Below are 54,898 nucleotides of genomic sequence, written 5' to 3'. Positions count from 1 at the left end.
CTAGGAACAACAAGCATGAAACCAGTGACGATGTACACCACGGCCGTCTGCCCTTTTTGCATTCGCGCCAAGCAGATCCTCAAGGCAAAGGGCGTCGAGCAGATCGAGGAGATCCGCGTCGACATGCAGCCCGACGAACGCATGAAGATGATGGAGATCACCGGCCGGCGCACCGTGCCGCAGATCTTCATCGGCGACACCCATGTCGGCGGCTGCGACGACCTGCAGGCGCTGGACAGCCGCGGCGCCCTGATGCCGCTCCTGAACGGCGCCTGAGATAATCGTCCGCTCCCGATTGCCCGCCCGGGGCGCACCGCGCGCCGCCGGGCGACAGTTTTGAACCCCCGAAAGAAATCAGCCATGGCCGACCAGCAAGACCCCGTGTTCCAGATCCAGCGCGTCTACCTCAAGGAAGCGTCGCTCGAGCAGCCCAATTCGCCCGCCATCCTGCTGGAGCAGGAACAGCCCTCGGTGGACATCCAGCTCGGCGTCGAAGCCGCCCAGGCCGCCGACGGCATCTACGAGGTCTGCGTGACGGCCACCGTCACCACCAAGCTCAAGGACCGCACCGTGTTCCTGGTGGAGGCCAAGCAGGCCGGCATCTTTGAGATCCGCAACCTGCCGCAGGACCAGATGAACGCGATCATGGGCATCGCCTGCCCGCAGATCGTCTATCCGTACCTGCGCGCCAACGTCGCCGACATCGTGACCCGCGCCGGCTTCCCGCCGGTGCACCTGGCGGAGATCAACTTCCAGGCGATGTACGAGCAGCAGCAGTCCGAACTGGCCGCGCAGCAGCCGGCGGCACCGCAGATCATCACCACGGCCTGACCGGCCGCGGTGTCCGGGCCGCCATGAAGATCCTGCTGCTCGGCGCCGGCGCCTGGGGCACCGCGCTGGCGGCCAGCGCCGCCGCGCGGCACCAGGTCAGCCTCTGGGCGCGAAACCCGGCGCAGGCCGCTGCCCTGCGCTCGGACCGGGAAAACGTCCGCTACCTGCCGGGCATCGCGCTTCCTGCATCCCTTGCCTTGCTGGCCAGTACGCCGGCCGAACTGCCTGCGCTGTGCGCGGACGCCGACCTGGTCGTGATCGCCACGCCGATGGCCGGCCTGCGCGGCCTGCTGCAGGCGCTGCGGGGCTGCAGCGCCCCGGTCGCCTGGCTGTGCAAGGGCTTCGAGGCGCCCGTCTCCGGTCCCTACGGCCTGCTCGGCCACGAGATCCGCGCCGAGGTGGCGCCCAGCCTGCGCGCGGGCGCGCTCAGCGGGCCGAGCTTTGCGCTGGAGGTGGCGCGCGGCCAACCCACGGCGCTGGTGGCGGCCAGCCCGCAGGCGCCGGTGCGCGAGGCGCTGGTGGAGGCCTTCCACTCCCCCTCTGTGCGCGTCTATGCAAACGACGACCTGGCCGGTGTCGAGGTCGGCGGCGCGGTGAAGAACGTGCTGGCCATCGCCACCGGGCTGTGCGACGGCCTGGACCTGGGGCTGAATGCGCGCGCTGCGCTTATCACCCGCGGCCTGGCCGAGATGACGCGGCTCGGGCTTGCCCTGGGCGCGCGGGCCGACACCTTCATGGGCCTGTCGGGGCTGGGCGACCTGGTGCTGACGGCCACCGGCGACCTGAGCCGCAACCGCCAGGTCGGCCTGCAGCTGGCCTGCGGCAAGAGCCTGCAGCAGGCGGTCGATTCGCTGGGCCATGTGGCCGAGGGCGTGTACTGCGCCCGCACCGTGGTCCAGCGCGCGGCCCACCTGGGTGTTGAGATGCCGATCTCGCGGGCCGTGGTGGACCTGCTCGATGGCCGCCTGCAGCCGCGCCAGGCGGTTGCCGCGCTGATGGGGCGCGACGCCACCAGCGAACGCTGAGGCAGCTGCCTCAACCCGGCCTGGCGCGGGTCGCGATCAGGCCGCGGCGGTGGCTTGCGCCAGCGCGGCGCGGATCGCATCGGCCTGCTGCGGCCGCACCAGCCGGGCCACTTCCTTGCCGTCGCGCAGGAAGATCAGGGTCGGCCAGAGCTTGACGCGAAACGCCCGCCCCAGCGGCCGGCCGCTGCCGTCCTCGACCTTCAGGTGCCGCACGTCGGGACGGCCGGCCAGCGCTGCGCCGATCGGCGCCTGGGCGGCGCGGCAGAAGCCGCACCAGGGAGTGCCGAATTCCAGCACGGTGGGGCCTGGCATGGCCTCGACCTCCGAGGCGGTGGGGCCGGGATTCAGGTAGGTGTCCATTGCGCGATTGTCCGTCCGCGGGCGCTCCTGCGGCGTCGGCACAGGCCGCCGGCGCGGGTCAGCCGTCGCGCGTAGGCAGCACCTGCAGCACCCGCCCCTGGCCCACCAGCTGCTGCCGGGCCACGATGCGAAACGGTGTCTCCGGCGCGAAGCGCGCCAGCGCCATGCCCGGTTTGAGGAACTGGGCCTGCACCTGCACCGGCCGGCCGGCCGCCAGCCAGGCCGACAGCGGCTGCGACAGCCGCACCGTGAAGCCCTCGGTGCCGACCACCAGCGCGCAGCCGTCGCCGGCCAGCGGCTGCGCCAGCCGTGGCGGGGGCGCCAGCGGGCTGATCTCCAGCAGCAGCTCCGGCGCGAACGGCAGGTCGAAGGGCGTGCGGCGCAGCCGGACCCGGCGCACCAGGAACGCGATCACGTTGCCGATCACCGGCACCCACAGCACCAGCATCAGCGAGCCGAGGTCGCGCAACGTGGAGGGGTTGGGCGCCCAGTAGCGGATGGCGCCGCCGACCACGGCGAACGCCAGCAGCAGGACGACCACGAGCTGGCGGCGGGCGGGCGTGGTATGGAAGGGCATCGGCCAAGGCTACCCGTTTGCGCCGGCGGCCCCGCCGGCGCCGCAGCCATGGCGTTGCCGCTATGCTTGCACGATGAGTTCTGCTTTCGATTTTTCCCCCGCTGCCCTGGCCGAAGTGGCCCGCGCCGACGCCGCGCGTGCGCTGGCCGAGGACGTGGGCGCCGGCGACCTGACGGCCGCCCTGGTGCCCGACGGCCGGCGCGCGCGCGCGCGCATCCTGGCGCGCGAGAGTGCCGTGATCTGCGGCGCGCCCTGGGTGGAGTCCACCCTGCGCCAGGTCGACCCCGGCCTGCAGGTGCGGTGGCTGGTGCCGGAGGGCGGGCGCTGCCGGGCCGACGAGGTGGTGCTGGAGATCGACGGCATGGCGCGCAGCCTGCTGACGGCGGAGCGCACGGCGCTCAATTTCCTGCAGCTGCTCAGCGCCGTCGCGACCAAGACCGCCGTCTACGTGGAAGCGGTGCGCGGCACGCGCGCGAGCATCGTCGACACCCGCAAGACGCTCCCCGGCCTACGCTTGGCCGAGAAGTACGCGGTGCGCACCGGCGGCGGCGTCAACCACCGCATCGGCCTGTACGACGCGGTGCTGATCAAGGAAAACCACATCGCCGCCGCCGGCGGAGTCACGGCGGTGCTGAAGGCGGCGGCGCAGGTGGCGGCGCACGCGAGCTTCATCGAGATCGAGGTGGAAACGCTGGCGCAGCTTGAAGAGGCGCTGGCCGCCGGCGCCCGCATGGTGCTGCTGGACAACATGGAGCTGGCGACGCTGCACGAGGCGGTCCGCATCAACGCCGGCCGCGCGGTGCTGGAGATCTCCGGCGGCGTCACGCTGGACAGCGTGCGGGCGCTGGCGGAAACCGGCGTCGACCGCATTTCCATCGGCACCCTCACCAAGGACGTGAAGGCGACCGATTTCTCCATGCGTTTGAAGGAACTCTGATGAGCGCGGTGATCCCGATCTTCGACGTCGAATACGAGCATCCGCTGCCCGGCAACGCCTGCGACACCAAGCACGCCTGGGCCCGCATTCCGCCCGAGCCGGACCAACAGGAGCGCGCCGCGCTCAAGGACAAGATCCGCCGGCTGCTCAAGGAGCGCAACGCGGTGATGGTCTCGCATTACTACGTCCATCCCGACCTGCAGGACCTGGCCGAGGAAACCGGCGGGCTGGTCAGCGATTCGCTGGAGATGGCGCGCTTCGGGCGCGACCATCCGGCCCGGACCCTGGTCGTTTCCGGCGTCAAGTTCATGGGCGAAACCTCCAAGATCCTGTCGCCGGAAAAGCGCGTGCTGATGCCGGACCTGGACGCCACTTGCTCGCTGGACCTGGGCTGCCCGATCGACGAGTTCAGCGCCTTCTGCGACCAGCATCCGGACCGCACGGTGGTGGTCTACGCCAACACCAGCGCCGCCGTGAAGGCGCGCTCGGACTGGCTGGTGACATCGAGCTGCGCGCTGGACATCGTCGGCGCGCTCAAGGACAAGGGCCACAAGATCCTGTGGGCGCCCGACAAGCACCTGGGCGGCTACATCCAGCGCCAGACCGGCGCCGACATGGTGTTCTGGAACGGCTCGTGCATCGTGCACGACGAGTTCAAGGCCTTCGAGCTGGAAGCGCTGAAGAAGGAGTATCCGCAGGCCCGCGTGCTGGTGCACCCGGAGTCGCCGGCCGACGTGATCGCGCTGGCCGACGCGGTCGGCTCCACCTCCGGCATCCTGAAGGCGGCCAGCGAGATGAATGCGCGCGAGTTCATCGTCGCCACCGACAACGGCATGATGCACAAGCTGCGCAAGCTCAACCCGGGCAAGGTGTTCATCGAGGCGCCGACGGCCGGCAACAGCGCCACCTGCAAGAGCTGCGCGCATTGCCCCTGGATGGCGATGAACGGGCTGGCCGGCGTCGCCCACGTGCTGGAGACCGGCGCCAACGAGGTGCAGGTCGATCCTGCGCTCGGCCTGCGGGCCCGGCTGCCGATCGACCGCATGCTCGCCTTCACCGCCGCGCTCAAGCAGTCGGGTCAGGCGGCCGGCGCCCTGGTTCCCAACATCGGCGCGGCCTGAAGGCGGACAGCCGAACAGCCGAACAGCCGAATAGCCGAACAGCCGGACGCAGAAGACGCAGAACAAACGCAGAAGACGCAAAAAAGACAAAAGAAGGATTGGATTCAAATTCCATCCGGTTTCTTCTGCGTTTTCTGCGTTGCTTCTGCGTCTTCTGCGCCCTGTCCCCGCACCCGCTTTTTTGCGGGGATCTGTCGAAATCGGCGAACGCCAGCCGACATTGTCATGACGCAGCATGGTGCGGCGTCTGACACAAGGAGCTTTCGATGGAATACATGTTGCTGATTCATGCCGACCCGGCCGGACTGCAGGCCCTGCGCGATGCCGAACGGAGCACGGCGCTGGCCGCCTATGGCGCCTACACCGAGGCGCTGAGCAAGGCCGGGATCCTGCGCAGCGGTGAACGCCTGCGCGACGCCAGCGCCGCCACCACGGTGCGGGTGCGCGACGGCAAGACCGAGGTGCTCAACGGCCCCTTCATCGAGACCCGAGAGCAACTGGGCGGCTTCTACATGATCGAGGTGCCGGACCTGGATGCCGCCCTGTCCTGGGCGGCGCGCTGCCCCGGCGCCAGCCACGGCGCGGTGGAAGTGCGGCCGGTCTGGGCGATGGGCGCGGCCTGAGGCCTGCCGTGGCGGATGAGGCATCCGCCGCCGGGGCTGCCGCCGCCGGGGCTGCCGCCGCTGCTGCGGCCCGCCGCAGCTACGGCAAGCTGGTGGCCTTCCTGGCGGCCCGCACGCGCGACGTGGCCGGCGCGGAGGACGCGCTGGCCGAAGCCTTCGCCGCCGCGCTGGACGGCTGGCCCCGCAGCGGCATCCCCGACAACCCCGAAGCCTGGCTGCTCACCGTGGCGCGCCGCCGGCTGGCCGATGCCGGGCGCCTGCGCGGCCGGGACCAGGGGGCCGCGGAACACTTCGCGCTGCTGGCGGAACTGTCCGATGGCGAGGGCGCCGGCGAGCTGCCGGACCGGCGGCTGGAACTGCTGTTCGCCTGCGCCCACCCGGGCGTGGAGCAGGCGGCGCGGGCGCCGCTGATGCTGCAGGCGGTGTTGGGCTTCGACGCCGCCACCATCGCCTCCGCCTTCCTGGTGGCGCCGTCCACCATGGGCCAGCGGCTGGTGCGGGCCAAGGCCCGGATCCGCGAGGCCGGCATCGGGTTCCAGCTGCCGGGCCTGGCCGACTTGCCGGCGCGGCTGGAGCCGGTGCTGGAGGCGATCTACGCCGCTTATGCCGAGGGCTGGGCGGACGCGACCGGCACCGATGCGAGGCGGCGCAATCTGGCCGACGAGGCGATCTGGCTGGGACGCTTGCTGGCGGCGCTGTTGCCGGGCGAGCCGGAGGCGTTGGGCCTGCTGGCGCTGATGTTGCACGCGCATGCGCGCCGGGGCGGGCGCCGCGACGCCGATGGCGCCTACGTGCCGCTGGCGCAGCAGGACACCGCGCAGTGGGACAGGGCGATGATCGACGAAGCCGAGGCGGTGCTCTGGCAGGCCAGCAGCTTCCACCGGCCCGGGCGCTTCCAGCTGGAAGCAGCGATCCAGTCCGCGCACAACGTCCGCCGCCATGGCGGACCGCCGGACTGGCATGCAATCGCTTCCTTGTACGAGGCGTTGCATGTGCTCACCGGCTCGCCGGTCGCAGCCATCAATCGCGCCGTCGCACTGGCAGCCACCGACGGCCCGCAGTCCGGGCTCGCGGCGCTGGCCACGGTGCACGAGGATGGACGGCTCGCGGACTACCAGCCGTATTGGGCGGCGCGCGCGGACCTGCTCGCCCGCGCCGGCCAGTCGCAGCTTGCCCGCGAAGCCTACCGCTGCGCGATCGGCTTGGAACGAGACCCCGCGGTGCGCGAATTCCTGCAGCGGCAGGAGTCAATCCTCCCGGGCTCGACCCGGGATCCATAGATGACGGTTGTCAGGGCACCAGGATGGTCGGGTGCGCGACGTCTTCGAGCTGCGGATAGTCCTTGATGAAGTGGCCGCCGCGGCTTTCGTGGCGGGCTTGCGCGGAGCGGACGATCAGCTCCGCCACGGTCACCAGATTACGCAGTTCCAGCAGGTCGCGCGAGACGTGGAAGTTCGCGTAGAACTCCTGGATCTCTTCCTGCAGCAGTCGGATGCGGTGCGACGCCCGTTCCAGCCGCTTGTTGGTGCGCACGATGCCCACGTAGTCCCACATGAAGCGGCGCAGCTCGTCCCAGTTGTGCGAGATGACGATCGTCTCGTCGGCGTCGGTGACCTGGCTTTCGTCCCAGGCCGGCAGCGCCGGCGGCAAGGGCAGCGGATGCTCGATGATGTCCCGGGACGCGGCGCGCGCGAACACCATGCACTCCACCAGCGAGTTGCTGGCGAGCCGGTTGGCGCCGTGCAGGCCGGTGTAGGCGCATTCGCCCACGGCGTGCAGGCCGGCGAGGTCCGTGCGGCCGAACAGGTCGGTGTGGATGCCGCCGCAGGTGTAATGCGCTGCCGGCACCACCGGGATCGGCTGCTTGGTGATGTCGATCCCCAGCTCGAGGCAACGCGCGTAGATGTTGGGGAAGTGTTCCTTGATGAATTCCGGCGGCTGGTGCGAGATGTCCAGGTAGACGCAGTCGACGCCGTGCTTCTTCATCTCGAAGTCGATGGCTCTCGCCACGATGTCGCGCGGCGCCAGTTCGGCGCGCTCGTCGTGCTCCGGCATGAAGCGGGTTCCGTCCGGCAGCAGCAGGCGGCCGCCTTCGCCGCGCACGGCCTCGGAGATCAGGAAGGACTTGACGTTCGGATGGTAGAGGCAGGTCGGGTGGAACTGGATGAACTCCATGTTCGTCACCCGGCAGCCGGCGCGCCACGCCGCGGCGATGCCGTCGCCGGTCGACGTGTCGGGGTTGGTCGTGTACAGGTAGACCTTGCCCGCGCCGCCGGTTGCCAGGATGGTTTGCGGCGCGCGGAAGGTTTCGACCTCGTCAGTCGCTTCGTCCAGCGCGTACAGGCCCAGGCAGGTCGGCCCGTTGCTGGTGCCGGCGCCGAGCTTGGTGCTGGTGATCAGGTCCACCAGCGTGTGGCCCTCGAACAGCGTGATGTTGGGCGTGCGGCGCACCACCTCGATCAGCGTGCGCTGCACCGCGGCTCCGGTGGCGTCCGTGACGTGCACGATGCGGCGCGCGCTGTGGCCGCCTTCGCGCGTCAGGTGCAGGTGGCCGTCTTCCTGCGAGAAGGGCACGCCCATTTCGCGCAGCCACTCGACCGCCTCCGGCGCGTGTTCAACCACGAACTGCGTCGCATCCAGGTCGGACAGGCCCGCGCCGGCGACCAGCGTGTCCTCCACGTGAGACTTGAAGGTGTCGCCTTCGCCCATCACCGCGGCAATGCCGCCTTGCGCCCAGCCGGACGAGCCGTCGCTCATGGAGCGCTTGGTCAGGATGGCGACGCGGTGGGTGGCTGCGAGGTGCAACGCCGCCGTCAGGCCGGCGAGGCCGCTGCCGACGATCAGGACGTCGAAGTCACGGGAAGCGTTCGGCGTCGATGTGGTCATGTCTCTTCAGGTCTTGTTGGTCTCAGGCCGGCGAATAGGCCAGCCGCACATAGATCGGGGCGAAGGCTTCGGCCTGCGTCACCTCGATCAGCGATTCCTTGGCCAGCTCCAGCATGGCGATGAAGGTGACGATCAGCACCTGCATGCCGCGGGCGATGTCGAACAGCTGCTCGAACTCGACGAACTTGCGGCCCTGGAGCTTGCGCAGCACGATGCTCATGTGCTCGCGCACCGACAGTTCCTCGCGCGTGATCTTGTGGTGCTGGATCAGCCGGGCCCGCTTGACGATGTCGCGCCAGGCTTCCTGCAGGTCCACCACGTTCACGTCGGGAAAGCGCGGCTGCAGCGACTGCTCGATGAACACCTGGGCCCGCAGCACGTCGCGGCCGATCTGGGGCATCTCGTTGAGGCGGAAGGCGGCCGCCTTCATCTGCTCGTATTCCAGCAGCCGCCGCACCAGCTCGGCGCGCGGGTCTTCCGGCTCCTGGCCTTCGGCGGTCTTGCGCGGCGGCAGCAGCATGCGCGACTTGATCTCGATCAGCATCGCCGCCATCAGCAGGTATTCGGCCGCCAGTTCCAGGTTGCGGGTGCGGATCTCGTCGACATACACCAGGTACTGGCGCGTCACGCCGGCCATCGGGATGTCCAGGATGTTGAAGTTCTGCTTGCGGATCAGGTACAGCAGCAGGTCCAGCGGGCCTTCGAACGCTTCGAGGAAGACTTCGAGCGCATCGGGCGGGATGTACAGGTCCGTCGGCATCGCGAACAGCGGCTCGCCGTACAGGCGGGCCAGTGCTACCTGGTCGACCACCTCGGGCATGCCGGCCAGCGCCGGCAGGTCCGGATCGGACTGGGGAGCGGTGCTGGCAGCCAAACCGGTCAGCGCGTCTTGTTCTGGTAGACGTAGGGCTGCTGGGCGATCTCGCCGTCGCGGAATTCGCTCCAGGCCTCGCGGTCCACGTGCTTGTCCCACAGCAGCGCGCGGCCGGCGCGCTGGCGCGCCTCCAGGTCGGGCTGCTTTTGCTTGAGCTGCTCGATGAACTGGGTGACCTCCGAGCTGTAGTCGGGACGCCGGAAGATGTTGAGCAGGATGGACATATAGACTGGGCCTTTCCACGATTTTACTTGGACCCGGATGGACGACAGGTTTTCGGCAGTGGCGGCCCTGGCCGCGGTGGCAGCGGCGCTGCTGCTGGCGGCCTGCGATCCGCAGCGGATCAGCGAGCTGGAGGAGGGCGTCGCCACCGAGGCGGACGTGCGCGCCAGGTTCGGCCAGCCCGAGCAGATCTGGGACGGCCCGGGCGGCGCCCGCATCCTGGAATACGACCGGCAGCCGGCCGGCCAGAAGAACTACATGATCACCATCGGCCCGGACGGCCGGATGAGCGCGCTGCGCCAGGTGCTCCATCCCGGCAATTTCGCGCTGGTGCAGCCGGGCATGGCGCTGGAGGACGTGCGCAAGCTGCTGGGCCGGCCGGCGAAGATCACCCCGTACCCCTTGAAGGACGAGACCGCCTGGGACTGGCGCTACCTGGAGCCGCCCAATACCCCGATGGTGTTCAGCGTCTGGTTCAACCCCGACATGCGGGTGCTGCGCAGCGCCAGCGCGCCGGATCCGCAGGCGCCCGAGAACCGGTAGGCCCGGCCGGGCGGCTCCTGAAGGCGTGTCCGGCTGATCTGGATCAGACGGCGGGGGGGCAGGTGTCACTTACACTTTGCCGATCATGGACGGCCTCCTGTTCGGCATGCTGGGTCCGGTCGCGACGACCGGGCGGAAGCACAGGGCTGCCTGCGGCCTCATCGGCAGCCAGGCCTCATGACCCCGATTCCCGGTCCGGCGCACTGGCTCCATCTCGACTGGGTGTTGATCGCGATCTCCGCCTGGCTGGCGGTTGCCCTGCTGGGGCTGTTCACGCTGCGCCGGCTGACCCTGGTGGCACGGGTGCTGTTCCCGGCAGGCGGCGTGATTGCGCTGGTGCTGTTCGCCCTGGCCTTGGGCGCGGCGTTCGGCACGCCCGAGGTGGCGACGCTGCCGCTGGGCCTGCCCGGCCTGCCCTTCCACCTGCGCCTGGACAGCCTGTCGGCCTTCTTCCTGATGGTGATCGCGGGCGCGTCGGCGGGCGTGTCGGCTTTCGCGGCCGGCTATTTCCGCAAGGGTGAGGGCACGCCGGCCGGCCTGCTGTGTTTCGAATACCACGTGTTCCTGGCCAGCATGGCGCTGGTGGTGTTGGCCGACGACGCCTACGCCTTCATGGTGATGTGGGAGACGATGGCCTTGTCCTCGTTCTTCCTGGTCATCGCCAACCACCGGATCCCCGAGATCCGGCGCGCCGGCTATCTCTACCTGCTGGTTGCCCACATCGGCGCGATCGGCATCCTGCTGTGCTTCGGCGTGCTGCAGGCCAATACCGGCGACTACAGCTTCGCCAACATGCGGGCCCAGCAGCACACGCCGTTCTGGGCCTCCGTGGCCTTCCTGCTGGCGCTGTTCGGCTTCGGCGCCAAGGCCGGCCTGGTGCCGCTGCACGTGTGGCTGCCCGAGGCGCACCCGGCGGCGCCGTCGCCGGTGTCGGCGCTCATGAGCGGCGTGATGTTGAAAACGGCGGTATACGGCGTGCTGCGCGTGACGTTCGACCTGCTGCAGGTGCAGGTCTGGTGGTGGGGTGTGATCCTGCTTGGCCTGGGCCTGGCCAGCGCGCTGTTCGGCGTGGTGTTTGCCGCCGCCCAGGTCGACATGAAGCGGCTGCTCGCTTATTCGTCGATCGAGAACATCGGCCTGCTGTTCGCGGCCATCGGGCTGGCGGTGCTGTTCTCGGCCTATGGCATGAAGCCGATGGCGGCGCTGGCATTGACCGCGGCGTTGTACCACGCGGCCAGCCATGCGTTCTTCAAGAGCCTGCTGTTCGTCGGCACCGGCGCCGTGCTGCACGCCACCGGCGAGCGCAGCCTGGGCCGGCTGGGCGGGCTGATCCGCTACATGCCCTGGGTCGGCTGGCTGACGCTGATCGGCGCGCTGGCCTGCGCCGGCCTGCCGCCACTGGGCGGCTTCGTGTCGGAATGGCTGCTGCTGCAAAGCTTCCTGTTCACGCCCGGCCTGCCCAGTTCGTCCCTGAACATGCTGATCCCGGTGGTGGCGGCGCTGATCGCACTGGTGTCGGCGCTGTCTGGTTACGTCATGGTCAAGTTCTTCGGCGTGGTGTTCCTCGGCCGGCCGCGCGAGGAGGCGCTGGCCAACGCGCACGATGCCGGCGCCTGGGAGCGGCTGGGCATGCTGTGGCTGGTGGCCGGCTGCGTGCTGCTGGGGCTGCTGCCGATCCAGTTCATCGCCCTGATCGACCCGGTGACGCGGCAGCTGGCGGGCGCCGGCCTCGGGACCACGGTGGCCGCCGGCGGCTGGCTGCTGATTCCGGTGACCGTGGAGCGGGCCAGCTACGGGCCGGTCATCTTCCTGCTCGGGGTCGCGACCGGCTCGGTGCTGGCCTGGCTGCTGGTGCGCGGGCTCTATCACGGCCGCTCGCGCCGGTCGCCGGCGTGGGATTGCGGCTTCCCATGGCAGACCGCCCGCATGCAGGACACGGCCGAGGGCTTCGGCCAGCCGATCCGCCAGATCTTCGAGCCCTTCTTCCGGATGGAGCGGGAACTGCCGTCGCCCTTCGACGCGCAGCCGCGCTACCGGGTGGCGATCGGCGATCACTTCTGGCACTGGATCTACCTGCCGGTGGCGGCCGCCGTCGAACGCGTCTCCAGGTGGATCGGCCTGCTGCAGCAGGGCCGGATCTCGGTCTACCTGATCTACAGCTTCCTCACCCTGATCGCGGTGCTGCTGGTGGTGATGCGATGAGCCTGCTTGGTGTCCTCTCGCAACTGCTGGCGATTGCCGCGGCGCTGCTGCTGGCACCGCTGATGACGGGCTGGGTCAACATGTGCCGGGCCTGGCTGCAGAACAAGTCGGCGCCGCCGCTGCTGCAGCCGTATTCGATGCTGCACAAGCTGTTCCACAAGGACTCGGTGCTGGCCGACAACGCCTCGTCGCTGTTCCGGGCCGCGCCCTACATCGTGTTCGGCTGCATGGTGCTGGCCAGCGCCATCGTGCCGACCCTGTCGACCGACCTGCCGCTGTCGCCGGCGGCCGACGCCATCGCGCTGGTCGGCCTGTTCGCGCTGGCCCGGGTGTTCATCAGCCTGGCGGCGATGGACGTCGGCACTGCCTTCGGATCGCTGGGCGCGCGGCGCGAGATGTTCATCGGCTTCCTGGCCGAACCGGCGCTGCTGATGGTGTTCTTCTGCGCCTCGCTGATCTCCAAGTCGACCTCGCTCACCACCATCGTGGAAACGCTGGGCCATCGCGAACTGGCGATCTATCCCAGCCTGGCCTTCGCCGGCGTCGCCTTCACCATGATCTCGCTGGCTGAAAACGCCCGCATCCCGGTGGACAACCCGGCCACCCACCTGGAACTGACGATGATCCACGAGGCGCTGATCCTCGAGTACTCGGGCCGGCACCTGGCCTTGATGGAATGGGCGGCCAGCCTGAAGCTGTTCGCCTATTCCTGCATCGGGCTGGCGCTGTTCGTTCCCTGGGGCGTGGCCGAGGCCGGCTCACCGCTGGCGCTGCTGCTGGCGCTGCCGGCGCTGGTGCTCAAGCTGGCGGTCGGCTGCGCGATCCTGGCGTTCCTGGAAACCACCAGCGCCAAGATGCGGATCTTCCGCGTGCCGGAGTTCCTGGCCACCGCCTTCATGCTGGCCGTGATCGGCCTGCTGGTGAGCATCCTGCTTGGGGTGGGCGGTGTTTAGGTTCATCCCGCAACTGATCAACCTGCTGGCGGCCGGCATCCTGATGCTGTCGTTCGCGATGATCTCGCAGCGCCGGATCGCCTCGCTGATCAACCTGTTCGCGCTGCAGGGCGCGGCGCTGGTCGCCGCCTCGGTCCTGCTGGGCTACGCCGCCCACAACCAGGACCTCTATGTCTCGGCGGCGCTGACGCTGGCGCTCAAGGTGATCCTCATTCCCTTGCTGCTGTACCGCGTCATCCGCAAGCTGAAGGTGCGCTGGGACGTCGAGCCGCTGATCAACGTGCCGACGCTGATGATCGCCGGCATCGCGCTGGTGATCTTCTCCTTCAGCCTGGCGCTGCCGGTCTCGCGGCTGTCGTCCTCCATCGCCGGCGGCTCGCTGGGCATCGCCCTGGCCTGCGTGCTGCTGTCGTTCATGATGATGATCACCCGATCGCGCGCCGTGCCGCAGGTGATCGGCTTCCTGTCGATGGAGAACGGCCTGATCTTCGCCGCCACCGCCGCCACCAACGGCATGCCGATGATCGTGGAGTTCGGCATCGCGCTGGACGTGCTGGTGGGCATCCTGATCCTGGGCGTGTTCATGTTCCAGATCCGCGAGCAGTTCGACAGCCTGGACATCCACAACCTCGAGACGCTGAAAGAAGACTGAGTGATCAACGCGCTCTACTTCGTCCTGGGCATCCCGGTGCTGGGCAGCGCGGTGCTGGCCCTGACCGGCCACCAGGACCGGGCCCGCGACACCAACGTCGGCTTCAGCCTGGGCACCTTCCTGGCCGCCTGCGTGCTGACCGTGCAGGTGGTCTCCGGCGGGCCGCTGTTCGCCGCGAATCGCCAGTTCTTCATCGATCCGCTCAATGTCTTCCTGGTCACGCTGACGGCCTTCGTCGGCCTGACCACCGCCATCTTCTCGCGCCCGTACATGCGGGTGGAGCGCGACCACGGCAAGATGACGCCGCCGCGGCTGCGCCTGTACCACAGCATGTACCAGCTGTTCAGCTTCACCATGCTGGTGGCGCTGACCACCAACAACATGGGCATCCTGTGGGTGGCGATGGAGGCGGCGACGCTCACCACCGTGCTGCTGGTGAGCGTGTACCGCACGGCCGCCAGCCTGGAGGCGGCATGGAAGTACTTCATCCTGTGCGGTGTCGGCATCGCGCTGGCGCTGCTGGGCACCGTGCTGCTGCACATGGCGTCGGAGCGGGTGCTGGGGCGCGAGGGCGGCGGCCTGCTGTGGACCAACCTGGCCGCGGTGAAGGCGCAGCTGGACCCGAACATCATCACGCTGGCCTTCGCCTTCCTGTTCATCGGCTACGGCACCAAGGTCGGCCTGGTGCCGCTGCACAACTGGCTGCCCGATGCCCATGCGGAGGGCCCCACGCCGGTGTCGGCCGTGCTGTCGGGCCTGCTGCTGAACGTGGCGTTGTACGCGGTGCTGCGCTGCAAGGTGCTGACCGACGGTGCCCTGCACAGCGCGCTGGCCAGCCAGCTGATGATCGCCTTCGGCCTGCTGTCGGTGCTGGTGGCGGCGTTCTTCCTGTCGCGCCAGCGCGATGTGAAGCGCATGTTCGCCTATTCGTCGATCGAGCACATGGGGCTGATCACGTTCGCCTTCGGCCTCGGCGGCCCGGTCGCCAACTACGCCGGGCTGCTGCACATGACGGTGCATTCGCTGGTCAAGTCCGCCATCTTCTTTGCCGTCGGCCACGCCTGCCAGAAGGCGGGCACGCAGGTGATGGCCGACATCCGCGGCCTGATCAAGGTCAGTCCCACGGTGGCCTGGGGCCTGATGCTGGGGTCGCTGGCGATCCTGGGCATGCCGCCGTTCGGCGTCTTCGCCAGCGAGTTCCTGATCCTGACCACCGCCATGCGCGAGCAGCCCTGGACCACGCCGCTGCTGCTGCTGGCGCTGGCCGTGGCATTCGCGTCGGTGTTCGCCCGGGTCCTGCCGATGGTGTTCGGGGAAACCAACGTCAAGCCGCTGGCCCATTCGCCGGCGCTGCTGCCGGTGTTCGCGCATCTGGGCCTGGGCCTGATGCTGGGCCTGTACATCCCGCCCTACCTGGACACCTGGTACCGGCAGGCGGCACGGATGCTGGGGGGCTGATGGACATTCCGGAGATCTTCGCCGACGTCACCCGCCTGCCGGGCGTGCTGCCGATCTGGCACGGCGTGGTCGATGCCGCCGGCTGGCAGGCCAGCGCCGCCGCCGTGGCGCAGGCGGGCGGGCGGCTGGTTGCGGTCTGGGGCTCGGGCGGGGGTGAACCGTTGCGGCCCACCGTGTGCTGCGCCTATGCAGTGGCGCGCGGCCTGGTGTGGCTGGAACTGCCGCTGGTGCCGGACGATCCGCAGTATCCCGATTTGGCGCCGGCGTTTCCCGCGGCGTCGCGGATGCAGCGGGCGGCGCAGGACCTGTGCGGTGTGCGCGCCGCCTTCGCCACCGACACCCGTCCATGGTTGAACCATGGCGGCTGGCCGGCCGGCGCCGTGCCGCTGCGCTATCCCGGTCGGGCCAGCACCCCGGTGGATGGAGCGCCGGTGAACGACTACGCCTTCGTGCGGGTCGAGGGCGACGGCGTGCACGAGATCCCGGTCGGCCCGGTCCATGCCGGCATCATCGAGCCCGGCCATTTCCGCTTCTCCGTCGTCGGCGAAAAAGTGCTGCGGCTGGAGCAGCGACTGGGCTACACGCACAAGGGGACCGAGCAGCGCTTCACGCAACTGCCGCCGCTGCAGGGACACCGGCTGGCCGGCCGGGTGTCCGGCGATTCGACGGTGGCCTATGCGTGGGCCTGGTGCATGGCGCTGGAATCCGCGGCCCACTGCGAGGTGCCGCCCCGGGCGCAATGGCTGCGCGCGCTGATGCTGGAGCGCGAGCGGGTCGCCAACCACCTCGGCGATCTCGGCGCGGTGGGCAACGACGCCGGACTGGGGATCGCGCTGGCGCAGTTCTCCCGTTTGAAGGAAGACTGGCTGCGCCTGTCGAACGACCTGTTCGGCCACCGCTTCATGATGGACTGCGTGCTGCCCGGCGGCGTCGCCGGCGACCTCGGCGCCGCGGCGCTCGACCGGCTGCTCACCCAGTGCACGGCGATCGAGCGCGAAGTCAACGACCTGCGCAGCATGTTCGACGAGCACGCCGGACTGCAGGACCGCTTCGCCGGCGCCGGCCGGGTCGGCGCCGACCTCGCCGCCAGGCTCGGATTGACGGGCCTGGCGGCCCGCGCCAGCGGCCTGCAACGCGACCTGCGCTGCGACCAGCCCTGGCCGCCGTACGACGCCCTGGCCGTGCAGGTGGCGAGCCAGTCCCGCGGCGATGTCGCCGCGCGGGTGGCCGTGCGCTTCGACGAGGTGTTCGAGTCGCTGCGGCTGCTGCGCGCCATCGCCCTGGGATTGCCCGCCGGCCCGTTCGCGACCGAGGTGCTGCTGCAGCCGGGGCCGGCGATCGGCGCCGGCTGGGTCGAGGGCTGGCGCGGCGAGGTGCTGGTCGCGCTGGAGCTGGAATGGCAGGACGGCGCGGCGCGGGTGCGGCGCTGCCATTGCCACGACCCCTCGTGGCAGAACTGGCCGGTGCTGGAACACGCGGTGATCGGCAACATCGTCCCGGACTTCCCGCTGATCAACAAGTCCTTCAACCTCAGCTACTCGGGGCACGACCTGTGACCCCATCCCAACCCTGAACCGCCGCCATGTGGAACATCTTCAAGCAGATCGCCCGCACCGGCATGTCCACCGAGGCGCCGCCGCAGTCCAGCGACGCCTTGCGCGTCGAGTCGGAGCGCATCCAGCGCGAGCTGCTGGAGATCCTGGGCCAGGCCCTGACCATCCGCCAGGTCGACGCGGGCTCGTGCAACGGCTGCGAGCTGGAGATCCACGCGCTGGGCAACCCGTACTACAACATCGAGGGGCTGGGCATCAAGTTCGTGGCCAGCCCGCGCCATGCCGACATGCTGCTGGTGACCGGGCCGGTCTCGCGCAACATGGAGCAGGCGCTGCGCCGCACCTACGAGGCCACGCCCGAGCCCAAGCTGGTGGTGGCCGTGGGCGATTGCGGGCGCGACGGCGGCATCTTCGGCGAGAGCTACGCCAGCTGCGGCGGCGTCGCCAACGTCATCCCGGTGGACCTCACGGTGCCGGGCTGCCCGCCGCCGCCGATCGAGATCCTGCGCGGCATCCTGACGGCGGTGCGGCGCTGCCGTCCCGGCCCGACCTCGTCATCGACCTAAGGCGCAACACACCCCCCATGCCGATCCAGTTCCTGCACGGCCTCACCTCCAGGCATCGCACCCGCCGTGCCAACCGGCAACTCGGCGCGGTGCTGGCCTTCGTGGCCGGCGCCGTCAACGCCGGCGGCTTCCTGGCGGTGCACCGCTACACCTCGCACATGACGGGGATCATTTCGGCGGTGGCCGACGACGTGGCCACTGGCGCCATCGGCCTGGCGATCGCCGGACTGGTGTTGCTGGCTGCCTTCACCAGCGGCGCCGCGACCACCGCAGTGCTGATCAACTGGGCCCGTCGGCGCCAGCTGCGCAGCAAGTACGCGCTGGCGCTGCTGCTGGAGGCGGGGCTGCTGCTGGTGTTCGGCCTGGTGGGCGCCAACCTGGCCGCGTTCGCCTACCTGCTGGTGCCGGCGACGGTGTTGCTGCTGTGTTTCATCATGGGCCTGCAGAACGCCATCGTCACCAAGATCTCGCAGGCCGAGATCCGGACCACCCACATGACCGGCGTGGTGACCGACCTGGGGATCGAGCTGGGCCGGCTGATCTACTGGAACCGCACCCGGCACCGCAACGACATCCATTTCGTCCGGGCCAACCGCGACAAGCTGTTCATCCACGGCACCATCCTGGGCCTGTTCTTCCTGGGCGGGATCGTCGGCGCGCTGGCGTTCAAGGCGATGGGGTTCAGCGCCACCATCCCGATCGCGCTGCTGCTGGTGGCCGTCGCCAGCCCGCCGTTGTTGCTGGACATCCGTCCGGGTTGAGGCGTCAGTCCTTGCCCGGGATCACCGCGTCGGCCACCGCGCCGACGGCCTTGCCGGTGATCCGGACCGTGCCGATCGCCGCGTCTGCCGCCAGGCCCACGCCCTTGACCGCGATGGTGGCCGCGGTGTCGGCCACGGCCACCACGGCGCAGCCCGATTGAAGGGCCGCACAGGCAAGGATCGCAGGCAGCCAGCGCATGCCGCCAGCTTAGCGCACGCGCATGCCCGGCAGCGCGCCGGGCCAGGGGTTGAGCAGGTAAATCCCGCCGGCCTTGTCGTCGGCGTCGCTGGCGGCCAACACCATCCCTTCGCTGACGCCGAACTTCATCTTGCGCGGCGCCAGGTTGGCCACCATCACCGTGAGCTTGCCGACCAGGTCGGCCGGCTGGTAGGCCGAGGCGATGCCGGAAAACACGTTGCGCATCCTGCCTTCGCCCACGTCCAGCGTCAGGCGCAGCAGCTTGGTCGAGCCCTCCACCGCTTCGCAGTTGACGATCTTCGCGATCCGCAGGTCGATCTTCATGAAATCGTCGATGCCGATCGCCGGGGCGATCGCCTCGCCGCCCGGCTTGCCGCCTTCAGCCGCCTCGGAGGCAGGCTGGAGCGCGGCCACCTGCGCATCGGCCGGCGGCTCGAACAGCGCATCCAACTGCTTGGCTTCCACGCGCTGCATCAGGTGCTGGTAGGGATTGATTTCATGCCCTTCGGCCAGCTTGACGTAGCAGTTGTCCCATTGATGGACATCGGCGGCGAGCCATTTCGCGACGCTGCTGGCCAGGCTGGGGAGCACCGGAGCCAGCATGACCGTGAGGTTCTTGAACAGGCCGATGGCCGTGGTGCAGACCATGTGCAGTTCGGCGTCGCGGCTGCTGTCCTTGGCGATCAGCCAGGGGGCCTTCTGGTCGACATAGAGGTTGGCCTGGTCCGCCAGGGCCATGATGGCGCGGATCGCCTTGCCGAATTCGCGCGCCTCGTACAGCGCCTTGATCTCGTGTGCGGCCGTGAACGCGGACTCCAGCATGGCCTCGGCCTGCGGATCCTCCTTGCCCAGCTTGCCGGCGAAGCGCTTGGTGATGAAACCCGCGGTCCGGCTGGCGATGTTCACGTATTTGCCGATCAGGTCGGCGTTGACGCGGGCCATGAAATCGTCCGCATTGAAGTCGATGTCCTCGTTGTGCGAGTTGAGCTTGGCTGCCAGGTAGTAGCGCAGCCACTCCGGGTTCATGCCCAGCGACAGGTACTTCAGCGGATCCAGGCCGGTGCCGCGGCTCTTGCTCATCTTCTCGCCGTTGTTCACCGTCAGGAAGCCGTGCACGAAGATGCTGTCGGGCGTCTTGCGGCCGCTGAACTTGAGCATCGCCGGCCAGAACAGCGTGTGGAAGGTGACGATGTCCTTGCCGATGAAGTGCACCTGCTGCAGCGCCGGGTCGGCCATGTAGGCGTCGTAGTCCTGCCCGCGCTTGTCCAGCAAGTTCTTCAGCGAGGCCAGGTAGCCGATCGGCGCGTCCAGCCAGACGTAGAAGTACTTGCCCGGCGCGTCCGGGATCTCGATGCCGAAATAGGGCGCGTCGCGCGAGATGTCCCAGTCGCCCAGGCCCTCGCTCTTGCTGCCGTCGGCGTTCTCGCGCACCGAGAACCATTCCTTGACCTTGTTGGCCACTTCCGGCTGCAGCCGGCCGTCCTGGGTCCAGCGCTCCAGGAATTCCACGCAGCGCGGGTCCGACAGCGTGAAGAAGAAGTGCTCCGAGCTTTTCAGCACCGGCGTGGCGCCCGACAGCGCCGAATAGGGGTTGATCAGGTCGGTCGGCGCGTACACCGCTCCGCAGACCTCGCAGTTGTCGCCGTACTGGTCCTTGCTGTGGCAGTTGGGGCACTCGCCCTTGATGAAGCGGTCCGGCAGGAACATGCCCTTCTCGGGGTCGAAGAACTGGTCGATGGTGCGGGTCTGGATCAGGCCGCTGGCCTTCAGGTCCAGGTAGATCTGCCGCGCCAGCGCGTGGTTCTCCGGCGCGTCGGTGGAATGCCAGTTGTCGAACGCGATGTGGAAGCCGTCCAGGTATTCCTTGCGGCCGGCCGCGATGTCGGCCACGAACTGCTGCGGCGTCTTGCCGGCCTTCTCGGCCGCGATCATGATCGGGGCACCGTGGGCGTCGTCGGCGCCGACGAAGTTGACCTCGCTGCCCTGCATCCGCTGGTGCCGCACCCAGATGTCAGCCTGGATGTATTCCATGATGTGGCCGATGTGGAACTTGCCGTTGGCGTAGGGCAGGGCGGTGGTGACGAAGAGCTTGCGCGGTGCGGGCATTGGGGGCATTTCCAGAGGGGAACCGGGCATTTTAGGCGACGTCGTTACACTGCACCCCGCAACAGGAACAAGACCCATGGCGACCCAGGAACAGCTTCTGACGGCCCTCGCGGCCGTCACCGATCCCAACACCGGCAAGGATTTCGTCAGCACCAAGGTTCTGAGGAACCTGCAGGTCAACGGTGCCGACGTCTCCTTCGACGTCGAACTCGGCTACCCGGCCAAGAGCCAGATCCCGGCCCTGCGCAGCGCGCTGGTCGCGGCGGCGCGGGGCGTGCCGGGCGTGGCCAACGTCTCGGCCAACATCACGATGAAGATCGTGGCGCACTCGGCGCAGCGCGGCGTCGCCCTGCTGCCCAGCGTGAAGAACATCATCGCCGTCGCCTCCGGCAAGGGCGGGGTCGGCAAGAGCACCACCGCGGTCAACCTCGCGCTGGCGCTGGCGGCCGAGGGCGCTTCGGTCGGCCTGCTGGACGCCGACATCTACGGCCCCAGCCAGCCGATGATGATGGGCATCGACGGCCGGCCCGAGTCGTCCGACGGCAAGACCATGGAGCCGCTGGAGAACTACGGCGTGCAGGTGATGTCGATCGGCTTCCTGGTCAACCAGGACGAGGCGATGATCTGGCGCGGCCCGATGGCCACCCAGGCGCTGGAGCAGCTGCTGCGCCAGACCAACTGGAAGGACCTGGATTACCTGATCGTCGACCTGCCGCCCGGCACCGGCGACATCCAGCTGACGCTGTCGCAGCGGGTGCCGATGACCGGCGCGGTGATCGTCACCACGCCGCAGGACATCGCGCTGCTGGACGCCAAGAAGGGCATCAAGATGTTCGAGAAGGTCGGCGTGCCGATCCTGGGCATCGTGGAGAACATGGCGGTCCACATCTGCAGCAACTGCGGCCACGTGGAGCACATCTTCGGCGAGGGCGGCGGCAAGAAGATGGCGGCCGACTACGCGATGGACTACCTCGGCGCGCTGCCGCTGGACATCAAGATCCGGCTGCAGGCCGACAGCGGCAAGCCCACCGTGGTGGCCGATCCGGACGGCGAGGTGGCCGGCATCTACAAGGCCGTGGCGCGCCAGGTGGCGATCAAGATCGCGGCCAAGGCCAAGGATTTCTCCTCGAAGTTTCCGTCGATCAAGATCAGCAAGGACACCTGAGCCCCCGGCAATCGCCGTAGAGCGCAGCGGGCGAGTCGGGGGTTGCTGCGGATGCGGCCCGGCGGGAAAGCGTGGCACAGTCTGGCGTCCGGACCGAACATGCAGCAACGCGACCGACGACCATGCCAACCCTGATCTGCGACTGCCACAAGACCTTGCCGCTGCAGCCCGAGGTCTTGCACCAGCGCTTGCCGGCCGCCACCGGCTAGGCGCGCGCGATGAACCTGCAGGCTTCCATGCGCTATCTGGTGGCGCTCAGCGAGCATCGCCATTTCGGCCGCGCCGCCGCGGCCTGCCATATCACCCAGCCGGCACTGTCGAACGCCATGCGCGCGCTGGAGAACGAGTTCAAGGTCGTGATCGTCAAGCGGGGCCGCAACTATGTCGGCCTCACGCCCGAGGGCGACCGGGTGCTGGCGACGGCCCAGCGCATGCTGCACGAACACAACCTGCTGCGCCAGGAGCTGGAAAGCGAGCTGCACCGGCCGCGCGGCCCGCTGCGCATGGGCGCCGTGCCGACCGCCATCCCGGTGCTGGCGCGCTTCGCCGCCATCCTGCAGGCCAAGCACCCCGGGATCGTCCCGACCGTGCTGTCCCTCAGCTCGCAGGAGATGGAAACCGGGCTGGAGACGCTGTCGCTGGACCTGGCGCTGGGCTACACCGAGCGCATGTCGCTGCGCGACGTCCAGCTCAATGCCTGGCCGCAGTTCACCGAGCACTACTTCCTGTTGCGCCGGGCCGACAAGCCGCACGCCGACTGCCTGCAGATCGGCAGCCCGATCCGCTGGGCGGACGCGGCGCGCGAGCCGATGGCGATGCTGGGCCCGCAGATGCACAACCGGACGATCATCGACAGCGCCTTCGTCACCGCCGGCGTGCCGATCGTGCCGGCCTTCGAGACCAATTCCATTCTCACCCTGGCGTTGAGCGTGGTCGCCGGCAGCGTGTCCAGCGTGATGCCGGGCGCGTTGGTGGGCGCCGTGCGCGGCTACCGCGAACTGGAGGCGCTGCCGCTGGTGGACCCCGTCATCCGCACGCCCATCGGCTTCATGGCGCACGCCGGCGTGCGCCCGTCGCGGGCACTCGAAGCGGCGCTGGCCCTGGCGCAGGACGAAGGCTGGCTGCGCCTGACCGCCGCCCATTCCGGCCTGCTGATGGCGTAGCGGTCGGCGCGCAGAGAGCCGCTCCGGACTCCTCCCCCTCGGGGAGACCCCAGTTTCATTCAATCGCTGAATGAGGCGATGTTCAAATCGAATTTGACCGCCCAAGTTGGTGGCCCAGACACTCCTCCCGCCAGTAGAGCGATTACAGCTATTACAAGGAGACAACAGAGTGTCCAGTGTTCTTCCCCTGCCCCTCGGCGACGCCTCGCCCGGTTTCCTCGACAAGGAACGCATCATTGCCGGCGCCGGCTTCAACCGCTGGCTGGTGCCGCCGGCGGCGCTGGCAATCCACCTTTGCATCGGCATGGCCTACGGCTTCTCGGTGTTCTGGCTGCCGTTGTCCAAGACGCTGGCCACGGCCGGCGCCGGTGCGCAGTCGTGCAAGGGCATCGGCTTCTTCGCCGAGATGTTTGCCACCAACTGCGACTGGACCGTCGCCACCCTCGGGTGGATGTACACGCTGTTCTTCGTGTTCCTGGGCTGCGCCGCTGCCCTGTGGGGCGGCTGGCTGGAGCGCGCCGGCCCGCGCAAGGCCGGCGTGGTGGCGGCCCTGTGCTGGTGCGGCGGCATGCTGATCTCCGCCCTGGGCATCCACCTGCACCAGTTCTGGCTGATGATTCTCGGCTCCGGCGTGATCGGCGGCATCGGACTCGGCCTGGGCTACATCTCGCCGGTGTCGACGCTGATCAAGTGGTTTCCGGACCGCCGCGGCATGGCCACGGGCATGGCCATCATGGGCTTCGGCGGCGGCGCGATGATCGGCTCGCCCCTGGCCGTGGACCTGATGAAGCACTTCGCCACGCCCACCACCACCGGGGTGCTGGAGACCTTCGTCGTGCTGGCGCTGGTCTATTTCGTCTTCATGCTGGGCGGGGCCTTCGGCTACCGCGTGCCGGCGACGGACTGGAGGCCGGCCGGCTGGACCCCGCCGGTGACGCAACGCAACAACGCCATGATCACGCAGCGCCACGTGCACGTGAACAAGGTCTGGGGCATCCCGCAGTTCTGGCTGATCTGGCTGGCACTGACCATGAACGTCAGCGCCGGCATCGGCGTGATCGGCATGGCGTCGCCCATGCTGCAGGAAGTGTTCGGCGGCAACCTGATCGGCGTCGCCAAGAAATTCGGCGAGCTGGACAAGTCGCAGCTGCTGGCGATCGCCGCTGTCGCCGGCGGTTTCACCGCACTGGTGTCGCTGTTCAACATCGCCGGCCGCTTCTTCTGGGCCAGCATGTCCGACAAGTTCGGCCGCAAGATGACCTACAGCATCTTCTTCATGCTGGGCATGCTGCTCTACGCCAGCCTGCCGGGCTCGGCGGCGGCCGGCAGCAAGCTGGCCTTCGTGCTGGCGGTCTGCATCATCGTGTCGATGTACGGCGGCAGCTTCTCCACCGTGCCGGCCTACCTGGCCGACATCTTCGGCACGCAGTTCGTCGGCGCCATCCACGGCCGTCTGCTGACTGCCTGGTCGACCGCCGGCATCGTGGGCCCGGTGGTGGTGAACTACATGCGCGAGTACCAGCTGGGGCTGGGCCTGCCGCGTGCGCAGGTCTACAACCAGACCATGTTCATCCTGGTCGGCCTGCTGCTCGTCGGCCTCATCTGCAACCTGCTGGTGCGGCCGCTGAACGACAAGTGGTTCATGACGGATGCCGAGCTGGCCGAGGAGAAGCGCCTGGCGCACGAAAAGGCGCTGGTCCAGGAATCGGGGACGGCGGGCATGGCCCGCGACGAGCGCACGCCCACCATCAAAGTGGTGCTGGCCTGGCTGGTGGTGGGCATCCCGCTCGCCTGGGGCGTCTACCGCACGCTGTTAGGCGCGGCCAAGTTCTTCCACTGAAGCCTATTTCGGCTGCTCGTTGCCGTAGGTCTTCGCCAGGTAGTCGACGATGGCCGGCATGTCCGCGTCGTCGATCGGCGCCTTGAACACGGCCTTCATCCGCTTGACCATCGCGTCCCAGTAGGGCCGCGGTGCGTTGGGCGGCTGGTACAGCATGTACTCGGCCGAATGGCAGGCAACGCAGTTGGCCTGCGCCTTGGCGTAGCCGGGCAGGGCGCTGGCCTTGAGCTGCACCGGGTCCGGCGGCAGCTGGATGGTCTTGGCGGCGGCATTCGCGCTGCCGCCTGCGGCCAGCGCCAGTGCGGCGATGGCGGCTGCGAGGAGGACCTTGCTGTGGGTTGTCATGGCGGGCTCCTCAGGCAGCGTTGATCTTGACCGACTCGACCACGTTGCGCATGTAGCCGGCCGGCTGCCACAGCGCCTCCATCGGCTGGCTGGCGCCGGAGCGGTTCCAGGCCCGCACCCGCAGGTCGTGGGTGCCCCGGGTGGGCGTGAAGCCGAAGGTGAATTCGCGGAACGAATAGCGGCCCATGTCGGCCCCCAGCTTGGCTTCGCGCCAGCTCTGGCCGCCGTCGGCCGACCAGGCCACCTCGCGGATGCCCTGGCCGCCGTCGAAGGCGATGCCGCGCACCGCCAGCGGGCTGCCGGCCTGCACGCGGCCGCCGTCGGCCACCGAGGTGATGAACGAGCGCACCGTGAAGCGGCCGATCGGCCGGGTCGCCGCCGGCGCCGTACCCGGCTCGATGCAGGCGCAGTCGTTGTCCGGCACGCGGTAGGCCGGCTTCATCCAGAACTCCTCGAACGTGTGGTCGATCACCTCGATCTCCGACAGGTGCTTGACCCAGTAGGTGCCGTAGTAGCCCGGGACGATCAGCTTGACCGGGTAGCCGTTGAGCATCGGCAGGTCGGCGCCGTTCATCAGCCACGCCAGCATCACCTCGCCGTCCAGCGCGTGGTTGACGTCGATCGACTTGACGAAGTCGCCGCCGCCGAACACGCCGGTGTCCAGGCCGTTGAAGGTCACCTGGCGCGCGCTGTCCTTGAGCTGCGCCCGCGCCAGCACGTCCTTGAGCGCGACGCCGGTCCAGCGCGCGTTGCCCATCGCGCCGTTGCCCAGCTGGCCGCCGGTCACGCGCGGGTTGAACAGCGCGCGGCTGTTGCCGGAGCACTGGTTCACGGCCAGGTATTCCTGCGGCTTGAACTCGGTGCGCAGCTGCGCCAGCGTGAGCTCGAACGGCTTGCCGACGGCGTTGCCGCCGATCTTGATGACGTGCTTGTCGGCATCGACGGAGGTCGGGATGCCGGCGTTGTGATAGCGCACGAAGAAGGCGTCGTTGGGCGTGACGATGCCCTGGTTGAACACCTCGAACGGCGTCTCCAGCTGCGGCGGCCGGGTGGTCAGCACGATCAGCGGCCGCTTCTCCGGAAACGCGACCAGGTTGCGGTGGCCGTTGGCGAAGGGCATCTCCACGGTGGCCTGGCCGAAGCTCGGTCCGGCCGCACCGGCGGCGAGGGCGCCGGCGGACGCGGCGAGCAGGCGCCGGCGGCCGGCGTCGAATGGGTGGGTGTTGCGCATGGGTTTCTCTCCTGGACAGCGGTCGGTCTGCTGCCGGTGCAAGTGTCCTGCCGGCGGCAGAAAAAGCCAGTCCGGTATTTACCCTCAGCGCGCGGCCGCCAGCTGCCGGTAGACCTCCGCCGAGACCCGCGCCAGCTCGGACTGGCCGGCACCGGCCGAGATCGCATAGCCGAAGGGCGGGTCGACCCAGTAGAAGACGTTGACCTGGCCTTCGCGCGCGAAGCGGAACGCCACGTCCTGCCGGCCCTTGCCGGCGGCCTCGGCGCCCGGCAGTTCGCGCGAGACGTAGAGCGTCAGCCGCGCGCCCGCCGGGTCGTGGTACATGAACTGCGCCACCGGCCCCTGGCCGCCGGGCAGCAACCGGCCGCCCTCCAGCGTGTAGCCCAGCGCCTGCAGGTGCGGCGGCTTCATCGGCGCACCCATCCGCTTGGACAGCCAGGTGACCAGCTGGTCTTCCTGGTCGGCGCTGACCTCCACCGCGCGCCGCGGCTCGGGGCTGTAGACGGCATGGGCCATGGCGGCGCGCTCGGGCAGCAGCGCCACGGCGGCCCTGGTGCCGATGCTGCCGCGCAGGCCCCAGCCGATCGCGCCGCCGACGAGGGCGATCGCCAGGCCGGCCGCGGCCCGCTGCAGCGACCAGGGCCGGGGCGGCCGGGCTGCCCGCTGCAGCCGCGCCGGCAGCGCCTCGCCCAGCACCGGGTCGAACAGCGCGCGCAGTTCGTGTTTGTGCCGGCGGTAGCTCTGGACGCGGGCCGCTTCCTCCGGCCGGCCGGCCAGGTAGCTTTCCACCTCCTGCCGGCGTTCGGCCGTCAGCTGGCCGTCGACCAGCGCGTGCAGCTCCGATTCGGTCACCGGGGAATGGGGCGGCGCGGCGTTCATGGGCGAAAACTCATTTGACGACCTTCAGGCGGACCGGCCCGGGCCGCCCCTCCAGCAGGCTGCGCAGCCGCTCGCGGCCGCGCGCCAGCCGCGACATCACGGTGCCCAGCGGGATGCCGAGCGCCTGCGCCACCTCGGCATAGCTCATGTCCTCCAGCGCCACCAGCAGCAGGATCTCGCGCTGCTCCAGCGGCAACTGCTCCAGCGCCGCCTGCAGGTCCAGCAGCAGCAGCCGGTCGGCCGGCCCGCCGGCGGCCGCCGTGTCGGGCAGCTCGCCGTCGTGCGCCACCAGCTGCAGCCGGGGCCGCCGCGCGCCGTCCACGTGCAGGTTGTGCATGGTGCTGAACAGCCAGGCCCGCATGTCGGCGACCCCGCGCCACAGCGAGGACCGGGCCCAGGCGCGCTCCAGCGTGTCCTGCACCAGGTCGTCGGCGTCGTCGCGGTTGGCCGCCAGCGCGCGGGCGTAGCGGCGCAGCCGCGGCACCCAGGGCAGCAGCTGGTCTTGGTCGGCTTGCATGGGCTCGATGGCGCGCTCTCGCCGCCGGCGGCGGGAAATCAGTCTTTCACAATGTGCCAGACGTCCTTGAAGTTGTCGCCGGTGCGGTCGCCCGCCTTCTGGTCGCCCTTGTACAGGTACAGCGGCTTGCCCTTGTAAGCCAGCTGCTTGCCGCCGTCGGTGCGCGTCACCACGCTGTAGGGCGGCGACGGCTGCTCGCCCGCCGCCACCATCACCGGCGGCCACAGCGCCGCGCACGGCCCGCTGCACATGCTGGCGCCGGGCGACTTGTCGTTGTCGAAGGTGTAGACCGTCATGCCGTTGCCGGCGACCATCGCGCCGTTGACCAGCTTGACCGATGCATCGGCGGCCGCCAGGCCGCAGGCGCCGGCCAGCAGCAGGCCGGCCAGGAGTTTGGTGGTTGTCATGTTGCCCCTCAGTGTCAGTGGTTGGACCGAAGCCGTGAGCCGCACGGGCTCACAGGGGCAGACGCAAGGGCCCGGCGCTTTATTCCTAGAACCTGGCGAAAAATTTGCCGACCGCCGAGGCGCAGAACGGGAACACCGCGGCGTGGTAGTTGCGCGCCAGCGTCCAGTCCGGATCGTCGCCCGATGCCCGGGCCTGCAGCCGGGTCGCTTCCTTGAGCAGCGTGAAGTTGACCTTCTCGGTGAAGAAGGGGTCGGCGGTGGACGGCGAGCTGTCGTCCACGTCCAGCACCAGCACCCGCGGCGGCACCAGGGCGTTCCAGGACTGCGCCATTGCGCGCGTGTTGTTGTCGTACGAGACCGTCGCGTCCTGCGAGCCGCCGCACAGCAGCACCGGCGCCTTCGGGATGAAGCCGCGCAGGTCGTTGGCCTTGGCGTCGACGCGCAGGCCGAAGGCCGGGTCGGCCGGGTGCGCGATCAGGTCCTGCAGGTAGGCCAGCCGGAAGCTGTTGGTGAACAAGTTGCCGGGGCCGAAGCCGCGGGCGAAGATCGCGTCCATGCCGGTGTTGGTCGGCGGCGTCCAGGCGTTGAGCGTGGCCTGCAGGCTGGCCGGCGAGCCGGCCGGCGCCTGCGGCGGGGTGGCGCTGAACAGCGCCGACTCTGGCAGCTTGCCGGTGCGCGACAGGGTGGTGGTGTCCGTTCCCGGCAGCAGGCTCTCGATGCCGGTGACGTAGTTGCTCTCGTACAGGTCGGCCGGCGTCGCGTAGACGTTGCCGTAGGCGCGCTGGTAGCTGGTGGCCAGCAACGAGGCGAACAGCGTGGAAGCGACATGGACCCGGCCGGCGAAGTTGTCGTCCAGTTCCTTGAGCACGGCGTAGGGGCCGGACATCGGTGCCGAGGCCGTGACCCTGACGCCGGCCGCCTCCAGCGCGCGCTCGGTGGCCAGCGCGACATAGCCACCCTGCGAATAGCCGGTGAGGAACAGCTGCGTGCTGGGGACCACCTGCGGCGTGATGCCGGCCATGGCGGTGCGGGCCGCCGCCATCGCGTCCAGCATTTCCGAGGACTGCTGCTGCGCGTTGAGGAAGGGGTGGTAGCCCAGCGTGGAGCTGTCGTAGCCGGCGTCGTTGGGTGCCACCACGATGTAGCCGCGGGCCGCGAAGATCGCCGCGACGCTCAGGGCCTCGGTGTAGGCCGGATTGGTGTTGTCGGTGAGCCGCGCCAGGTTGAAGCTCTTTTCCGGATGGGTCGCGTGGGCGTACAGCAGGATCGGCCGGGCGCCGGTGCAGCGCGAATCGCTGCCGCCTGGCGTCATCAGCGCGGCCGAGGCCGTGGTGGCTTCGCCGGCGCCGCCGGTGGTCGCGTACTGGAGGTAGCGCACCTGGACGTCGCAGATCGGCTCGCCGGCCAGCAGCAGCAGCGTCTGGTCGCGCGCCGGCCCGTTGCGCATCTGCGCGCTGAGGTCGCCGGCGCTCAGGCTCGCGGTGATGGCCGGCGGATCCTGCAGCAGGGTGCCGGTGGGGCGCGGGGCCGGCGGGCCGGCCGGCGTGCCGCCGCTGCCGGCGTCGCCCGAACCGCCGCCGCAACTGGCCAGCATGAGCGCGGCCGCGCCGGCCGCGAGCAGGGAATGGAGGGACTTCATCGGCGCCACTTTACGCAAGCGGTGTCAAGAAATGTGAAGCGCGCCGGTGCTGTTACGATTTTCCCCATGGAACCCCGCCCCAGCATCGAAGTCGCCGTGGTCATGCGCCGTGAGCGCATCGACAACCGCTGGCAGCCGTGGCGCTGGATCCTGGACGACGTGGTGGCGCAGGAGCCGGGTTTCGGCAGCGAGCCGCGGCTGCTGCACAAGACCGAAAGCGAGGAGCTGTGGCTGCATCCGGGCTTCCTGGTGGAACTGTTCCGCGACGACGCCGAGGGCTATTACCTCAACGCGACGACCGACACGCCGGGCTGGTTCGTGCTGTGGCGCATGGAGGAAGAGCCGACCATCGCGCCCGAGCCATTGGCGCGCCCGACCATGGTCACGCTGAGCTACCACGACGCCGGCCGCTGGCTCGACGCCCAGGAAACGGTGGAGCAGGTGCCGGCGCCGCCAGGGGTGGTGCAATGGCTGCGCGTCTTCGTCGAGCAGCACCACGTGCTGGAGCCCAAGAAGCGCCAGCGCCCGCAGAGCTTCCAGCGGCTGGAAGACCGCTTCGGCAATCCGGCCAGCGTCAGCACGGTGAAGAAATTCGGGGGCGGCGGCAATGGCTGACGGGTTCCTGGGCCGCTGGTCCAGGCGCAAGCTCGATGCCAGGGACGGCAAGCCCTTGCCGATGGAGCCGCAACCGCCGCCGGAGGCTGCGCTTGCAGCCGCCGCCACCGAGCCGGCCGCCGTCGCGCCGCCGGCCGCCGCGCCGGCCGAAGCGCCGGCCGAAGCGCCCCCGCTCACGCTCGACGACGCGCAGGCCCTGACCGCCGAATCGGACTTCCGGCCGTTCGCCGCCCGCGGCGTCGCGCCCGAGGTGCGCAACGCCGCGATGAAGAAGCTGTTCAGCGATCCGCACTTCAACGTGATGGACCGGCTGGACACCTACATCGACGACTACTCGCAGCCCGACCCGATCCCCAAGTCCATGCTGCGCCAGCTGGCCAGCGCGAAATTCCTGGGGCTGTTCGACGAAGAGGAAAAGCAGGAGGCCGAGGAGGCCGCCCGGCGACAGGCGGCCGCCGGGAGGGAAGCTGCTGATGACCCCGGCGCCGAATCCGTGGCACAGTCGGCCGAGCCCACAGTAGTACCCCCATCGCCCGATGACGACCCTGATCTGCGACTGCAACAAGACCATGCCCCTCCAGGAAAAGACCCTGGGGGCGGCGCTGCATGAGGAGCTGACGCTCCACTCGACGTTGTGCCGGCGCGAAGCCGGCGCCTTCCAGGCCGCGATCAGGACCGGCGCCGACGTGGTGGTCGCCTGCACCCAGGAAAAGCGCCTGTTCGGCGAACTGGCGCAACAGACCGAGGGTGCGGTCTCCACCATCCGCTTCGTCAACATCCGCGAGACCGGCGGCTGGAGCCGCGATGCCGCGCAGGCCATGCCCAAGCTGGCGGCGCTGCTGGCGGCGGCCCGGCTGCCGGAGGCCGAACCGGTGCCCACCGTCACCTACCGCAGCAGCGGCCGGCTGCTGGTGATCGGCGAGCTGGCGCAGGCCGAACGTGCCGCGGCGATGGTGTCGGACGTGCTGGACGTGACGCTGTTCGCGCAGGGCGGCGCCGGCGCCCAGGAGCGGCGCTGGCCGGTGCTGGCCGGCAGCATCGACAGCCTCAGCGGCTGGCTGGGCGCGTTCGAGCTGAAGTTCTCGCAGGGCAATCCGATCGACCTGGACCTGTGCACCCGCTGCAATGCCTGCGTCACGGCCTGCCCGGAAGGCGCGATCGGGCTGGACTACCAGGTGAAGCTGGACCGCTGCACCGACCACCGGGCCTGCGTGCAGGCCTGCCAGGTGGCCGGCGCGATCGATTTCGAACGCGTTGCCCAGAGCCACGCCGAGCAGTTCGACCTGGTGCTGGACCTGCGCGGTGCGCCGGCCTTCACCCGCCATGCCTTGCCGCAGGGTTATTTCCACTGGGACGGCCAGGACCTGCAGACGCTGCTGCGGCTGCGCGAGCTGGTCGGGGAGTTCGAGAAGCCGAAGTTCTTCGTCTACAAGCAGAAGCTGTGCGCCCACAGCCGCAACGAGGTGGTGGGCTGCAACGCCTGCATCGAGATCTGCTCGGCCGAGGCGATCAGCAGCGAGAAGTCGCGCCAGCAGATCAAGGTCAATCCGAACCTGTGCGTGGGCTGCGGCGCCTGCACCACCGTGTGCCCGACCGGCGCCATCACGTACGCGTACCCGCGTGCGTCCGAGCAGGGCCTGAAGTGGCGCACGCTGCTGTCCACCTATGCGCAAGCCGGCGGCAAGGACGCCGTGCTGCTGCTGCACAGCCAGGTCAAGGGACAGGCGCTGGTGGAGGGCCTAGGGCGCTCGGCGCAGCTGAAGAAAGCCGCGGGTGTGCCGGCCAACGTGATTCCGGTGGCGCTGTGGCACACGGCCAGCACCGGCGTCGACCTGTGGCTGTCGGCCTTCGCCTTCGGCGCCAGCCAGGTGGCCGTGCTGGCCACCGACGAGGAGGCGCTGCAATACATCGACGGCCTGAAGGCGCAGATGGCGGTCGCCCAGGCGATCGTCAACGGGCTGGGCTACACCGGCACCCACTTCCAGCTGCTGTGGGCCAACACGCCGGGCGAACTCGATGCCGCATTGCAGGCGCTGGCGCGGACGCGCCAGCTGGTCGCCAGGGTGCCGGCGCGCTTTGCGGTCGCCCAGGAAAAGCGCAGCACGCTGGAGATGGCGCTGGACCACCTGCTGGAGCAGGCGCCGCAGCGGCCGGAGGCGATCGCGCTGCCGGCGGCCGGCTCGCCCTTCGGCAATGTGATTGTCGACAAGGACAAGTGCACGCTGTGCCTGTCCTGCGTCAGCGCCTGCCCGGCCAGCGCGCTGCAGGACAACCCGGAGCTGCCGCAACTGCGCTTCATCGAGAAGAACTGCGTGCAGTGCGGCCTGTGCGCCAGCACCTGCCCGGAAGACGCGATCACGCTGCAGCCGCGCCTGCTGCTCACGCCGGAACGCAAGGAGGCGCGGGTCCTGAACGAGACGCAGCCCTATGGCTGCATCCGCTGCGGCAAACCCTTCGGCACGCTCAAGGCGATCGAGGCCATGCTGGGCAAGCTGGCCGGCCATTCGATGTTCCAGGGCGCGGCCCTGGAGCGGCTGAAGATGTGCGGCGACTGCCGGGTGATCGACATCTACTCGGCCGACAACGAGGCGAAGATCGGTGACATCTAACTCCATCACGTCCATCCCGCAGTCGTCGGCGCTCGACGAGGAAACGGCGCGCGCCGAGGTCTACGGCCTGCTGGCGCAGCTCTTCTACGGGGTGCCGGCGCCCGGATTGCTGGAGGCACTGCGGGTGGCCGCCACCGAAGCGCCGGCGGCCGGCGGCTTTCTGGAGGAGCCGTGGCGCGAGGTGGTGGCCAGTGCCCGCGCGCTGGACGACGGCGCCATCGCCCGCGAGTACGACGCGCTGTTCGGCGGCGTCGGCAAGCCGGACGTGTACCTGTTCGGCTCGCACTACCTCAGCGGCTTCCTCAACGAGCGGCCGCTGGTCAAGCTGCGCTCTGACCTGGCCGCGCTGGGGCTGGCGCGCGACGAGGCGATGACCGACACGGAAGACCACATCGCCTACCTGAGCGAAGTGATGCGCTACCTGATTGCCGGCGACGACGTGGCGGTGGCGAATCTGACACGGCAGCGCGAGTTCTTCGCCGCCCATCTGCAGCCCTGGGCGCCGGCCCTGTGCGATGCCATCGGCGGCCATCCGAAGGCCGCCTTCTACGCAGCGCTGGCGCGCTTCACCCATGCCTTCCTGGAGGTCGAGGCGCAGGCCTTCGACATGCTCGATTAGCGCAGCGCAATGTTGCAGTGCAGCGAGCGCATCAGGAATTTCCCAGTGTTTGCATGCTTGCGGGGCACCATGCGGGCGGCTACATTCGATCGATATGCAATTGCGTTCCTAAGCCGGGAACATCAGGAGTCCGTATGAGCCAGAACAAATTGTCGCGCCGCTCGATGTTCGCCGGGGCCGCCACCGTCGGGGCCGCCGCAGCCGCTGTCGCGATCGTGCCTTCCGCCGTCCAGCAGATGAGTGCGCAACCGGCCGTGGCGCCCAAGCCGCCACCGGAACGCGGCGGCGGCTACCAGCTGACCGAACGCGTCAAGCAGTACTACAAGAGCACTCTCGTCTAAGTCCGTTTGCAGGAGACTTCCATGTTGCTGACCAAGAAATCGGGTGCTGCCGAGGCAGGCATGCGCCCACCCGCATCGGGCCGGTCGCCCTTCCTGCACAGCCTGCAGCGCGGGCTGTCCAACGCGCTGCCGACCATGGACCGGCGCGCCTTCCTGCGCCGCTCCGGGCTGGGCGTCGGCGTCGGCCTGGCCGCCTCGCAGCTGGTGCTGGTGAAGAAGGCCGGCGCCGCCGAAGGCCGCAGCGTCGGCGTCGGCGCCGGCAAGATCGAGGTCAAGCGCACCGTCTGCACCCACTGCTCGGTGGGCTGCGCGATCGACGCGGTGGTGGAAAACGGCGTCTGGGTCCGGCAGGAGCCGGTGTTCGATTCGCCGATCAACCTCGGCGCCCATTGCGCCAAGGGCGCTGCCGTCCGCGAGCACGGCCACGGCGAGTTCCGCCTGCGCTACCCGATGAAGCTGGTCAACGGCAAGTACGAGCGCATCAGCTGGGACACGGCGCTCAACGAGATCAGCGCCAAGATGCTGGAGCTGCGCAAGGCCAGCGGACCGGACTCGGTGTACTGGATCGGCTCGTCCAAGCACAGCAACGAACAGTCGTACCTGATGCGCAAGTTCGTCAGCTTCTGGGGCAGCAACAACTGCGACCACCAGGCCCGCATCTGCCACTCCACCACGGTGGCCGGCGTGGCCAACACATGGGGCTACGGCGCCATGACCAATTCGTACAACGACATGCAGAACAGCAAGTGCGCGTTGTACATCGGCTCCAATGCCGCCGAAGCGCACCCGGTCTCGATGCTGCACATGCTGCATTCCAAGGAGAACGGCTGCAAGATGATCGTGGTGGACCCGCGCTTCACCCGCACCGCCGCCAAGGCCGACGAATACGTGCGCATCCGCTCCGGCTCGGACATCCCGTTCCTGTTCGGCCTGCTGCACCACATCTTCAAGAACGGCTGGGAAGACAAGAAGTACATCAACGACCGCGTCTACGGCATGGAGGACGTCAGGAAGGAAGTGCTGGAGAAGTGGACCCCGGACAAGGTGGAGGAAGCCTGCGGCGTCCCGGAAGCGCAGATGTTCAAGGTCGCCCAGATGATGGCGATGAACCGGCCCTCGACCCTGGTGTGGTGCATGGGCCAGACCCAGCACTCGATCGGCAACGCGATGGTGCGGGCGTCGTGCATCGTGCAGCTGGCGCTGGGCAACGTCGGTGTCTCCGGCGGCGGCGCCAACATCTTCCGCGGCCACGACAACGTGCAGGGCGCCACCGACATCGGCCCCAACCCCGACTCGCTGCCCGGCTACTACGGCATCGTCGAAGGCTCGTGGCGCCATTTCGCCAAGGCCTGGGGCGTTGACTACGACTGGATCAAGGCCCGCTTCGCCAACGTCGGGATGATGTCCAAGCCCGGCATCACGGTCTCGCGCTGGATCGACGGCGTGATGGAAAAGAACGAGCTGATCGACCAGGACCCGAACCTGCGCGCGGTCGTCTACTGGGGCCATGCGCCCAACTCGCAGACCCGCGGCCTGGAGATGAAGCGGGCCATGGACATGCTGGACCTGCTGGTGGTGGTGGATCCCTATCCCTCGGCCACGGCGGCGATGGCGGCGATGCCCGGCCGGCCCGAGGACCTGAACAAGAACCGCGCGGTCTACCTGTTGCCGGCCGCCACGCAGTTCGAGACCAGCGGCTCGGTCACGGCCTCCAACCGCTCGCTGCAATGGCGCGAGAAGGTGATCGAGCCCCTGTGGGAAAGCCGCACCGACCACATGATCATGTACCAGCTGGCCGAGAAGCTGGGCTTCGGCAAGGAGCTGGTCAAGAACTACAAGATGCAGAAGGTCAAGGGCATGGACGAGCCCCTGCCGGAGGACATCCTGCGCGAGGTGAACAAGTCGTGCTGGAGCATCGGCTACACCGGCCAGAGCCCGGAGCGCCTGAAGAGCCACATGCGCAACATGGCCAACTTCGACGTCAAGACCCTCAAGTCCAAGGGCGGCAAGGACCCGGTCACCGGCTACGACCTGACCGGCGACTACTTCGGCCTGCCGTGGCCCTGCTACGGCACGCCGGAACTCAAGCACCCCGGCTCGCCCAACCTGTACGACACCTCCAAGCACGTGATGGAGGGCGGCGGGAATTTCCGCGCCAACTTCGGGGTCGAGCGCAACGGCGTCAACCTGCTGGCCGAGGACGGCTCGGCCTCCAAGGGCGCGGACATCCAGACCGGCTATCCGGAGTTCGACCACGTGCTGCTCAAGAAGCTGGGCTGGTGGGACGAGCTGACCGACGTCGAGAAGGCGCTGGCCGAGGGCAAGAACTGGAAGACCGACAACTCCGGCGGCATCATCCGCGTGACCATGAAGAACCACGGCTGCCACGTGTTCGGCAACGCCAAGGCGCGGGCGGTGGTCTGGAACTTCCCGGACGGCATCCCGCAGCACCGCGAGGCGCTGTACAGCACCCGGCCCGACCTGGTGGCCAAGTACCCGACGCACGACGACAAGAAGGCGTTCTGGCGGCTGCCCACGCTGTACAAGACGATTCAGGACAAGAACCTGGCCGACAAGGTGGCGACCAAGTTCCCGCTGATCCTGACCTCGGGGCGGCTGACCGAATACGAGGGCGGCGGCGACGAGACGCGCTCCAACCCCTGGCTGGCGGAACTGCAGCAGGAAGCCTTCGTCGAGATCAACCCGAAGGCCGCCGGCGAGCGCGGCATCCGCAACGGCGAGCGGGTGTGGGTGTCCACGCCCACCGGCGCCCGCATCAACGTGCAGGCCATGCTGACCGAGCGGGTCGGGCCGGACACCTGCTGGATCCCGTTCCACTTCGCCGGCCGCTGGCAGGGCGCGGACCTGCTGGCGTACTACCCCAACGGCGCGGCGCCGGTGGTGCGCGGCGAAGCGGTGAACACCGCAACCACGTACGGCTACGACAGCGTGACGATGATGCAGGAAACCAAGACGACCATCTGCAACGTCGAACGGGCAGTTGCGTGAGATCTTGGGGACAGACCTTCAGCTCTGTCCCCAACTGAATAGAGGTGACAAATGGCAAGAATGAAATTCATCTGCGACTCGGAGCGCTGCATCGAATGCAACGGCTGCGTCACCGCCTGCAAGAACGAGCATGAGATCCCCTGGGGCGTGAACCGGCGCCGGGTCGTGACGCTCAACGACGGCGTGCCGGGCGAGCGCTCGATCTCGGTGGCCTGCATGCACTGCTCGGACGCGCCCTGCATGGCGGTGTGCCCGGTCAACTGCTTCTACCGCACCGACGAGGGCGTGGTGCTGCACGACAAGGACATCTGCATCGGCTGCGGCTACTGCTCGTACGCCTGCCCGTTCGGGGCGCCGCAGTTCCCCGCGTCCGGCACCTTCGGCGTGCGCGGCAAGATGGACAAGTGCACCTTCTGCGCCGGCGGCCCCGAGGCCAACGGCAGCGAGGCGGAGTTCGAGAAGTACGGCCGCAACCGGCTGGCCGAAGGCAAGCTGCCGGCCTGCGCCGAGATGTGCTCGACCAAGGCGCTGCTGGCCGGCGACGGCGACGTGGTGGCGGACATCTTCCGCAACCGGGTGGTCAAGCGCGGCAAGGGGGCGGAGGTCTGGGGCTGGGGCACGGCCTACGGTTCCAAGCAGGCCGGCCAGCCGGGCGGAGCGAAGTCATGATGCGCGCCCTCGTTCTCGTTGCTGCAGCGCTGGCGCTGGCTGCCTGCGGCGAAAGGCCGCAGGCGATGAAGGACAACGCCAAGCAGGATGCGGCCGCCTTCCAGGGCACCGGCATGCCGTTCACCGCCCCGGGCTGGAAGCCCGGCGACAAGACCGCCTGGGAGTCGCAACTGCGCACACGCACCCAGAACGGCCAGAACGACTACACCAAGGTCAACTGAACATGCTGCGGTCCCTCCTCCTTGCCTCGACGCTGGCCTTCGGGCTGGCCGCTTCCTCCCTGGCGCAGGACAAGGGCAGGGACGACCTGCCGCCGCCCGCGCCGGCAGCCGGCGCCTCGGCCGCGCCCCAGCCCGGCGGCATCCAGGGCCAGAACATCTTCGACGTCAAGCCGGAGGTCAAGCCCGACGCCAGCTCGGACCCGAAGTACCTGGAGCAGAGCAACGGCGAACGCAACCGCGTGCAGCCGGGCAACAACGCGCCGATGTGGCGCGGCGTGGCCGCAGGCCGCGAGGGCTTCACCAACTATCCGAAGAGCGAGGCGCCGGAGGCCGGCGTGCTGATCCAGCCGCCGGTGCAGTACCCGGGCTCGCGGCTGACCACCGCCGGCGAGGCCTGGCGCCAGGTGCGCAACGTCTGGCTGATCCCGTATGGCGGCGCGCTGCTGTTGATCGTGCTGGGCGCGCTGGCGATCTTCTATTTCGCCAAGGGCCCGATCGGCAAGCACGGCGCCGGCGAGGGCCAGCTCAAGATCGAGCGCTTCACGCCCTTCGAGCGCTCGGCCCACTGGGCCAACGCCATTGCCTTCACCATCCTGATGGTCTCGGGCCTCGTGATGGCCTTCGGCAAGTTCTTCCTGCTGCCGGTGATGGGCGGGCTGCTGTTCGGCTGGCTGACCTATTTCCTCAAGACGCTGCACAACTTCACCGGTCCGCTGTTCACCGTGTCGCTGATCATCGTCTTCGTCGTCTTCCTGCGCGACAACTGGCCGCAGCGCGGCGACCTGAACTGGCTGCTCAAGGGCGGCGGCCTGGTGGGCAAGTCCACCAACCACGAGCCGCCCTCGCACCGCTTCAACGCCGGCGAGAAGATCGTGTTCTGGGGCGGCGTGCTGGTGCTGGGCTTCTTCGTGGTGTCCTCGGGCCTGGCGATGGACAAGCTGATCCCGGGCATCAACTACGACCGGCAGACCATGCAGATCATCCACATGTTCCATTACGTCTCGACGGCGCTGATGATGTGCATGTTCTTCGGCCACATCTACATCGGAACCATCGGCATGCGCGGCGCCTACACCGCGATGCGGCGCGGCTACGTCGGCGAGGAGTGGGCCAAGGAGCACCACGCCTACTGGTACGAAGACATCAGGTCCGGCAAGATCCCGGCCCAGCGCAGCCACCCGCACGCCGCGGCCGACGCCCCCATCCTCGGAGAACAACGCGCATGAAGAACCTCTGGATTGCCGGCGTGCTGGCGGCCGCCTGCGTGGCCAGCCTGGCCAAGATTCCGCCCCCGGTGCTGGACGACGCCGCCAAGGCCAAGGCCGCCGAGGCCGCCGCCAAGGCCGCCTGGCAGGCCAAGCTGGACGCCTACCACCTGTGCAAGGTGCAGGACAAGGTCGCGGCGTATTACCGCGCCCATGCCGGAACCGGCGCCGGCGCCGCCAAGGTCTCCACGGCGGCGGCAGTGGCTTCGCATCCGGCGGCCGGCGCGGCGACGCCGGCGGTGGCGGGCGCCACCGCGTCGTCCCCCAATGTCGCAGCGAAGCCGGCGGTGGCCGGTGGCACCGCCGCGGTGGCTGCCGGGCCGGCCACGCCGGTGGGCTGCGCCGACCCGGGCCCGTTCGCCGTCAACGCGCCGGCCGAGAAGCCGCTGGAAACATCCGGCGCGCACTCGCCCGCCGGCAACGCCACCAGCCCGCCCAGCAGCAAGGCAACCTCCGCGGAAATGGCGCCGGCCAAGAAATAGCGCGGCCGCGCTTTTGCGGCATCATCGCCCGATGCCGCTGCCCCATCTCACCCAAGCCCGCGCTGCGCTGACGCAGGAAATCGACGTCGTCAACGAGCACGGCGAGCGCGAGGCCGTCTCCATTCCGGCCGAGCGCGACCTCACGGTCTATGTCGACAAGCGCGAGCTGGTCACGCTGATGACCCTGGGCGCACGGCCCGAATGGCTGGTGCTGGGCTACCTGCGCAACCAGCGCCTGGTCGCCGGCGTCGACGAGGTGGAGTCCGTGACGGTGGACTGGGACACCAACGCGGCCGCCGTGAGGACCCGCGCGGGCATCGACCGGATCGAGGAGCGCACCTCGCGCCGGGTCGTCACCACCGGCTGCGGCCAGGGCAGCATGTTCGGCGGCCTGATGGACGAGATCGAGTCGATCCGCCTGCCCGCCACCGCGATCACCCAGGCGCAGCTGTATGGCATCGTCAACGCGATCCGGCTCCAGGAAAGCACCTACAAGTCGGCCGGCTCGGTGCACGGCTGCGCGCTGTTCCGCGGCGAGGAGATGCTGCTGTTCGTGGAGGACGTGGGACGCCACAACGCGATCGACACCATCGCCGGCTGGATGTGGGTCCAGCCGCCGTCCGATCCCACCGGCCTGGTGTTCTACACCACCGGGCGCCTGACCAGCGAGATGGTGATCAAGGCCGCCCAGATGGGCGTGGCGATCGTGGTCTCGCGCAGCGGCATCACCCAGATGGGCCACCAGATCGCGCAGCGGCTGGGCCTGTGCACCATCGGCCGGGCGACCAACCGGCGCTTCCTGTGCTACACGGCGCCCGAGCGGCTCGTGCTGGATCCGCAGCTGGCCGGCGCCAGGCCGACCCCACGCGCCTGAGGCAGTGCGGGCCGGTGGCATGATGGCCGCCGATGCACCCCGACGCCGATTTCGACTCCTTCGCCGCCGCCCCCGGCAGCGCCCCGCCCCTGCCGCCACCGGCGCGCGAATCGCTGGGTGGCTGGCTGCGCGGCGGCCTGCGCGCCGGCTTCCTGCTGGAGCCCCGGCTGCCGCTGGCGCCGCCGACCCCGGCGCAACTGCTGCTGCTGGTCGCCGTCACCAGCGCGCTGGAACTGCTGCTGGCGCGCTTCGAGGTGGCCGGCCCGGCGCTGTTCGACCTGCGCGGCTGGCTGGCTCCGCAGTGGGGCACCGGCCTGCTGTTGCTGCTGGCGTGGTGGGTCCTGCCGCCGCCGCGCCGGCTGGCTGCCTGGTTCGCGCTGTGGGTGGTCGCTTCGGCGCCGGCCAACACCGTGTCGCAACTGCTGTCCATCGCGCAGGCCCATGAGCGCTTGCCGTTGTGGCTCGATGGTTCCACCTGGGCCGGCTGGTCCCTGTACCTGCTGCTCTGGGTGTGGGTGCTGGCGGTCGCGGTGCGGCTGGCCGGGCGGTTCGGCGTCGACCGGCCGGGCCGGGCGGCGCTGGCGCTGCGCATGGTGGCGCTGTTCGGCGTCTCGGCCTGGCAGTTCCCGGACCGGCCCTGGCAGCAGGACGGCACGCAGGCCGAGGCCGAGCGGCCCACACTGGAGCTGAGCCAGGAAGCCTTCGAGACCCAGCAGGCGGTGTGGGACAAGGCGGTCGCCTCGCTGGCGCCGCAACGCCCCGGCGTGGTCGACGTCTACGGCCTGGTGTTCGCGCCATATGCCGACCAGGACGTGTTCCTGCGCGAGAGCTCGATGGTCGCCAGCCTGCTGGCGCAGCGCTTCGACGCCAGGGGCCGGGTGCTGCACCTGGTCAATAGCGCGAGCACCGGCGACACCTATCCGTGGGCGACCACCCTGAACCTGGAGCGCGCCATCGACGCGCTGGCGGCCAGGATGGACCGCGAGCACGACCTGCTGGTGGTGTACCTGACATCGCACGGCGCGAGCAACTACCAGCTGTCCGCCTCCAACGGGGCGCTGCGGGTGGACACGGTCAGCCCGGGCGAGCTGCGCGCGGCGCTGGACAAGGCCGGCATCCGCAACCGGGTGATCGCCGTCTCGGCCTGCTTCTCGGGCGGCTGGATCGGCCCGCTGGCCGGCGACAGCACGCTGGTGATGACCGCTGCCGATGCCACCCACACCTCCTACGGCTGCGGCGCGCTGTCCGAGCTGACCTTCTTCGGCCGCGCGATGTTCGACGAGCAGCTGCGCAAGACCCATTCCTTCGAGCAGGCCTTCGCCGCGTCGGTGCCGGTCATCAAGCAGCGCGAGGTGGACGCCGGCAAGCCCGACGGCTTCTCCAATCCGCAGATCAGCGTCGGCGACAAGATCAGGCCGGTGCTGCGCCAGCTGCAGCAGCGGCTGGACGGCCTGCCGCCGGCGCCGGGGGCGACGCCGTGAGCACCTCGGTCTGGGGACTGGGCTGGCGCACCCTGTGGCGCGACCTGCGGGCCGGCGAGCTGCGGCTGCTGATCGTGGCCGTGACGCTGGCGGTGGCGGCGCTGACCGCCGTCGGCTTTTTCGCCGACCGCTTGAACGGCGGGCTGGCGCGCGACGCGCGCCAGCTGCTGGGCGGCGACGCGGTGGTCTCCAGCGACAACCCGACGCCGCAGGCCTTCGTCGACAAGGCGCGCGCGCTGGGACTGCAGGCCGTCACCACCATCGGCTTTCCGACCATGGCGCGGGCCAGCGAGGCGCAGGGCGGCGGCAGCCGCCTGGTGGCGCTGAAGGTGGTGGGCGCCGGCTATCCGCTGCGCGGCAACCTGCAGGTGGCGGCGCAGCCCGATGGGCCCGCCAGCGCCACCCGCGAGATCCCACCGCCCGGCGAGGCCTGGGTCGACGCCTCGCTGCTGGAGGCGCTGGCGCTCAAACCCGGCGCCGCATTGCTGCTGGGCGATTCCCGGCTGCGCATCGGCCGCATCATCGTCGTCGAGCCCGATCGCGGCGCCGGCTTCATGAGCTTCGCGCCGCGCGTGATGCTCAACCAGGCCGACCTGGAGGCCACGCACCTGGTGCAGCCGGCCAGCCGCCTCACCTACCGCTTCGCGGTGGCCGGCGACGACAAGCCGGTCGCGGCCTTCGTCCGCTGGGCGCTGCAGGAAGTGAAGAACCCGGCGATCCGCGGCGTGCGCATCGAGTCGCTGGAAAGCGGGCGGCCGGAGATGCGCCAGACGCTGGACCGCGCCGGCAAGTTCCTCAACCTGGTGGCGCTGCTGGCCGCGCTGCTCAGCGCGGTGGCCGTGGCGCTGGGCGCGCGCGGCTTTGCCGCCAGCCACCTGGACGACTGCGCGATGCTGCGGGTGCTGGGCCAGAGCCAGCGCACCATCGCGCTGGCCTATGCCTTCGAATTCGCGCTGATCGGCCTGTTCGCCAGCCTGCTGGGGGTGGCCGCCGGCTTCGGCGTGCACTTCCTGTTCGTGCTGCTGCTGGCGGGGCTGGTGGAAAGCTCGCTGCCGGCGGCGACGCTGTGGCCGGCGGGCTTCGGCATCGGCATGGGGCTGACGCTGCTGTTCGCGTTCGGCCTGCCGCCGGTGCTGCAGCTGGCGCAGGTGCCGCCGCTGCGGGTGATCCGGCGCGACGTCGGCAACCTCAAGCCGGCCTCGGTCGCGGTGCTGGCCGTGGGCGTGGTCGGCTTCGCCGCGCTGCTGCTGGCAGCCAGCAGCGACCTGCTGCTGGGGCTGATCGCGGTCGGCGGTTTCGCCGGCGCGGTGCTGGTGTTCGCGGCGCTGAGCTGGCTGGCGGTGAAGCTGCTGCGGCGCAGCGTCAACGAAAGCACCGCGCCGCGCTGGATGGTGCTGGCGACGCGGCAGATCTCGGCGCGCCCGGCCTATGCGGTGGTGCAGGTGAGCGCGCTGTCGGTCGGCCTGCTGGCGCTGATGCTGCTGGTGCTGCTGCGCACCGACCTGATCGCCAGCTGGCGCCGCGCCACGCCGCCGGACGCGCCGAACCGCTTCGTCATCAACGTGATGCCCGAACAGAACGCCGCCTTCCAGAAGGCGCTGCGCGATGCCGGCGTGGCCAAGTTCGACTGGTATCCGATGATCCGCGGCCGGCTGATCGCGGTCAACGGCAAGACCGTCTCGCCCGAAGACTACGCCGAGGACCGTGCGCGCCGGCTGGTGGACCGGGAGTTCAACCTGTCGGCCACGCCGGTGCAGCCGCCGCACAACCAGGTGGTGGCCGGCCGCTGGCAGCCGGAAGAGAAGGGCGGCCTGAGCGTGGAGGAGGGCCTGGCCAAGACGCTGGGCCTGAAGCTGGGCGACAGCCTGCGCTTCGACATCGCCGGCGCGCCGACGGACGCGAAGATCACCTCGCTGCGCAAGGTGGACTGGGGCTCGATGCGGGCCAACTTCTTCGTCATCTACCCGGTCAGCGAGCTGGCCGACGTGCCGGTCACCTACATGAGCGCCTTCCATGCGCCGGACCGCAAGGGCTTCGACAACGCGCTGGTGCGGGCCTTCCCCAACATCACCAACGTCGACATGACCAGCACGCTCAACCAGGTGCAAGGCGTGCTGGACAAGGTGATCCGCGCGGTGGAATTCCTGTTCGCGTTCACGCTGGCGGCCGGCGTGGTGGTGCTGTTCGCGGCGGTGACGGCCACGCGCGAGGAGCGCGCCCGCGAATACGCGATCATGCGCGCGGTCGGCGCCCGGGGCAGCCTGCTGCGCCAGGTGCAGCGGGCGGAGCTGGTGGGCGTGGGCCTGCTGGCCGGCTTCCTGGCCAGCGTGGTGGCCGGCTGCGTCGGCTGGGCGCTGGCGAAGTATGTGTTCGATTTCGAATGGACCGCCTCGCCGCTGCTGCCGCTGTTCGGCTCGCTGGCCGGCGCGCTGCTGGCGCTGGCGGCCGGCTGGTGGGGGCTGCGCGAGGTGCTCAATCGCCCGGTGGTGGAAACCTTGCGCCGGGCGGCCGAATAGGCGCCGCCGGACAATCCGCCCATGCAGACTGAAGAGACAAGCCCCGCCGCCACGCCCTTCGAGCGGATCGGCGGGGAGGACAGGGTCAAGGCGCTGGTGGAGCGCTTCTACGACCTGATGGACCTGGAGCCGACGTACGGCGCACTGCGCGCCGCCCACGGCAGCCACCTGGAGCGGGCGCGCCAGCACCTGTTCTGGTTCCTGTGCGGCTGGCTGGGCGGGCCGCAGCATTACACCGACCGCTTCGGCCATCCGCGGCTGCGCATGCGCCACATGCCGTTTTCGATCGGCATCGTGGAGCGCGACCAGTGGCTGGCCTGCATGGACCAGGCGATGGGCGAGACCGGTGTGCCCGAGGACCTGCGGGCGCGGCTGAAGGAGAGCTTTTTCCAGACCGCCGACTGGATGCGCAACGCGCCGGGCTAGGACTGCGTCAACCCGGCGACGGCGTCAGCAGCACCACCACCGCGCCGGCGCCGCCCTCGTCGCCGCGGGCCTGGACGAAGGCCAGCACCTCGTTCTTCTGGATCAGCCAGCTCTGCACCTTGCTCTTGAGCACCGGCGTCTTGCCCGGCGACCCCAGGCCCTTGCCGTGGACCACACGCACGCAGCGCACGCCCTGCTTGACGGCCTCGCGGATGAAGGCCGCCAGCGCCTCGCGCGCGTCCTCGCGCCGCAGGCCGTGCAGGTCCAGTTCGCGCTGGATGCTCCAGTGGCCCTTGCGCAGCTTGCGCGTCACGTCCATGCCGATGCCGGGCCGGCGAAAGCTCAGCGCGTCGTCGACATCGAGCAGCGTGCTGGCGTCGAACTCGTCGCTGATCGCTTCCTGCAGCACCCGCTGCTCGTCCAGCTGCTGCTGGAACGGGATCGGCGCCGGCTGCTGCGGCGCCAGCGGCACGCGCCGCTGCTCGCGCAGCGGCTTGACGGCACCGGCCGCGCGCACGAACAGGTTCTGCTCGGCGTGGAGCTTGCGCTCGGCGTCCTTGCGGGCGCTTTCGCGCAGCGCGGCCAGCCGCTGCTGTTCGGCCAGATGCTGCTGGATCCGCTGCAGCTCCTGGAACGACTTGGCCTTCACAGGAGCCCCCTTTCGGCCATCGACAGCGCTTCGCCCTGGGTGACGATCACGTGGTCCAGCACCCGGACGTCGACCAGGGCCAGCGCGGCCTTCAGCGTCTGCGTCAGGGCTTCGTCGGCGCGCGAGGGCTGCACCGTGCCGCTCGGGTGGTTGTGCGCCAGCACCACCGAGGCGCAGGCGTGCGCCAGCGCCCGCAGCACCACCTCGCGCGGGTAGACGCTGGTCTGGGTCAGCGTGCCGCGAAACAGTTCCTCCATCGCCAGCAGCCGGTTCTGCGCGTCCAGGAACAGCACCGCGAACACCTCGTGGGCCTTGGCGGCCAGGTGCAGCTGCAGGTAGTGCTTGACGGCGCCGGGCGAGCCGAACACCTCGCGCTCCTTCAGCTGCTGGGCCAGCGCGCGGCGCGCCAGTTCCAGCACCGCGATCAGCTCGGCCCGCTTGGCCGGGCCGCCCAGTCCCCGGACCTGCTTGAGGTCGTCGGCGCTGGTGTGAAGAAGGCCGGAGATGCCGCCGAAGCGGTCCAGCAGTCCCTGCGCCATCTGCAGCACGCCTTGGTCGGGCAGGCCGGTGCGCAGCAGCAGGGCGATCAGTTCGGCGTCGCCGAGCGCCCCGGCGCCCCGGGCCAGCAGCTTCTCGCGCGGCTGGGCATCGGTTGGGAGGTCTTTGAGGGGCATCTGGGGGCCGTTCCCGCGGGGCGGAAGCAGCTTTCTACAATGGGGGCCAGTTTATCGGGACTTCCATGGCCTCCAACGCGCCCCGGGTTCAACCGGGCTCCTTCCTCACCCTGCATTACCGGCTTGCCGGGCCGGGCGGGGACATCATCAACACCTTCGCCGACAAGCCGGCCACGCTGTCGCTGGGCACGGGCGAACTGTCGCCCGCCGTGGAGAAGCGCCTGATCGGGCTGGAGGAGGGCGCGCGCACCAGCTTCCAGATCCCGGCCGGCGAAGCCTTCGGCGACCGCAACCCGGAGATGGTGCAGTGGGTGGCGCGCCGGCTGCTCAACGAGCTGGGCGACCCCGACGAGCAATACCACGTCGGCGACGTGGTGCAGTTCCCCACGCCCGACGGCATGGGCAGCTATGCCGGCTCGGTGCAGCAGGTCGGCGCCGATGGCGACGGCGACGGCAAGGCCGACGCCGTGCTGTTCGACTTCAACCATCCGCTGGCCGGCCAGCCGGTGACCTTCGAAGTCCAACTGATCGGAGTGCTATGACCGACATCGCGCAAGCGCCCCAGGAAGTGCTGCTGGCCGAGCCGCGCGGCTTTTGCGCCGGCGTCGACCGTGCCATCGAGATCGTCGAGCGGGCGCTGCTGAAATTCGGTGCGCCGATCTACGTGCGCCACGAGATCGTGCACAACACCTTCGTGGTCAACGACCTCAAGGCCAAGGGCGCGATCTTCATCGAGGACCTGGCCGACGTGCCGCCGGGCTCCACGCTGGTGTTCTCCGCCCACGGCGTGAGCAGGGCGGTGCAGGCGGAGGCGCGGGCCCGCGGCTTCGAGATCTTCGACGCCACCTGCCCGCTGGTGACCAAGGTCCACGTGGAGGTGGCCAAGCTGGCCAAGGAAGGCTACGAGTTCATCATGATCGGCCACAAGGGCCATCCCGAAGTCGAAGGCACGATGGGCCAGCTGAGCGGCGGCATCCACCTGGTGGAAGACGTCGAGGACGTGGCGACGGTGCAGCCGGCGCAGACCGAGCGGCTGGCGGTGGTGACGCAGACCACGCTGTCGGTGGACGACGCGGCGCAGATCAGCGCCGCGGTGCGCCGGCGCTTCCCCAGCGTGCGCGAGCCCAAGAAGCAGGACATCTGCTACGCCACCCAGAACCGGCAGGATGCGGTCAAGCTGATGTCGCCGCAGGTGGACGTGATGATCGTGGTGGGCAGCCCCACCAGTTCCAACAGCAACCGGCTGGCGGAACTGGCGCGCAAGCTGGGCGTGCCCAGCTACATGGTGGACAGCGCCGCGGAACTGCAGCCCGAGTGGCTGGAAGGCAGGAAGCGGGTCGGGCTGACGGCGGGCGCATCGGCGCCGGAGGTGCTGGTCAAGGCGGTGATCGACCGCATCCGCTCCTTCGGCGCGGTCTCGGTGCGCAAGATGGACGGCATCCAGGAGACGGTGAAGTTCCCGTTGCCAAAGGGCCTGAAGGCCCCGGAGGGCCTGGCGCCGCCGGCCGGCTCGCAGCTGCACGCCGGCGCCGCCGGCCGCGCGCCGGAGCAGGGCTCTTGAGCCGCGCCGAGATCGACGCCGCGATGCAGCGGCTGCGCGCGCAGCCCGGCTTCCTGCTGGAAACGCCGCTGTGGAAGCTGCCCGCATCCGCGCTCGGCGTGCCCGGCGGCGAGGTCTGGCTCAAGCTCGAACAACTGCAGGTCGCCGGCAGCTTCAAGGCGCGGGGCATGATGAACCGGCTGCTGGCCAACCCGATTCCGGCCAGCGGCGTCATCGTCGCCTCCGGCGGCAATGCCGGCATCGCAACCGCCGCCGCGGCGAAGGCGCTGGGCGTGAAGTGCGAGGTGTTCGTGCCGACCATCTCCAGCCCCGCTAAGCAGGCGCGGCTGCGCGAGCTGGGCGCAGAGGTCGTGGTCACCGGCGCCGCGTATTCGGAGGCGCTGCAGGCCTGCCTGGCGCGCCAGCAGCAGACCGGCGCGCTGCTGACCCACGCCTACGACCAGCCCGAGGTGGTGGCCGGCGCCGGCACGCTGGCGCTGGAGATCGAGGCGCAGGGCGGGGTGCCGGACAGCGTGCTGGTGAGCGTCGGCGGCGGCGGCCTGATCGCCGGCATCGCCGACTGGTTCGGCCCGCGCGCGAGGGTCGTGGCGCTGGAGCCGGAACTGGCGCCGACGCTGTTTCGCGCACGGCAGGCCGGCGAGCCGGTGGACGTCGCCGTCAGCGGCATCGCGGCCGACTCGCTGGGGGCCAAGCGCATCGGCGCCATCGCATGGGAGCTGACCCAGCGCCATGTGAAGGACGCGCTGCTGTTGCCGGACGACGCGATTCGCCAGGCCCAATTGACGCTGTGGCGGCAGTTCAAGCTGGCGGTGGAACCGGCTGCGGCGCTGGGGCTGGCCGCACTGCAAAGCGGCGCTTACCGGCCGCGAGCGGACGAGAAAGTGTGCCTGGTGCTGTGCGGCGCCAACATGGACCCGGCGACGCTCTCCTGAAACCTTGCGGGACAGACCTTCGGATCTGTCCCCAACTGATTCCGTTGCGGGACGGACCTTCGGCGCTGTCCTCGGCTGATCAGCGCGCCCGATAAAATGGGGCGATGCTAGACATCACCCTGCTTCGAAAAGACCTGGCCTCGGTTGTCGACCGGCTCCAGGCGCGCAAGACGCCGCAAGGCTTTCTGGACGTCGCCGCCTTCACCTCCCTGGAAGCCGAGCGCAAGACGATCCAGAGCCGCTCCGAGGAGCTGCAGGCGCAGCGCAACCAGCTGTCCAAGCAGATCGGCCAGCTCAAGGGCAAGGGCGAGCCGGTCGATGCGCTGATGGCGCAGGTGGCGGCGCTCAAGGAGGAACTGGAGCAATCGGCCGCGCGGCTGGAGCAGGTGCAGCGCGAGCTGCAGGCGCTGCTGCTGGCCGTTCCCAACCTGCCGCACGAGAGCGTGCCGGTGGGCGCCGACGAGACCGGCAACGTCGAAGTGCGCAGGTGGGGCGAGCCGCGCCAGCTGGATTTCGCGGTGCGGGACCACGTGGACCTGGGCGAGCCGCTGGGCCTGTCCTTCGAGCTGGGCGTCAAGCTGGCCGGGTCGCGCTTTTCGGTGATGAAGGGGCCGATCGCGCGGCTGCACCGGGCGCTGGCGCAGTTCATGCTGGACGTGCAGACCACCGAGCATGGCTACACCGAGTGCTACACCCCCTACATCGTGAACGCGGAGACGCTGCGCGGCACCGGCCAGCTGCCCAAGTTCGAGGCCGACCTGTTCGCAGTCAAGAAGGGCGGGCAGGAGGGCGACGAGATGCAGGACGAGGCCGCGCTGTACCTGATCCCGACCAGCGAGGTGACGCTGACCAATTTCGTGCGCGACGAGATCGTGGCCGAGTCGCAGCTGCCGATCCGGCTGACGGCGCACACGGCCTGCTTCCGCTCGGAGGCGGGCAGCGCCGGCCGCGACACCCGCGGGATGATCCGCCAGCACCAGTTCGACAAGGTGGAGATGGTGCAGATCGTGCACCCCGACACCAGCTATGCGACGCTGGACCAGATGGTGGGCCATGCCGAGGCCGTGCTGCAGAAGCTGGGCCTGCCGTACCGGGTGGTGCTGCTGTGCTCCGGCGACATGGGCTTCACCGCCGCCAAGACCTTCGACCTGGAGGTCTGGCTGCCGGCGCAGAACACCTACCGCGAGATCAGCTCGGTCTCCAACTGCGAGACCTTCCAGGCGCGCCGGCTGCAGGCCCGCTTCAAGACCGCCGCCGGCAAGAACGAACTGGTCCATACGCTCAACGGCTCGGGCCTGGCGGTCGGCCGGACGCTGGTGGCGGTGCTGGAGAACTACCAGAACGCCGACGGCTCGGTCACCGTGCCGGACGCCCTGCGCCCCTACCTGGGCGGGCTGGAACGGCTGGCGGCTTGAGTTAGAATTACGGCCTTCGCACCACGCGAACCGAATTCAGGAGCGGTGGCAGAGTGGTCGAATGCGCCGGACTCGAAATCCGGTGTACGGTTATGCCGTACCGTGGGTTCGAATCCCACCTGCTCCGCCACCATCAACGGTCCGACGCTATTGAATCAATAGCGCGGGCCGTTTGCTTTGGGCCCCCGGAAAGCGTATTCGCCACTGTGTTGCCAGCCTGACGGCTTGCGCCTGCCCTACGGCCGCACCTGCGCCACGTTCAGCGTCACGCCGGTGGCGCCGACCTGCACGGTCCGCACCGGCGAGATGAGGTCGCCCGCTTCCGGCATCGCCAGCCCGGAATGGGAGATGCGCGCTTCCACCTGCACCTGGCGGGCGGTGGAGATCAGCGCCTGCGGGTTCATCGCCAGCGAGTCGTCGAGCGTGAACTGCATCGGCAGCTGCGCGCCGCGCACGCGCAGCACAGCCACCGGCATGCGCGATCCCGGCAGGCGGGCGATCACCATCACGGTGTCGTCTGGTGCCATCCTGGAGCGCAGGGCGGGCGCCAGGTCCACCGTGCCGCTGACGCTGGCCGCCGCTGGGGCCGCTGGCTTGTCCTGCTTGGCCGGCTCGGCGGCCTGCGCGACCGCCGTCCCGGCGCCAGCACCGCCGGCGCGACCCCGGACGTCGTCGATGGCCGTCTGCAGCATGCGGGCGTCTTCCGATCCCGGCGGCAGCTGCTGCATCAGGCCGTTCCAGATCGTCAGCGCCTTGTCCGATTGGCCGGCCCGCATGGCCGCCGTGCCGGCCAGCCACAGCGCCATCGGATTGCGCGGATCGACCCGCAGGGCCCGCTCGATCAGCCGCGTGGGCTTGCCGGCGAAGTTGCCCCCGGCGTTGGCGGCGGCCACGTCGGCGTAGTCGGCCAGCATCTGGGCGTCGGCATCGAGGAAGGCGCCGGCCCGGTCGTAGGCCCGCTCCGCCTCCGGTCCCCGGCCCAGCACCTTGTACGAGCGTCCCAGCATCGCCCAGCCCTTGAGGTTGGACGGCTCCCGCTCCAGCTTGGCCGCCAGGTTGGCCACCATCCGCTCCACCTCCGCCTCCTGCGGGGCGGTCGCGGCGGCGACCGCCTGCGGCCTCAGGCTGGCCGGGTTGCCGATCGCGTAGTACAGGCCGAAGGCGGCGACCGGCAGCGCCAGCGCGATCGCCGCCAGCGTGCGGCGCGGCGCCCGCAGGCCGGGCGCGGCATCGGCCGGCGCCGTGTCCTGCAGCACGCGGCGCTGCAGTTCCTCGCGGGCCTGGGCGTGGTCCGGCGCGTCGATGGTGCCGTCGGCCAGGTCCTGGTCCAGCCGGGCCAGCTGTTCGCGCAGGATCGCGCTATTGAGCTGGCGGTGCGACAGCGCCGAGGCGGCGCCGATCCGCACCAGGGGCCGCAGCAGCAGGGCCAGCGTCACCAACACGGCCAGCGCCGCAGCCACGATGAATCCGGTCATTGCCCGCCCTCTTGCAGCAGCGCCTGGGCGCGGCTGCGTTCGTCGCTCGTCAACACATCCCGGCCGGCGGCACGCTCGCGCCGGCGCAGGTACACCAGCAGCACCACCACCGCCACCGCCATCAGCAGGAACGGTCCGGACCACAGCAGCCAGGTGGTGGGCTTGACCGGCGGGCGGTACAGAACGAAGTCGCCATAGCGGCTGACCATGAAATCGCGGATCTCGGCGTCGCTGCGCCCCGCGCGGATCAGCTCGCGGATCTCGCGGCGCAGGTCCAGCGCCAGGTCGGCGCGCGAGGCGGCCAGCGATTCGTTCTGGCAGACCAGGCAGCGCATCTCCTGAGAGATGTCGATCAGGCGCTGTTCCACCACCGGATCCTCGGCCAGCGGCGTGGCCTCCTTGGCCCAGCCGGGCGCGCCGGCGAGCAGCAGGACCACGAGCAGCAGCAAGGCGCCGATGTGCTTCACGATCTGTTCAGCTCCTGGATCAGCGGCAGGATGGTCTTGTCCAGCGCCTCGGCGGTGATGGGGCCGATCTGCTTGTGGCGGATCACGCCGTTCTTGTCGATCACGAAGGTCTCGGGCACGCCGTACACGCCGTAGTCGATCCCGACCCGGCCGTCGCCGTCGAAGGCCGACAGGTTGTACGGGTCGCCGTTCTTCTGCAGGAAGCTCAGCGCGTCGCTGCGCTTGTCCTTGTAGTCCAGGCCGATCACCGGCACCACCCGGGAGGCGGCAAGCTGCACCAGCAAGGGATGCTCCACCCGGCAGGCCACGCACCAGGAGGCCCAGACATTGAGCATCCAGACCTTGCCCTTCATGTCGGCCGGCGAGAAGGCCTGGCCGGCCTGCGCCAGTTGCGCCACCTGGAAGGGCGGCGCCGGCTTGTTCACCAGCGGCGAGGGCACCTCGTGCGGATCGCGCTGCAGGCCGACCGCCAGGAAGGCCAGCAGCACGCCGAACAGCGCCAGCGGCAGCAGGAACCGGACCTTCATGCGCTCGCCCCCTGCAGCGGCGTCACCGGCACCGGCACGGGAGCCGCGGCCTGGACCCGCAGCCGGTAGCGGCGGTCCGACAGCGCGCACAGGCCGCCCAGCGCCATCACCAGGCAGCCGCCCCAGATCCAGTCGACGAAGGGCTTGTAGTACACCCGCACGGCCCAGGCCTGGCCTTCCAGCGGTTCGCCCAGCGAGACGTAGACGTCGCGGGTGAGGCCCGCGTCGATCGCCGCATCGGTGATCGGCATCTGCGAGGAGAAGTAGGTCCGCTTCTCGGGATACAGGCGGATCACCCTGCCGCCCCGGCTCACCTCGAACTCGCCGCGCGCCGCACTGTAGTTGGGCCCGGCGACGCTGCGCACGCCGATGAAGCGGAAGTCGTGGCCGCCGACCCGGGTGGTGTCGCCCGGCTCCATCCGCACGTCCTGCTCCTCCTGGTAGCCGCCCACCAGGGTCACGCCCATCACGAACACGGCCACGCCCAGATGCCCCAGCTGCATGCCCCAGAAGGCCATCGGCGGCACGCCCAGCTTCAGCCGGGCGATGATCTGCAGGACCATGGAGGCGCCGATCCAGACCGACAGCAGCGTGCCCAGCCCGGTCAGCACCGTCCAGCCGCCCATCGCCAGCGGGATGGCGACCGCGCCGATGACGGCCAGCACGCCGGCCAGCCACAGCCGGCGTGCCATGGCGCGCACGTCGGCGTGCTTCCAGCGCGCCAGCGGCACGGCCGCCATCAGGAACAGCGCCGGCGCCATCAGCGGCACGAACACCGAATTGAAGTACGGCGGGCCGACCGAGATCTTGCCCAGGTTGAGCGAATCGATGATCAGCGGATAGAGCGTTCCCAGCAGCACCGAGGCGCAGGCCACCACCAGCAGCACGTTGCCCACCAGCAGCAGCGTCTCGCGCGACATCAGCGCGAAGGAGCCGCCCAGCGCCACCTTGGGCGCGCGCCAGGCGAACAGGGCCAGCGATGAGCCCACCACCAGCGCCAGCAGCAGCAGGATGAAGATGCCGCGGCGCGGGTCGGTGGCAAAGGCGTGCACCGAGGTCAGCACGCCCGAACGCACCAGGAAGGTCCCCAGCAGCGACAGCGAGAAGGCGCCGATCGCCAGCAGCACCGTCCAGCTCCTGAAGCTGCCGCGCTTGTCGGTCACCGCCAGCGAATGCAGCAGCGCGGTGCCCAGCAGCCAGGGCAGGAAGGAGGCGTTCTCCACCGGATCCCAGAACCACCAGCCGCCCCAGCCCAGCGTGTAGTACGCCCACCACGAGCCCATGGCGATGCCGACGGTGAGGAACACCCAGGCCATGGTGGTCCAGGGCCGCGACCAGCGGGCCCAGGCCGCGTCCAGCCGGCCGGACAGCAGCGCCGCGATGGCGAACGCGAACGCCACCGAGAAGCCCACGTAGCCCATGTAGAGCATCGGCGGATGGAACACCAGCCCCGGGTCCTGCAACTGCGGATTGAGGTCGCGGCCGTTCTCGGCCGCCGGCAGCAGGCGCTCGAAGGGATTGGAGGTGAGCAGGATGAACAGCAGCAGTCCGGTGGCCACCAGCCCCAGCACGCCCAGCACCCGCGCCACCATGGTCTCGTCCAGCGAGCGCGACAACTGGGCCACCGCCACCGTCCAGCCCGCCAGCATCAGCATCCACAGCAGCAGCGAGCCTTCGTGGCCGCCCCATACCGCCGCCAGCCGGTAGACCGTCGGCAGCAGCGCATTGGAGTGCTCGGCCACGTACAACACCGAGAAGTCGTTGACGTAGAAGCTCCAGGCCAGCGCGGCGAACGCCGCCGCCACCAGCACGAAGAAGGCCTGCGCCGCCGGCCGCGCCAGCACCACCCATTCGCGCCGCTGCCAGTGGACACCGGCCAGCGGCAGCGTGCCGAGCACGGCGGCCACGCACAGCGACAGGATCAGGGCGAAGTGCCCGAGTTCGGCAATCATGGCTGCGGTGCTCCTTGGGTCTTGCCGGTCTTGCTGGCCCGGTCCAGTGCGGCCTGTGCCTGCGGCGGCATGTAGTTCTCGTCGTGCTTGGCCAGCACCTCGGAGGCGGTGAACTGGCCGTCCGGGCCGAGCCGGCCCTGCACCACCGCGCCCTTGCCCTCCTTGAACAGGTCCGGCAGGATGCCGGTGTAGGCCACCGGGATCTCCCGGGCCAGGTCGGTGACGACGAAGTGCACGGTGAGGTTGTCGCGCCTGAGCGACCCTTCCTTGACCAGCCCGCCGATGCGAAACGCCTGGCCATGGGGCGACTTGCCGGCGGCGACATCGCTGGGCGTGACGTACAGCGCGATGTTGCTGTTGAGCGCGTTGAGCACCAGCGCCGCGGCGATGCCCACCGCCGCCAGTGCGGCCGCGACGATTGCGCCGCGCTTCTTCCATCCCTTCATGGCGATTGCTCCTGCAGCCGGTCGGCCATCAGTTGCTG

The 54,898-nt window shown here is 69.6% G+C and carries 57 protein-coding genes and 1 tRNA gene (1 of these 58 running past the window's edge); 37 read left to right on the top strand and 21 right to left on the bottom strand.

What is annotated here, in order from left to right; genetic code table 11:
* Positions 1-15 precede the first annotated feature (15 nt).
* From grxC to ACFPOE_RS12220, 3 genes are all read left to right on the top strand, one after another.
* On the top strand, positions 16-276 hold the full coding sequence (grxC, locus tag ACFPOE_RS12230; protein ID WP_376850359.1) for a glutaredoxin 3: 261 nt from the start codon (positions 16-18) through the stop codon (positions 274-276).
* Between the two features lie 84 nt (positions 277-360).
* A complete protein-coding gene (gene secB / locus ACFPOE_RS12225; protein ID WP_376850358.1) occupies positions 361-831 on the top strand; it encodes a protein-export chaperone SecB in 471 nt (156 codons plus the stop codon).
* A 23-nt stretch (positions 832-854) separates the two neighbouring features.
* The gene (locus tag ACFPOE_RS12220) at positions 855-1,856 is read left to right on the top strand and encodes an NAD(P)H-dependent glycerol-3-phosphate dehydrogenase (protein ID WP_376850357.1); all 1,002 of its coding nucleotides are present in this window, start codon (positions 855-857) and stop codon (positions 1,854-1,856) included.
* A 36-nt stretch (positions 1,857-1,892) separates the two neighbouring features.
* Here ACFPOE_RS12220 and ACFPOE_RS12215 read toward each other — a convergent pair whose 3' ends face one another.
* On the bottom strand, positions 1,893-2,216 hold the full coding sequence (locus tag ACFPOE_RS12215; protein WP_376850356.1) for a thioredoxin family protein: 324 nt from the start codon (positions 2,214-2,216) through the stop codon (positions 1,893-1,895).
* 58 nt (positions 2,217-2,274) lie between these two features.
* Positions 2,275-2,793: a hypothetical protein gene (locus tag ACFPOE_RS12210; protein ID WP_376850355.1), complete on the bottom strand. Its 519-nt coding sequence runs from the start codon at positions 2,791-2,793 to the stop codon at positions 2,275-2,277.
* 73 nt (positions 2,794-2,866) lie between these two features.
* Between ACFPOE_RS12210 and nadC the strand changes: the two genes are divergently transcribed.
* The 4 genes from nadC (at position 2,867) to ACFPOE_RS12190 (ending at position 6,754) form a co-directional block, all read left to right on the top strand.
* A complete protein-coding gene (gene nadC, locus ACFPOE_RS12205) occupies positions 2,867-3,730 on the top strand; it encodes a carboxylating nicotinate-nucleotide diphosphorylase (RefSeq protein ID WP_376850354.1) in 864 nt (287 codons plus the stop codon).
* Entirely contained in the window at positions 3,730-4,851 is a 1,122-nt protein-coding gene (gene nadA / locus ACFPOE_RS12200) for a quinolinate synthase NadA (RefSeq protein WP_376850353.1), read from the top strand. Before nadC ends, nadA begins: the two co-directional genes overlap by 1 nt.
* 266 nt (positions 4,852-5,117) lie before the next feature.
* On the top strand, positions 5,118-5,474 hold the full coding sequence (locus ACFPOE_RS12195) for a YciI family protein (RefSeq protein ID WP_376850352.1): 357 nt from the start codon (positions 5,118-5,120) through the stop codon (positions 5,472-5,474).
* An 8-nt stretch (positions 5,475-5,482) separates the two neighbouring features.
* Positions 5,483-6,754, top strand: a complete 1,272-nt coding sequence (locus ACFPOE_RS12190) for an RNA polymerase sigma factor (RefSeq protein ID WP_376850351.1) — start codon at positions 5,483-5,485, stop codon at positions 6,752-6,754.
* Between the two features lie 10 nt (positions 6,755-6,764).
* Here the strand turns inward: ACFPOE_RS12190 and nadB are convergent, their stop codons facing one another.
* The 3 genes from nadB to ACFPOE_RS12175 are packed head-to-tail and all read right to left on the bottom strand — an operon-like array spanning position 6,765 to position 9,458.
* Positions 6,765-8,360: an L-aspartate oxidase gene (gene nadB, locus ACFPOE_RS12185; RefSeq protein WP_376850350.1), complete on the bottom strand. Its 1,596-nt coding sequence runs from the start codon at positions 8,358-8,360 to the stop codon at positions 6,765-6,767.
* Positions 8,361-8,382: 22 nt separating this feature from the next.
* Entirely contained in the window at positions 8,383-9,180 is a 798-nt protein-coding gene (locus tag ACFPOE_RS12180) for a segregation and condensation protein A (protein WP_376850649.1), read from the bottom strand.
* A 59-nt stretch (positions 9,181-9,239) separates the two neighbouring features.
* Entirely contained in the window at positions 9,240-9,458 is a 219-nt protein-coding gene (locus tag ACFPOE_RS12175) for a DUF3460 family protein (RefSeq protein ID WP_376850349.1), read from the bottom strand.
* Positions 9,459-9,495: 37 nt separating this feature from the next.
* On the opposite strand from ACFPOE_RS12175, the gene ACFPOE_RS12170 reads away from it, so the two are divergent.
* The 8 genes from ACFPOE_RS12170 (at position 9,496) to ACFPOE_RS12135 (ending at position 18,144) form a co-directional block, all read left to right on the top strand.
* The gene (locus ACFPOE_RS12170) at positions 9,496-9,999 is read left to right on the top strand and encodes an outer membrane protein assembly factor BamE (RefSeq protein WP_376850348.1); all 504 of its coding nucleotides are present in this window, start codon (positions 9,496-9,498) and stop codon (positions 9,997-9,999) included.
* Between the two features lie 177 nt (positions 10,000-10,176).
* Positions 10,177-12,201 carry a hydrogenase 4 subunit B gene (gene hyfB / locus ACFPOE_RS12165; RefSeq protein WP_376850347.1) on the top strand — a complete coding sequence of 675 codons (2,025 nt, stop codon included), beginning with the start codon at positions 10,177-10,179 and terminating at the stop codon, positions 12,199-12,201.
* A complete protein-coding gene (locus ACFPOE_RS12160; RefSeq protein ID WP_376850346.1) occupies positions 12,198-13,154 on the top strand; it encodes a respiratory chain complex I subunit 1 family protein in 957 nt (318 codons plus the stop codon). Before hyfB ends, ACFPOE_RS12160 begins: the two co-directional genes overlap by 4 nt.
* Positions 13,147-13,806, top strand: a complete 660-nt coding sequence (locus ACFPOE_RS12155) for a formate hydrogenlyase (protein WP_376850345.1) — start codon at positions 13,147-13,149, stop codon at positions 13,804-13,806. The genes ACFPOE_RS12160 and ACFPOE_RS12155 overlap by 8 nt, the downstream gene beginning before the upstream one ends.
* Before the next feature lie 3 nt (positions 13,807-13,809).
* The gene (locus ACFPOE_RS12150) at positions 13,810-15,264 is read left to right on the top strand and encodes a hydrogenase 4 subunit F (protein ID WP_376850648.1); all 1,455 of its coding nucleotides are present in this window, start codon (positions 13,810-13,812) and stop codon (positions 15,262-15,264) included.
* Entirely contained in the window at positions 15,264-16,820 is a 1,557-nt protein-coding gene (locus ACFPOE_RS12145; RefSeq protein WP_376850344.1) for a hydrogenase large subunit, read from the top strand. The genes ACFPOE_RS12150 and ACFPOE_RS12145 overlap by 1 nt, the downstream gene beginning before the upstream one ends.
* Before the next feature lie 26 nt (positions 16,821-16,846).
* Positions 16,847-17,383: an NADH-quinone oxidoreductase subunit B family protein gene (locus ACFPOE_RS12140; RefSeq protein ID WP_376850343.1), complete on the top strand. Its 537-nt coding sequence runs from the start codon at positions 16,847-16,849 to the stop codon at positions 17,381-17,383.
* 17 nt (positions 17,384-17,400) lie between these two features.
* Positions 17,401-18,144, top strand: coding sequence for a YoaK family protein (locus ACFPOE_RS12135; RefSeq protein ID WP_376850342.1), 744 nt, complete (start codon positions 17,401-17,403; stop codon positions 18,142-18,144).
* A gap of 4 nt (positions 18,145-18,148) precedes the next feature.
* Here the strand turns inward: ACFPOE_RS12135 and ACFPOE_RS12130 are convergent, their stop codons facing one another.
* Both ACFPOE_RS12130 and metG read right to left on the bottom strand, forming a co-directional pair.
* Positions 18,149-18,343 (bottom strand): hypothetical protein, encoded by a 195-nt coding sequence (locus tag ACFPOE_RS12130; RefSeq protein ID WP_376850341.1) that lies wholly within the window; start codon positions 18,341-18,343, stop codon positions 18,149-18,151.
* Positions 18,344-18,352: 9 nt separating this feature from the next.
* A complete protein-coding gene (gene metG, locus ACFPOE_RS12125) occupies positions 18,353-20,449 on the bottom strand; it encodes a methionine--tRNA ligase (protein ID WP_376850340.1) in 2,097 nt (698 codons plus the stop codon).
* Positions 20,450-20,525: 76 nt separating this feature from the next.
* On the opposite strand from metG, the gene apbC reads away from it, so the two are divergent.
* The 3 genes from apbC (at position 20,526) to ACFPOE_RS12110 (ending at position 24,617) form a co-directional block, all read left to right on the top strand.
* Positions 20,526-21,614, top strand: a complete 1,089-nt coding sequence (apbC, locus tag ACFPOE_RS12120; protein ID WP_376850339.1) for an iron-sulfur cluster carrier protein ApbC — start codon at positions 20,526-20,528, stop codon at positions 21,612-21,614.
* 218 nt (positions 21,615-21,832) lie between these two features.
* Entirely contained in the window at positions 21,833-22,777 is a 945-nt protein-coding gene (locus ACFPOE_RS12115; RefSeq protein WP_376850338.1) for a LysR family transcriptional regulator, read from the top strand.
* A gap of 169 nt (positions 22,778-22,946) precedes the next feature.
* A complete protein-coding gene (locus ACFPOE_RS12110; RefSeq protein WP_376850337.1) occupies positions 22,947-24,617 on the top strand; it encodes an OFA family MFS transporter in 1,671 nt (556 codons plus the stop codon).
* Positions 24,618-24,620: 3 nt separating this feature from the next.
* Here ACFPOE_RS12110 and sorB read toward each other — a convergent pair whose 3' ends face one another.
* The 6 genes from sorB to ACFPOE_RS12080 form a co-directional block, all read right to left on the bottom strand.
* Entirely contained in the window at positions 24,621-24,962 is a 342-nt protein-coding gene (sorB, locus tag ACFPOE_RS12105; RefSeq protein ID WP_376850336.1) for a SorB family sulfite dehydrogenase c-type cytochrome subunit, read from the bottom strand.
* 10 nt (positions 24,963-24,972) lie between these two features.
* Complete coding sequence (gene sorA / locus ACFPOE_RS12100) at positions 24,973-26,193, bottom strand: SorA family sulfite dehydrogenase catalytic subunit (protein ID WP_376850335.1); 1,221 nt, start codon at positions 26,191-26,193, stop codon at positions 24,973-24,975.
* Positions 26,194-26,277: 84 nt separating this feature from the next.
* On the bottom strand, positions 26,278-27,072 hold the full coding sequence (locus ACFPOE_RS12095) for an anti-sigma factor family protein (protein ID WP_376850334.1): 795 nt from the start codon (positions 27,070-27,072) through the stop codon (positions 26,278-26,280).
* Between the two features lie 10 nt (positions 27,073-27,082).
* The gene (locus ACFPOE_RS12090; RefSeq protein ID WP_376850333.1) at positions 27,083-27,589 is read right to left on the bottom strand and encodes an RNA polymerase sigma factor; all 507 of its coding nucleotides are present in this window, start codon (positions 27,587-27,589) and stop codon (positions 27,083-27,085) included.
* Positions 27,590-27,627: 38 nt separating this feature from the next.
* Entirely contained in the window at positions 27,628-27,996 is a 369-nt protein-coding gene (locus ACFPOE_RS12085) for a COG4315 family predicted lipoprotein (protein WP_376850332.1), read from the bottom strand.
* Between the two features lie 85 nt (positions 27,997-28,081).
* Positions 28,082-29,635, bottom strand: coding sequence for a prolyl oligopeptidase family serine peptidase (locus ACFPOE_RS12080; RefSeq protein WP_376850331.1), 1,554 nt, complete (start codon positions 29,633-29,635; stop codon positions 28,082-28,084).
* 66 nt (positions 29,636-29,701) lie between these two features.
* Here ACFPOE_RS12080 and ACFPOE_RS12075 point away from each other — a divergent pair, with 66 nt between their 5' ends.
* The 14 genes from ACFPOE_RS12075 to ACFPOE_RS12010 all read left to right on the top strand — a co-directional run bounded on the left by ACFPOE_RS12075 (position 29,702) and on the right by ACFPOE_RS12010 (position 44,762).
* Positions 29,702-30,250, top strand: coding sequence for a DUF3305 domain-containing protein (locus ACFPOE_RS12075; protein ID WP_376850330.1), 549 nt, complete (start codon positions 29,702-29,704; stop codon positions 30,248-30,250).
* On the top strand, positions 30,243-30,860 hold the full coding sequence (locus tag ACFPOE_RS12070) for a DUF3306 domain-containing protein (RefSeq protein ID WP_376850329.1): 618 nt from the start codon (positions 30,243-30,245) through the stop codon (positions 30,858-30,860). Before ACFPOE_RS12075 ends, ACFPOE_RS12070 begins: the two co-directional genes overlap by 8 nt.
* Positions 30,787-32,859 (top strand): 4Fe-4S binding protein, encoded by a 2,073-nt coding sequence (locus tag ACFPOE_RS12065; RefSeq protein WP_376850328.1) that lies wholly within the window; start codon positions 30,787-30,789, stop codon positions 32,857-32,859. Before ACFPOE_RS12070 ends, ACFPOE_RS12065 begins: the two co-directional genes overlap by 74 nt.
* The gene (locus tag ACFPOE_RS12060; RefSeq protein WP_376850327.1) at positions 32,849-33,478 is read left to right on the top strand and encodes a TorD/DmsD family molecular chaperone; all 630 of its coding nucleotides are present in this window, start codon (positions 32,849-32,851) and stop codon (positions 33,476-33,478) included. Before ACFPOE_RS12065 ends, ACFPOE_RS12060 begins: the two co-directional genes overlap by 11 nt.
* A 134-nt stretch (positions 33,479-33,612) precedes the next feature.
* Complete coding sequence (locus ACFPOE_RS12055) at positions 33,613-33,819, top strand: formate dehydrogenase (RefSeq protein ID WP_376850326.1); 207 nt, start codon at positions 33,613-33,615, stop codon at positions 33,817-33,819.
* A 21-nt stretch (positions 33,820-33,840) separates the two neighbouring features.
* Complete coding sequence (locus ACFPOE_RS12050) at positions 33,841-36,828, top strand: formate dehydrogenase subunit alpha (RefSeq protein WP_376850325.1); 2,988 nt, start codon at positions 33,841-33,843, stop codon at positions 36,826-36,828.
* Between the two features lie 51 nt (positions 36,829-36,879).
* On the top strand, positions 36,880-37,497 hold the full coding sequence (gene fdh3B / locus ACFPOE_RS12045) for a formate dehydrogenase FDH3 subunit beta (RefSeq protein WP_376850324.1): 618 nt from the start codon (positions 36,880-36,882) through the stop codon (positions 37,495-37,497).
* A complete protein-coding gene (locus ACFPOE_RS12040; RefSeq protein WP_376850323.1) occupies positions 37,494-37,718 on the top strand; it encodes a hypothetical protein in 225 nt (74 codons plus the stop codon). Before fdh3B ends, ACFPOE_RS12040 begins: the two co-directional genes overlap by 4 nt.
* A gap of 2 nt (positions 37,719-37,720) precedes the next feature.
* Complete coding sequence (locus tag ACFPOE_RS12035; RefSeq protein WP_376850322.1) at positions 37,721-38,944, top strand: formate dehydrogenase subunit gamma; 1,224 nt, start codon at positions 37,721-37,723, stop codon at positions 38,942-38,944.
* A complete protein-coding gene (locus ACFPOE_RS12030; RefSeq protein WP_376850321.1) occupies positions 38,941-39,465 on the top strand; it encodes a hypothetical protein in 525 nt (174 codons plus the stop codon). Before ACFPOE_RS12035 ends, ACFPOE_RS12030 begins: the two co-directional genes overlap by 4 nt.
* A 31-nt stretch (positions 39,466-39,496) precedes the next feature.
* Positions 39,497-40,339 carry a formate dehydrogenase accessory sulfurtransferase FdhD gene (locus tag ACFPOE_RS12025; protein WP_376850320.1) on the top strand — a complete coding sequence of 281 codons (843 nt, stop codon included), beginning with the start codon at positions 39,497-39,499 and terminating at the stop codon, positions 40,337-40,339.
* A gap of 32 nt (positions 40,340-40,371) precedes the next feature.
* A complete protein-coding gene (locus ACFPOE_RS12020) occupies positions 40,372-41,820 on the top strand; it encodes a C13 family peptidase (RefSeq protein WP_376850319.1) in 1,449 nt (482 codons plus the stop codon).
* Positions 41,817-44,336 carry an ABC transporter permease gene (locus tag ACFPOE_RS12015; protein WP_376850318.1) on the top strand — a complete coding sequence of 840 codons (2,520 nt, stop codon included), beginning with the start codon at positions 41,817-41,819 and terminating at the stop codon, positions 44,334-44,336. Before ACFPOE_RS12020 ends, ACFPOE_RS12015 begins: the two co-directional genes overlap by 4 nt.
* Before the next feature lie 21 nt (positions 44,337-44,357).
* Positions 44,358-44,762 carry a group II truncated hemoglobin gene (locus ACFPOE_RS12010; protein ID WP_376850317.1) on the top strand — a complete coding sequence of 135 codons (405 nt, stop codon included), beginning with the start codon at positions 44,358-44,360 and terminating at the stop codon, positions 44,760-44,762.
* A gap of 7 nt (positions 44,763-44,769) precedes the next feature.
* On the opposite strand, the gene ACFPOE_RS12005 is transcribed toward ACFPOE_RS12010, so the two are convergent.
* Both ACFPOE_RS12005 and radC read right to left on the bottom strand, forming a co-directional pair.
* Positions 44,770-45,411 carry a Smr/MutS family protein gene (locus ACFPOE_RS12005; protein WP_376850316.1) on the bottom strand — a complete coding sequence of 214 codons (642 nt, stop codon included), beginning with the start codon at positions 45,409-45,411 and terminating at the stop codon, positions 44,770-44,772.
* Entirely contained in the window at positions 45,408-46,085 is a 678-nt protein-coding gene (gene radC, locus ACFPOE_RS12000; RefSeq protein WP_376850315.1) for a RadC family protein, read from the bottom strand. The genes ACFPOE_RS12005 and radC overlap by 4 nt, the downstream gene beginning before the upstream one ends.
* Before the next feature lie 65 nt (positions 46,086-46,150).
* Here radC and ACFPOE_RS11995 point away from each other — a divergent pair, with 65 nt between their 5' ends.
* The 5 genes from ACFPOE_RS11995 (at position 46,151) to ACFPOE_RS11975 (ending at position 50,123) form a co-directional block, all read left to right on the top strand.
* Entirely contained in the window at positions 46,151-46,627 is a 477-nt protein-coding gene (locus ACFPOE_RS11995) for an FKBP-type peptidyl-prolyl cis-trans isomerase (protein ID WP_376850314.1), read from the top strand.
* On the top strand, positions 46,624-47,646 hold the full coding sequence (gene ispH / locus ACFPOE_RS11990; RefSeq protein ID WP_376850313.1) for a 4-hydroxy-3-methylbut-2-enyl diphosphate reductase: 1,023 nt from the start codon (positions 46,624-46,626) through the stop codon (positions 47,644-47,646). Before ACFPOE_RS11995 ends, ispH begins: the two co-directional genes overlap by 4 nt.
* A complete protein-coding gene (locus ACFPOE_RS11985; RefSeq protein ID WP_376850312.1) occupies positions 47,643-48,578 on the top strand; it encodes a threonine/serine dehydratase in 936 nt (311 codons plus the stop codon). The genes ispH and ACFPOE_RS11985 overlap by 4 nt, the downstream gene beginning before the upstream one ends.
* Before the next feature lie 104 nt (positions 48,579-48,682).
* Positions 48,683-49,993 carry a serine--tRNA ligase gene (serS, locus tag ACFPOE_RS11980; protein WP_376850311.1) on the top strand — a complete coding sequence of 437 codons (1,311 nt, stop codon included), beginning with the start codon at positions 48,683-48,685 and terminating at the stop codon, positions 49,991-49,993.
* A gap of 39 nt (positions 49,994-50,032) precedes the next feature.
* A tRNA-Ser gene (locus ACFPOE_RS11975) sits at positions 50,033-50,123 on the top strand.
* Positions 50,124-50,229: 106 nt separating this feature from the next.
* Here the strand turns inward: ACFPOE_RS11975 and ccmI are convergent.
* The 6 genes in view from ccmI to ccmD are tightly spaced (each overlapping or abutting the next) and all read right to left on the bottom strand, a layout consistent with a single transcriptional unit that may run on beyond the window.
* A complete protein-coding gene (gene ccmI / locus ACFPOE_RS11970) occupies positions 50,230-51,468 on the bottom strand; it encodes a c-type cytochrome biogenesis protein CcmI (protein WP_376850310.1) in 1,239 nt (412 codons plus the stop codon).
* Positions 51,465-51,935, bottom strand: coding sequence for a cytochrome c-type biogenesis protein (locus ACFPOE_RS11965; protein ID WP_376850309.1), 471 nt, complete (start codon positions 51,933-51,935; stop codon positions 51,465-51,467). Before ACFPOE_RS11965 ends, ccmI begins: the two co-directional genes overlap by 4 nt.
* Positions 51,932-52,462: a DsbE family thiol:disulfide interchange protein gene (locus tag ACFPOE_RS11960; RefSeq protein WP_376850308.1), complete on the bottom strand. Its 531-nt coding sequence runs from the start codon at positions 52,460-52,462 to the stop codon at positions 51,932-51,934. Before ACFPOE_RS11960 ends, ACFPOE_RS11965 begins: the two co-directional genes overlap by 4 nt.
* On the bottom strand, positions 52,459-54,414 hold the full coding sequence (locus tag ACFPOE_RS11955) for a heme lyase CcmF/NrfE family subunit (protein ID WP_376850307.1): 1,956 nt from the start codon (positions 54,412-54,414) through the stop codon (positions 52,459-52,461). Before ACFPOE_RS11955 ends, ACFPOE_RS11960 begins: the two co-directional genes overlap by 4 nt.
* The gene (ccmE, locus tag ACFPOE_RS11950; RefSeq protein WP_376850306.1) at positions 54,411-54,860 is read right to left on the bottom strand and encodes a cytochrome c maturation protein CcmE; all 450 of its coding nucleotides are present in this window, start codon (positions 54,858-54,860) and stop codon (positions 54,411-54,413) included. The genes ACFPOE_RS11955 and ccmE overlap by 4 nt, the downstream gene beginning before the upstream one ends.
* Positions 54,857-54,898 carry the 3' portion of a heme exporter protein CcmD gene (gene ccmD, locus ACFPOE_RS11945; RefSeq protein WP_376850305.1) on the bottom strand. Its footprint extends 147 nt past the window's final position, so 42 of the gene's 189 nt are visible here — the last part of the coding sequence; the start codon falls outside the window, past its right edge; the stop codon is at positions 54,857-54,859. Before ccmD ends, ccmE begins: the two co-directional genes overlap by 4 nt.

It is taken from the genome of Caenimonas terrae, from assembly GCF_042655405.1.
GTDB lineage: Bacteria > Pseudomonadota > Gammaproteobacteria > Burkholderiales > Burkholderiaceae_C > Ramlibacter > Ramlibacter terrae_A.
The sequence above is the reverse complement of the archived record's forward strand: the minus strand, read 5'-3'. Positions and strand labels throughout refer to the sequence as shown.

Coding starts and splice junctions, on each gene's coding strand:
- grxC (WP_376850359.1), top strand. CDS start 16: ATGAAACCAGTGACGATGTACACCACGGCCGTCTGCCCTTTTTGCATT.
- secB (WP_376850358.1), top strand. CDS start 361: ATGGCCGACCAGCAAGACCCCGTGTTCCAGATCCAGCGCGTCTACCTC.
- ACFPOE_RS12220 (WP_376850357.1), top strand. CDS start 855: ATGAAGATCCTGCTGCTCGGCGCCGGCGCCTGGGGCACCGCGCTGGCG.
- ACFPOE_RS12215 (WP_376850356.1), bottom strand. CDS start 2,216: ATGGACACCTACCTGAATCCCGGCCCCACCGCCTCGGAGGTCGAGGCC.
- ACFPOE_RS12210 (WP_376850355.1), bottom strand. CDS start 2,793: ATGCCCTTCCATACCACGCCCGCCCGCCGCCAGCTCGTGGTCGTCCTG.
- nadC (WP_376850354.1), top strand. CDS start 2,867: ATGAGTTCTGCTTTCGATTTTTCCCCCGCTGCCCTGGCCGAAGTGGCC.
- nadA (WP_376850353.1), top strand. CDS start 3,730: ATGAGCGCGGTGATCCCGATCTTCGACGTCGAATACGAGCATCCGCTG.
- ACFPOE_RS12195 (WP_376850352.1), top strand. CDS start 5,118: ATGGAATACATGTTGCTGATTCATGCCGACCCGGCCGGACTGCAGGCC.
- nadB (WP_376850350.1), bottom strand. CDS start 8,360: ATGACCACATCGACGCCGAACGCTTCCCGTGACTTCGACGTCCTGATC.
- ACFPOE_RS12180 (WP_376850649.1), bottom strand. CDS start 9,180: ATGCCCGAGGTGGTCGACCAGGTAGCACTGGCCCGCCTGTACGGCGAG.
- ACFPOE_RS12175 (WP_376850349.1), bottom strand. CDS start 9,458: ATGTCCATCCTGCTCAACATCTTCCGGCGTCCCGACTACAGCTCGGAG.
- ACFPOE_RS12170 (WP_376850348.1), top strand. CDS start 9,496: ATGGACGACAGGTTTTCGGCAGTGGCGGCCCTGGCCGCGGTGGCAGCG.
- hyfB (WP_376850347.1), top strand. CDS start 10,177: ATGACCCCGATTCCCGGTCCGGCGCACTGGCTCCATCTCGACTGGGTG.
- ACFPOE_RS12160 (WP_376850346.1), top strand. CDS start 12,198: ATGAGCCTGCTTGGTGTCCTCTCGCAACTGCTGGCGATTGCCGCGGCG.
- ACFPOE_RS12145 (WP_376850344.1), top strand. CDS start 15,264: ATGGACATTCCGGAGATCTTCGCCGACGTCACCCGCCTGCCGGGCGTG.
- ACFPOE_RS12140 (WP_376850343.1), top strand. CDS start 16,847: ATGTGGAACATCTTCAAGCAGATCGCCCGCACCGGCATGTCCACCGAG.
- ACFPOE_RS12135 (WP_376850342.1), top strand. CDS start 17,401: ATGCCGATCCAGTTCCTGCACGGCCTCACCTCCAGGCATCGCACCCGC.
- ACFPOE_RS12130 (WP_376850341.1), bottom strand. CDS start 18,343: ATGCGCTGGCTGCCTGCGATCCTTGCCTGTGCGGCCCTTCAATCGGGC.
- metG (WP_376850340.1), bottom strand. CDS start 20,449: ATGCCCGCACCGCGCAAGCTCTTCGTCACCACCGCCCTGCCCTACGCC.
- apbC (WP_376850339.1), top strand. CDS start 20,526: ATGGCGACCCAGGAACAGCTTCTGACGGCCCTCGCGGCCGTCACCGAT.
- ACFPOE_RS12115 (WP_376850338.1), top strand. CDS start 21,833: ATGAACCTGCAGGCTTCCATGCGCTATCTGGTGGCGCTCAGCGAGCAT.
- sorB (WP_376850336.1), bottom strand. CDS start 24,962: ATGACAACCCACAGCAAGGTCCTCCTCGCAGCCGCCATCGCCGCACTG.
- sorA (WP_376850335.1), bottom strand. CDS start 26,193: ATGCGCAACACCCACCCATTCGACGCCGGCCGCCGGCGCCTGCTCGCC.
- ACFPOE_RS12095 (WP_376850334.1), bottom strand. CDS start 27,072: ATGAACGCCGCGCCGCCCCATTCCCCGGTGACCGAATCGGAGCTGCAC.
- ACFPOE_RS12090 (WP_376850333.1), bottom strand. CDS start 27,589: ATGCAAGCCGACCAAGACCAGCTGCTGCCCTGGGTGCCGCGGCTGCGC.
- ACFPOE_RS12085 (WP_376850332.1), bottom strand. CDS start 27,996: ATGACAACCACCAAACTCCTGGCCGGCCTGCTGCTGGCCGGCGCCTGC.
- ACFPOE_RS12080 (WP_376850331.1), bottom strand. CDS start 29,635: ATGAAGTCCCTCCATTCCCTGCTCGCGGCCGGCGCGGCCGCGCTCATG.
- ACFPOE_RS12075 (WP_376850330.1), top strand. CDS start 29,702: ATGGAACCCCGCCCCAGCATCGAAGTCGCCGTGGTCATGCGCCGTGAG.
- ACFPOE_RS12070 (WP_376850329.1), top strand. CDS start 30,243: ATGGCTGACGGGTTCCTGGGCCGCTGGTCCAGGCGCAAGCTCGATGCC.
- ACFPOE_RS12065 (WP_376850328.1), top strand. CDS start 30,787: ATGACGACCCTGATCTGCGACTGCAACAAGACCATGCCCCTCCAGGAA.
- ACFPOE_RS12055 (WP_376850326.1), top strand. CDS start 33,613: ATGAGCCAGAACAAATTGTCGCGCCGCTCGATGTTCGCCGGGGCCGCC.
- ACFPOE_RS12050 (WP_376850325.1), top strand. CDS start 33,841: ATGTTGCTGACCAAGAAATCGGGTGCTGCCGAGGCAGGCATGCGCCCA.
- fdh3B (WP_376850324.1), top strand. CDS start 36,880: ATGGCAAGAATGAAATTCATCTGCGACTCGGAGCGCTGCATCGAATGC.
- ACFPOE_RS12040 (WP_376850323.1), top strand. CDS start 37,494: ATGATGCGCGCCCTCGTTCTCGTTGCTGCAGCGCTGGCGCTGGCTGCC.
- ACFPOE_RS12035 (WP_376850322.1), top strand. CDS start 37,721: ATGCTGCGGTCCCTCCTCCTTGCCTCGACGCTGGCCTTCGGGCTGGCC.
- ACFPOE_RS12030 (WP_376850321.1), top strand. CDS start 38,941: ATGAAGAACCTCTGGATTGCCGGCGTGCTGGCGGCCGCCTGCGTGGCC.
- ACFPOE_RS12025 (WP_376850320.1), top strand. CDS start 39,497: ATGCCGCTGCCCCATCTCACCCAAGCCCGCGCTGCGCTGACGCAGGAA.
- ACFPOE_RS12020 (WP_376850319.1), top strand. CDS start 40,372: ATGCACCCCGACGCCGATTTCGACTCCTTCGCCGCCGCCCCCGGCAGC.
- ACFPOE_RS12010 (WP_376850317.1), top strand. CDS start 44,358: ATGCAGACTGAAGAGACAAGCCCCGCCGCCACGCCCTTCGAGCGGATC.
- radC (WP_376850315.1), bottom strand. CDS start 46,085: ATGCCCCTCAAAGACCTCCCAACCGATGCCCAGCCGCGCGAGAAGCTG.
- ACFPOE_RS11995 (WP_376850314.1), top strand. CDS start 46,151: ATGGCCTCCAACGCGCCCCGGGTTCAACCGGGCTCCTTCCTCACCCTG.
- ispH (WP_376850313.1), top strand. CDS start 46,624: ATGACCGACATCGCGCAAGCGCCCCAGGAAGTGCTGCTGGCCGAGCCG.
- serS (WP_376850311.1), top strand. CDS start 48,683: ATGCTAGACATCACCCTGCTTCGAAAAGACCTGGCCTCGGTTGTCGAC.
- ccmI (WP_376850310.1), bottom strand. CDS start 51,468: ATGACCGGATTCATCGTGGCTGCGGCGCTGGCCGTGTTGGTGACGCTG.
- ACFPOE_RS11960 (WP_376850308.1), bottom strand. CDS start 52,462: ATGAAGGTCCGGTTCCTGCTGCCGCTGGCGCTGTTCGGCGTGCTGCTG.
- ACFPOE_RS11955 (WP_376850307.1), bottom strand. CDS start 54,414: ATGATTGCCGAACTCGGGCACTTCGCCCTGATCCTGTCGCTGTGCGTG.
- ccmE (WP_376850306.1), bottom strand. CDS start 54,860: ATGAAGGGATGGAAGAAGCGCGGCGCAATCGTCGCGGCCGCACTGGCG.